The sequence below is a fragment of the Botrimarina colliarenosi genome (assembly GCF_007859955.1).
Taxonomy (GTDB): domain Bacteria; phylum Planctomycetota; class Planctomycetia; order Pirellulales; family Lacipirellulaceae; genus Botrimarina; species Botrimarina colliarenosi.
In genome coordinates this window covers 1-57671 of record NZ_SJPR01000004.1, presented here as the reverse complement: position 1 = coordinate 57671, position 57671 = coordinate 1, and the positions used below count along the sequence as shown (strand labels likewise).

Sequence of the window (57671 nt, the reverse complement as noted above, 5' to 3'; positions counted from 1 at the left end):
ATTACGCTGAGCGGCGTAGCCCGTTGCTCGACCTGGTGCTCGTCGCCAAGACAGGGCCGTCGGTGCTGATGCAAAAGGGACGATAGGGCGGGCCGCCCGCCTTGGTCCAAAGACACTCGCGTCGGTGGGAATCGCCAGCCCGCCGACGCCCGCTTCCCGCCGGCGCCTCCTCCCTTTCCATCGACGACGCCTCTCCCGCAATGCCTGGGACGAAGCCAATTCCGTTGGCGCCGAACGACATGAGTGATCGTGCCGTTGTTCCGGCGACCGCTGCCCCGTCGGGCGCTGACCCGATCGAAGGCCGGCGGCTGCGCGTCTTGCAGGTCGCCCACGCCTGCCACCCCCACCAGTCGATGGAGTCGCGGATCGGCTGGTACCGGGCCGTTCATGCCGCTCAGCAACACGACGTGACCGTGCTGCACGGCGAAGCGACCAACGATGGTCTGCTCCGCGACGAAGCCCAGCGGCTTGGCATTGGCGATCGGCTCCACTTTATCGGCATCGACCGCTGCTGGTGGGGCGACCTCTACAACCGATCGGCGACGACTTACTACATGGGCTACCGACTCTGGCATCGGTGCGCCCTCCGCGAAGCGCAAAAACTGCACGCCGAGCGTCCCTTCGACCTCGCCCATCAGACGACGTTCTGTGGCTTCCGCGAGCCGGGCGAGGCGTGGCGCCTCGGCGTTCCGTTCGTGTGGGGCCCGGTCGGCGGGACCCAGGCCTTCCCGGCAAGGTACCTGAGCGAACTGGGTCTCCGTGGCGCGTGGATTGAGGTCTGTCGCAACGCGATCAACGCCTGGCAATTGCGGTTCAGCCGGCGCGTCCGCTTGGCGACGCGACGGGCGGCGGTCTTGATAGCGGCGACCCACCAGGCGTCCCAAGACATCCAGCGTGCGACGGGCCGCAAGGCGCCGGTGCAGCTCGAGACAGCGCTCGACATCCCGATCAGCCCGGCACGCGAACCACGTCGGGCGGGCGAGCCGCTGAGGATTCTCTGGTCGGGACGTTTGCGGGCTTGGAAGACCCTGCCGTTGCTGCTGAAGGCCTTGCCGTTACTGCCACCCGACGTCGATTGGCGTCTGCGGGTGTTGGGCGTCGGGCCGAGCGAAGCGGCCTGGCGACGCCTAGCGAACCGTTTGGGTATCGCCGACCGGATCGAGTGGCTCGGCTGGCCCGACTACCGCGCGACGCTCCCCCACTACCAGTGGGCCGACTGCTTCGCCTTCACCAGCATGCGAGACACGTCGGGCACCGGCCTGCTCGAAGCCCTCGCGGCGGGGTCGCCAATCGTCGGCGTCGATCACCAAGGCGCGGCCGACATCATGACGTCCAGCTGTGCGATGCCGGTCCCCGTCGGGTCTCCCAACGAGACGGTCACGGGCATGGCGGTCGCAATGACTCGGCTGGCCCGTGAGCCCGTACTCTGGCGGCAACTGAGCGAGGGCGCCCGCGCCGAAGCCCAGCAACACATGTGGTCTCGCCAGGCGGAAACCCTCCTTCGCTGGTACGCCGACGCGTACGCCGTCGAGTCGTCGACGGCCCGCGAACGGCGCGCCGCTAGAACCGATCGCGTCTCGTCCAACTTGCCCGCCAATCAACCTTCCGTCGGCCCCTCTGTCGGCTAACACAGCCACCTCGCGTGAGCATTCCGATGTCCAATCAATCGTCTCGTTCGTCCGCCGTCCATCTATTGGAGATGTTGTTCCGCCACCGGTTCAAGGCGGTGCTGATCCCGGCGTTGGTGATCGCAACCGGCTTAGGGATCGCGCTGTTCGCCCCGCGTGAGTACCGCTCCGAGGCGAAGCTCGCCCTCCAGATGGGGCGCCAGAGCGTGAGCCTCGACCCAACCGCCCAGACCGGGCAACAGATCATGGGGATCCAGCAGCTGGGACGCGACGCCGAAGTCGTTACCGCTCTCGATCTGATCCAGAGCCGCGGCGTCATTCTGAAAGTGGTCGAACGGCTTGGCTCCGACTACATCCTCCGCGGCGGCCCCGAGGGGGGGGAGGGCGAGGCCGCGCCAAACGCTTTAGCGCAAACTCTCGATGCGACCGTCGGCGCGACGCTTCGCAACGCGATGTCCGCATTGAAGAGCATCGACCCGATCAGCGACACCGAAGAGGCCGCGATCGAGATCGAGAAAAACCTTGTCGCCGACTCGGAGCGGGATTCGACCATGCTCTTGGTGACCTACAGCACCACCTCGGCGGTCGGCGCCAAGACGATCCTCGAGACCCTGATCGACGTCTACCGTGAAGAGCACTTGCGGATCAATCGCAACGAAGGTTCGCGGGCGTTCTTCCAAGAGCAAGAAAAACTACTCCGTGGCCAACTCGACGCAGCCATGGACGGGGTCCGCAAGGCGAAGAACGAGATCGGGGTCGCCTCGATCGAGTCCCGGCGCCAGAACCTGGAGAACCAGCTCCAGTCGATCACGATGTCGGCCTTCGAGGCCGAGAGCCAGCGCAACGCCCTGGTGGCGGAACTCCAAGACCTCCGCCGCCAGCTGGGCGGTATGCCCGAACGCCTGATCGCTTCGAAGAAGTCGATCCCTAACGGCGGCGCCGATTTGCTCAGGGAGCAGCTCTACACGCTTCAGGTGCGGCAGGCCGATCTCAAGGCGCGCTACAGCAACTCGCACCCGCTGGTGATCGCGATCTCACAGCAGATCGAGGAGGCGGAGAAGGTCGTCGATGGGCAAGACAACGTCCGCGAAGAGACGACCGACGACGTCAACCCGATCCACCGCGAGCTGTCGCTGGCCGCCAAACAAAAGCAGGGCCAGGTCGCCAGCCTTGAGGCGAAGCTCGGCGCGCTGCGTGACCAGGACGAAACCGTCCGTCGCGACCTCGAAAAGATCAACGCCGATGCGATGCGGCTGGCCATGCTCGAACGCGAGGAGCAAATTCTCAGCCGCAAGTACATCCGCTACTCGGACAATCTTGAGCAGACCCGGATCGATGAAGAGCTCGAGCTGCAAGAGGTCTCAAGCGTGAGCGTCGCCCAGACGCCGACGTTCTCCGAAAAGCCGGTGAGCCCGTCGAAGCTGTTGGTGGGGCTCGGGTCGTTGGTCCTGGCGTTCGCCGGCACAGCGGCTTCGATCCTGGCGCTCGAACAGCTCAACGATAAGGTCCGCGACGACCGTTCGATCGAGTTGGCGACGGGCGCCCCGGTGTTGGCGTCGATCCCCGATTCCTCCGTCCACGGCCGCGTGCTTGCCCCGTAGCAGTCTGCTGTCGTGCGATTTGCTTTCGGCGCGCGCCCCCCCTTCCTGTCTCCTTCGTCCCAATCAACCGAGAATTCGCGATGGATTCCACCAAAGCGATCGACAAGCCCGCCGCGGCTCGCGACGCCGTCATCCGTACGGCGCCCCGGCGCCGCGGCGCCGACGCCTACGACACGCTCCTCTGGCGGCTTCAACCGCGATTGGAAGAGGTCCGTGAGCAGAACGACGGCGCCGGCTTCCTCGTTGGGATCACTTCTTGCGACCGCAAGGCGGGCGTCAGCACCGTGGCGGCGAACCTCGCGATCCGGGCCGCCGACCACCAGATGCGTCCGGTCTTGCTGATCGACGCCTCGGCCGAGCATCCCACGGTAGCCCGCCAGTTCCGGCTCCGTGGCGTGCAGGGGCTTGCCGACGTGATGGCCGGCCATTGCAGCGTTTCCGACGCGGTCCACGAGACGACGGTCGATGGCCTCGAGGTCATGCCGGTGGGCACGACCGGCCTGATGGATCGCGTCGGTCTCGACTGCCAGCACGTCGAAGCCTTGCTCAGCGGGTTGCGGGAGTCGCATCAGATGGTCGTGTTCGACCTCCCGCTGACGAGCGAGCTGCGTCACATGCTCCTGATCGCTCGTCGGCTTGACGCCGCGATCCTGGCGGTCAGCCACGAGCAGACTTCCGCGACGCTGCTGGAACGCGCGGCCGAGCAGCTCCGCAGCGACGGCGTCCCCCTCGCGGGTACGGTGGTCTGTCGGCACAAGCAGCGGGTCCCTAGCTGGATCCGCAACCGGTTCTAAGGCGACCCCGCGTCGCGTTTGCCGCACGATTCTATTTCCTTCTTACGAACACCACGCCCCGAGTCCTTGTGCCGTTGCCCGCCCAGCCCACCGCCGCAGCCCGACCGGATTCGGCGACAGGTTGGCGTCGCGCGATTGGCTCGCTGCCGCGCGGCCTGTGGGTCTTTGCCGACCAAGGCGTGGTGAGCCTGTCGAACTTTGTTGCGCCGATCGCGGTGGGACGCTCGGCGGGGCAGGTTGAGCTCGGCTATTTCGTCCTCGGCTTCTCGGTCTATCTGTTTGCGTTGGGCTTGGCGCGGGCGCTGGTTTGGACCGCCTACACAAGGCGTAGCCCCCACCTGCCACTCGAAGAGCGACCCGCCTACGCCGGCAGCGCAACGATCCACCTGCTTGGGTTCGCGGCTGCTGTCTGCGTGCTCACGCTCCTGATCGCCACGGCGGCCTGGGCGATGGGCTTCACCGTCATGTCATGGTTGCTAACGGTTGTCGGACCTTGTTCGGCGGCGATGCTCCTCCGTGAACACGTCCGTCGGCTTGGATTGACCCGGTTCGATTTCTTCGACGTGTTCGCTTTCGATGTGGTCGTTTCGATCGCTCAAGTGCTGCTGCTAGTCTGGTTGGCGAAGCGCGGCGAGCTGTGCGCCAACGAGGCGTTCCTCGCCCTGGCGACGACGTCGATGCTGGCGGTCCCTTGGATGCTCTTACGGAGCAATGCTTGGACGGTCCAGTGGCGCCGGGTGCTTCCCGACTGGCGAGACAACTGGTCGATTAGCAAGTGGCTCGCCGGCGGCGCGTCGGCCGTGCTGCTGGGCAAGGAGGGCTACAACTGGCTGCTGTCGGCCATCGCGTCGATCGCCGAACTGGGCCGCCTCGGCGCCGCTCGGGTTGTGGTGCAAATGACCAACCCGCTGGTGATTGGCGTCTCGAATTATCTCGGCCCGATGAGCGCCAAAGTCCTCGCCGACGAGGGCAAGGCGGGCCTGTGGCGTTACACGGTGCGGACCACGCTGATCATGGCCAGTACGATTGGCGTGTTCCTCTTGGGAGTCGCCTTCGTCGGGCTTCCGGTCGTCGAGTTCGTCTTCCAAAAGGCGTCGGCCGGCGTCTCGACACTGCTGCTGCTCACCCTGACCGCGGGCGTTCTCTCCGAGGCGCTGCTCATCCCGATCGAGTACGCGTCGGTGAATCTGGGCCACGCGCGGATGATGTTCAACACGGCCATCACGCGGCTGGCGGTGAACGGGTCGCTTGGTTTCGGGCTCGTGGGCGTGTTTGGCGCCGAGGCAATCGGCGTCGGGATGCTGCTGGGCAGCTTGGTCGCCCTCGTGTGGCAATGGACCGTCTTTGCGAAGGAGGTCCGCCGTGCGTGACGCCCTCGCCTTGAGCAGCTTCGGGTCGATGAGCAGGGCCGCCGCCGGTGACGTGACGCCAACGGCGGACGGAATCCGTTGGGGGCGGGTGCTCGCCGTAGCCATCGGCTTTTGGCTCGTCTTCTATACGATCGATCACGACGCGGCTGCTTTTGCCGGGATGCAAGTCACGGACGAGACCGAGGGCGACATCGCCGACGAGTACATCGATGAGATCGAGGGCGGTAGCGCTCTCCGGAAGTTCGTCGTGATCGGCTACGGATTCTGTGGACTGCTGGGCTTGGCGTATTGCGACAACCGGCCCTGGAATCTCCAGTCTACGGCGGCCGCCTGCTTCTGCCTGCTGTTGGCGTGGACCCTCTCCAGCGTGCTTTGGTCGGCAGAGCCGGCGCTGACGTTCAAGCGGCTGGTCGCCGCGGGGATGATCGTCGTCGGGTCGCTAGGGTTCGCCCGGATGCTGAACCCGAACGAACTGCTCGCCGTCGCGCTGCTGACGTTCAGCGCCTTCGTCAGCTATAGCCTGATGCTGGACGTCGGTCACGGCGGAAAGCCCTGGGACCCGGACTACCGTTTCGGTGGAACGCTGCATCCGAACATCCAAGCCGCCTACTGCGGGATGCTCTGCCTCGCGGCGTTCTGCCTGCCGACGCGCTGGGGCGGCGCCTGGGTGATGCGTTGCTTGATGGTGTTTGGATTTGTGTTGTTGCTGCAGACCCAGTCACGCACCAGCGCGTTGGCGGTCATAGTCGGGGTCTTGATCACGTTGCTTGTTCGGCTCGCCCCGCGGGCGAGGTGGGGAGCCGCCTGGGGTCTGATTGCGATGGCGTCCCTCGCGACGATCGTCCTGGCCACCCTTGGCAATGGCGACCGTCGGGCCCTCACCGAGGCCGCCCTGCTGGGACGGACCGATCAGGCCGGCTCGCTCACCGGGCGGGTCCCCTTGTGGCAAGAACTGGTCGGGTTCGCCGCAAAGCGTCCCCTTCACGGCTACGGCTACGAATCGTTTTGGACGGCCGACAACATTGACGCGGTGATGAAGTCACAAAAATGGGCGTTGCAGTCGGCGCACAACGCTTACTTCGAAGTCGTCTTGCAGCTGGGCCTGGTCGGGTTGGCGCTCGCCATGGCGACCCTTCTGCTCAGTTTCAACCTGATGCAGGCAGCTTATGAACGGACCCACATCGCAGGGTACGCTTTCGCGTATGGGGTGCTTGGGTTCGCGATCGCCAATAGCTTGCTCGAGTCCCACTTCGCCAAACTCAAGTACCCCACCGTCATTGCATTGATCGCCGTGCTGGGGGTGATTGCGTTCCACCCAACGGAAGCCGAGACGCTCGACGACGAGTCTCTCGGCGGCGGCCAAGCTGCTACGGATCGACGGCGGGTCGCCGCGCCGCATCGGGCCAAGGGGGGACGTCGTGTCGCCTGAGGCTTCTCTCCACCCACCGATCGAACTCTCCACGACCCCGACCCCTCCGAGCGGATGGTTGCGTTTCGTCCGCAATCTCGGGGTCGTCTTTTTTCTCCTGTTTGTCTTTGGGGTCGTCGAGCACGAACTGATCTACGCCAACGCTTACATCACCGAGATCGACGAGAAGGACATCCGCGACAAGTTCATCGAGCAGATGGAGAGCGGCAACGCGCTTCGTCAGGTCGCTTTGGTGGCGTTCGGTGCGTTCGGCATCGTGGCTCTCGGGTTCTGTCGCGATAAGCCATGGAATCTGCGGTGGAGCGTGTTGACGCCGCTTCTGATCCTCGCCGGGCTCTGCCTTGTCAGCGTGGCGTGGTCGGCACAGCCCCTGTTGACGGCGAAGCGGTTGGTGGTGCTGGCGTGCATGGTCCTCGGGTCGGCGGGCCTCGCGCGGATGCTGACGCCACGGGATTTCCTATCGATCGTTCTCGTTAGCCTGACGCTCTTCATAGCCGGCAGCCTCGCCTTCGAGTTGGCGGCGGGAGGGCGCCCTTGGTCGGGCGGCGACTACCGATTTGGTGGGACCCTGCACCCCAACGCGCAAGCCAACTACTGCGGCATCCTGTGCCTCGCCGCGGTTTGTCATCCGTTCGGCTTCGGACGCCGCTGGATACGCTACACGTTGGTCGCCGTCGGGCTGGGGTTGATTGTCCTCACACAGTCACGCACCGGACTGATGTCGGTCGCCGTGGCGCTGGTGTCGACGTGGATGATGCGCCTGCCTCCGGGCCTGAAATGGGCGGGTTTCTCGCTTTTCATGGTGGCCGTCGCCGGGCTTTTCATCTCCTACAACAGCGTTGGGACCGGCGCCCGCCACACCGTGCTCGACACGGCGTTATTGGGGCGGACCCAGCAAGCCGGTTCGCTAACTGGCCGGGTCCCGCTGTGGGAAGAACTGCTGGAGTACTCCCGCAAGAAGCCGTTACTAGGCTACGGCTACGAAGGATTCTGGACGCAGGACCGCATCGCCGCGATCATGAAGAGTCAGAAGTGGAGCCTCCAGAACGCGCATAACTCGTACTTCGAAATCGTGCTTCAGCTCGGCTTTGTTGGGCTGTTCTTCGCCGTCTGGTTCTTGCTAGCCAGCGCCGCCGCGCTGTCGGCCGCGAATCGGCTGACGCGTGACCCGGGATACGCCTTCGCATTCGGCGTGCTAACGCTTGGCGTCTTTAATAGCTTGCTTGAATCGCTGTTCATCAAACTGCGCTTCTGCCCAACGGTTGCGCTGATCGGCGTGCTGATGGTTGCCTTGTTTTTCCCCTCCGAGCCGGGCGACGAGACCGATGCGTCGCCCACACCGCAACCTCTGGCCGGCTGACGCGTCCGTGTCCGCTGACACCGCAATCCCCGTATGTCGAATCCAACCACCACCGGCCCCTTGAGCCCCGTCGACGTGACGGTTGTTGTCGGAAGCTACAATCGCGCGGCGATGCTCGCCGAGACGATCGAGAGTCTTACTGCGCTCGACACGTCACTGCCGGGTGGCGGAGAATTCACCTACGAGATCGTGGCGATCGACAACGCCTCGACCGACGAGACGCAGGAAGTGATTCGTCGCTTCGCCGCGTCGGAACGGATCGGAAGCGCCGAGCGCGTCCGCGGCTTTTACGAGGCGGAGCCGGGCGTCACCCACGCCCGCAACCGTGGCTTGGCCGAATCCGTGGGCGAATGGATCGCGTTTCACGACGACGATCAGCGCGCCCATCCGCTCTGGCTCGCGAAGCTTCAGGAACTCGCTCGGCGGCGAAATGTCAAAGTCGTCGGGGGCGCCGTCCACCTGTCGCTTCCCGTGACGAATACGCGGAAGCTCGCCCCTGCTTGTCGGGTTTTGCTCGGCGAGAAAGTCGGTTGGACCGAGGAGCAGCCGTACACACGTAAGCGGATTCCCGGCACGAACAACCTCATGCTGCACCGGTCGGTCTTGCAGGACGTTGGGGTCTTCGATGTCCGGATCAAGGATGGTGGAGAGGACGCCGACCTCTACCGACGCATCCGGACCGCCGGGTACGAGGCGTGGTACACACCCGAGGCGATCGTCTACCACCTGATTCCTGAGCAGCGGTTAGCCGCCGAATACATGAAATGGACGGCGACGCGGCACGGCCAGCACCTGGCCCTTCGTGAGTACAAGGAGTGGGGTCGCGCAAAACTCGCAGGGATGATCGCGCTTCGCGCAGTTCAGGCCGGCGGAAGTTACCTGCCACGCTATTTTGTAGCTATCATGTCGGGACAGCGGGAGAAGGCCCTTGGCAAGAGGGCCCTCCTATGGCGATCGCAGGCCTATCTCGCTCGTGCTTGGTCGTTGGTCCGCAAGGGGGACGCGGATACCGGCGCCCAGGATGCGTCTCTCAACCTGCGTGAGGGACGCGAAAAACTTATCCACGGCGCCGCCAACGCCAATTAGCTTCCCACCACGCAAGGCGCCTGGCGCCATCCCACCATTTGCCCCCCCTCCTTTGATGCACAACTTTGAAAGCGGCGACACGGCGACCCTGACACGACCGGCCGTGAATGCAGCCGACGCCGGCGTCGCCGACGGCTCGGTCCGAAAGTCAACCGCCACGCCGTCGACGGCGACCATCCGCGTCGCTTTGCCGGCCTACAACGAGGCCGAGGCGCTCGAGCCGTTGCTCATTTCGCTGCACGCCACGCTCCGGGCGGCGGGGTTACCCCATGAGATTGTCGTCGTCGATGACGGCAGCAGCGACGACACCGCGGCCATCGCCAGCCGGGCGTCGTTCTCAATGCCGGTGCGGCTCGTCCAACACGAACAGAACCAGGGCCTCGCCGCCGCCTTGCGGACCGGCCTCGTCGACGCGGTCGATCACGCGGCGCCGGGCGACATCGTCATCACGATGGACTCGGACAACACGCACCCCGCCGGTTTGATCCCCCGCTTGTTGCAGATGATTGCCGAAGGGCACGACGTCGTGATCGCGTCACGGTTTCAGCCCGGGGCTCGGGTGATCGGCGTGCCTTTTGATCGCGTTCTGCTGAGCGTCGCGGCGCGATGGGTCTTTAAGATCATGCAACCGATCCCCGGCGTGAGGGATTACACGTGCGGCTTCCGCGCTTATCGCGTCGAGCCCCTCGCCGCGGCGATTGACTACTACGGCGACCGTTTTGTCAGTGAGCAAGGTTTCTCTTGCATGGTGGACGTGCTCTTGAAGCTACGTCGGTTGCGAGTGAACGGCGGTCCGGTCGTGATGGGCGAAGCCCCGATGGTGCTCCGCTACGACCAGAAGGGGGGCGTCAGCAAGATGCGGGTCTGGCGCACGGTTCGGCAGACGTTGTCGCTCGTCGCCCGGCGCCGGCTGCGGGGCGCGTAGTCCCTTCGGTTCGGAGGACGCCTCACCGTCGCGTGAGCGGGAGCACTCCGCGCGCGCGACGTCTCGGCGTCCCCCTTGCTCACTAGCGAACCCGTCTCTCCTTCTGCCATCCCTGCCGTGAAAACGATCGAAGCCCATCCCGCCCCCCCCGTTGCTTCACCGCGGGTCGCCGCCGAAAACCGCCAGCACTGGGCTGTCGTCGGCGGCGGCATGCTCGGCCTCGCGCTCGCCCACGAGTTGACCAAGCGTGGCAAGCGGGTCACCGTGCTCGAAGCGAGCCCCGAACTTGGCGGCCTCGCGAGCCCGTGGGAACTGCACGACGAAGAGACCGGCCGCGATGTCACCTGGGACCGGCACTACCATGTGACGCTCCTCTCCGACACGCGGCTCCGTCAGTTGCTGGCGGAGATTGGCCTCGCCGAGGACCTCCAGTGGGTCGAGACCAAGACCGGTTTCTATAGCGGCGGCAAGATGCACTCCATGTCATCGACGTTAGAGTTCCTCACGTTCCCACCGCTGCGGCTCTTTGAGAAGTTCCGCCTCGGCATGACGATCTTCGGCGCGTCGAAGATCCGCAATTGGCGCCGGCTCGAGCAGATCCCCGTCACCGACTGGCTCCGCAAATGGTCGGGCCGAGGAGCGTTCGAGAAGGTCTGGCTGCCACTGCTCAAAGCGAAGCTCGGCGACGCCCACACGCGGGTGTCGGCCGCGTTCATCTGGGCCCACATCAGCCGCATGTACGCCGCCCGGCGGACCGGCCATAAGAAAGAGATGTTCGGCTACGTCCGCGGCGGCTACCCCCGCATCCTGCAGACCCTCGCCGAGACGCTCGAGGAGAACGGTGTCGATATCTTGACCGACGCCGCGGTCGCCGAGGCGAGCGCCAAGCCCGCCGGGGGCGTCGCCGTTCGGTTGGCCGACGGATCGAGCCTCGACTTTGACCAGGTCGCGTTCACAACGCCTTCGCCGGTGATCGCCCGTGCCGTGCCGGGTATGAGCGAGGAAGAACGGACGCGACACTTCGGCGTGGAGTATCTAGGGATCGTCTGCGCGTCGCTGCTTCTCCGCAAGCCGATCACCGACTACTACGTCACCAACATCACCGATGGCTGGGTGCCGCTCACCGCCGTCATCGAGATGACCACGATCGTCGACCCCGACGAGTTGGGGGGCCGCTACCTCGTCTACCTGCCCAAGTACTGCCCGGCCGACGACCGCCTCTTCGACCGCACCGACGACGAGTTGCGTGAAGAGTGGCTCGCGGCTTTGGAGAAGATGCACCCGCACTTCTCGCGCGATGATGTCGTGGCGATGCGCTTCAGCCGCGTCCGCAGCGTGATGGCGTTGCCGACGATCCGCTACAGCGAGCGGCTGCCGTCGGTGGCGACCGGCGTTCCCGGCGTCTGGGCGGTGAACTCGGCCCAGATCCTCAAGGGGAACCTGAACGTCAACGAGACGATCCAGGTGGCGGACGAAGCGCTTGCCGGCCCGCTTGCCGCGGCGCTCGTTTGACCGATGCCGCTACCAATCGCCAGCCTTTCGCTCGACCTTGACGACAAGTGGGCCTACCTGCGCTCGCGTGGCGACGCGGCTTGGGAAGCGCGGCCGAGTTACCTGCCGGCAGTGGTGCCACGGATCGCCGACTTCCTTGGCGAACGGGGGCTCGCTTGCACGTTCTTCGTCGTCGGTGAGGACGCCGACCGCGACGACGGCGCCCGGGAGGTCGAGCGAATCGCCGCTGCGGGATTCGAGGTCGCCAACCACGGCGAGCAACACCTCCCCTGGCTCGACAAACTGACCGGCGACGCCCTCGAGGCGGAAGTCGCCGAAGCCGAGATCGCGATCACGCGCGTCACCGGCAAGCGGCCGATAGGCTTTCGGGCGCCGGGGTTCTCGTGGTCGCCAGAGCTGCTGGCCCTCCTGGTCCGCCGCGGTTATCAGTACGACGCGAGCGTCTTCCCCACGTTCGTCGGGCCGCTGGCCCGGGCCTACGTCAAGCTGTCGGGCTTCCGCGCCGCCAAGCCGCAGCCGGAGAGTGAAACGCCCGAGCAACGATTCAGTTCGCTCAGCGACGCCCTGCGGACCTTACGGCCCCACCGGATCGAGACCGCCGCGGGGCCCATCATGGAACTCCCGGTCACAACGATGCCGATCAGCCGGGCGCCGATCCACTTCACGTACGTCTCGTTCCTCGCCCAAAAGTCACCCGCCGCGGCGCGGGCCTACTGGCGAACGGCGCTGCGGCTCTGCCGACTGCGGGGCGTGGGCCCTTCGCTGCTGCTGCACCCGCTCGATTTCCTCGGCGAAGAAGACGAGCCGCAGCTGGCCTACTTCCCCGGCATGAGGCTGCCGCGTGCGGTAAAGCTCGAACTGCTCAGCGACGTGCTCGCCGCCCTCGCCCACAACCGCCAAGTGGTGACCGTCGGGCAGCACGCGTTGGGAAGGCTCGAAAAATGAGCCGTCGGCGCTAGCCGCGGGTAGCGTCTGATTGGGGCTCACCCGCGGCTAGCGCCGACGGCTCACCTCTATCTATCCAATCAGCGGCCGCAGGACGTTTCGGCTAATGCGGAGCGATCGCTGCCGCGCTTCGAGCGACTCGGTGTACGCTTCGTCCTCGACCTCAATGCAGACCGGCCCGTCGTAGCCGGCGTCGCCCAGCGCGCCGATCCAGGCGCCCCAGTCGATGTCCCCCAGGCCGGGCAGCTTGGCCGTCGCCCGGTCCATCGGCGGGGCGAACGACCCCACATCATTAAGCCGATGCGGGTCGACCCGCATGTCCTTGGCGTGCGTGTGGAAGATCCTCGACCCAAACTCGCGGATCGGCGCCACGGGATCCATCAATTGCATCCGCAGGTGCGACGGGTCGTAATTGAGCCCGAAGTTTGGCGACGGAATGATCTCGAACATCCGCCGCCAAATGGCCGGCGAGTGGGCCAGGTTTAGCCCGAACGGCCACGTTTTAGCGTACAGCATCGGGCAGTTCTCGATGCCGACCCGCACGCCGCGCTCCTCGGCGTGCCGCACGATCGGCGGCCACACCTCGGCGAACTTGGCGAGGTTCTCCTCCATCGACTTGAACTGATTGGCGCCGAGGAAGGAGTTGATCCCCTTCAGGCCTAGCATCGCCGCTGCGTCGATCACTTTGTAGAGATGTTCGATCGCCGCGGTCGCTTGGTCTTCCTCTGCCGATAGGGGAATCGAGTAATACCCTAGCGCCGAGAACGCGACGCCGTGCTTGTCGATCAGCGCCCGAGTGTCGTCAGCTTTCGCCGGCGTGAAGTCAGTTACGTCGAGGTGCGTGACGCCGCCGTACTTGCGATCAGGCCCGCCGGGGGGCCAGCAGAGTACTTCAACACAGTCGAACCCCTCGCCCGCCGCAAACCGCAGCACTTCTTCCAGGGACTGATCAGCCAGAATGGCGGAGACGAAACCGAGTTGCATGGGTGCTTCCTTAAAGTGAAACCATTGAGGCACGGAGGACGCACAGAGAAGAACTAGACAGGAATTACAGGATCAACAGGATTTCTCTTTAACCTCTCATCCTGTCGATTCTGTTAATCCCGTCGAAAAAAGCTACGCGCCCTCAGTGCCTCTGTGGTTATCCAATTGCGGCCACAAGAGCCTGTTCCAGATCGGCGATCAGGTCCTCTACTGCCTCCAGGCCGATCGACAGCCGGATCAGCCCGTCGGTGATGCCGTACTTCGCGCGGTCTTCGGCCGAGAAGCTGGCGTGCGACATCGTGGCGGGCTGCGAGATCAGCGACTCGACCGCGCCGAAGCTGACCGCCAAGCCAAAGAGCTTCGAGTCGTTCACAAATCGCTTCGCCGCCGCGTCGCCGCCGGTGAGTTCGAACGACAGCACGCCGCCGTACGCGCCGTCCATCTGCCGCTTGGCGATCGCGTGCCCCGGATGGCTCGGCAGGCCGGGGTAGAGGACCCGTGACACCTCGGGCCGGCTCAGCAGCCACTCGGCGACGTGTTGCGCCGAGCGGGACTGCTCGCGCACCCGCAGCTCGAGGGTCTTTGTGCCGCGTGAGCAGAGGAACGATTCGAGCGGGCCCATGATGGCGCCGGTCGCGTTCTGGATGAACTTGAGGTCGTCGTACACGGCCTTCTCACGCATCGCGAGCAGGCCCCCCATCAGGTCGCTGTGGCCGCCGTAGTACTTGGTGGCCGCGTGCATGACGATGTCCATGCCGATCTCGAGCGGCCGCGACAGCACGGGGGTGGCGATCGTGTTGTCGCACGCCGCCAGGGCGCCGTGCCGGTGGGCCAACTCGGCGACCGCGGCGAGGTCGACGACCGTCATCAGTGGGTTGCCGGGCGACTCGACCCAGACGAGCCGCGTGTTGGGGCGGATCGCTTTCTCGAACGCGTCGAGGTCGGTGGCGTCGGCGAGCGTCACCTCAACGCCGGCCCGGTTCGCCACTTTGTGGAGCAGCCGATAGGTGCCGCCGTAGAGGTCGCTGCCGGCAAGCAGATGGTCGCCCGACCGCAGCGAAGCGACGACACACGCCGTGGCGGCCATGCCGGTCGAGAAGGCGATCGCCCCGCCGTCCGGCCCACAGCCTTCGAGCGACGCAACGGTCGTCTCCAGGGCGGTCCGCGTCGGGTTGCCGCTGCGCGAGTAGTCGTACTCCCCCCACTCCCCGGCGCCGGGCTGAACGAAGGTGCTGGCGAGGTGCAGCGGCGGAACCACCGCCCCGGTGGCGGGGTCGGGTTCTTGGCCGATGTGGATGGAGCGGGTTCGGAATTGCATGCGGATAATTTTCTAGTCTTGCGACGCTTCAAAACGCGAAACCGGCTCGCGATTCCATCCCAGTGCGTCGCACTCGAAGGTCTCGTCTTTGAAGTAAAAAAGGAAATGCCTCGAGTCCTTCGCGGGCCCGTCTGCAACGGCAGTCCAACTTAACACCGGGCAATCGAGCCGTAAGTCACCTTTTACCTCATAGAATTCGCCCCACTGCGGAGCGACCCCCGAAAAGCGACATTGACCGTCGTACCAGCCTTCGTCGTTCGTGCCGCTAAGTCGGTAGCGCCAGCAGCTAGGAAAGGAGATCGCGAAGCGCTGTGTACCTCGATCCAGGTTTTGGTCGTCGAAGACGCAGTCGATTTCGAGCCTAAGTAAGTTGTGCTCGATTGCTATTGTCGCGTTCGGATCAACGGGATGAGCATTCCAACCGCTGTTGAGCTGTACAAACGATGTCTGCAGTCTCGACCATTTGCGTTGGTCGATCTTAGCTGCGTTGATGTGCCCCTGTTTGATGGCTTCGCTCCTATTGCCGAAACGGCCCGCAAGCCAGGCTCGAAATGACCTAAATTCCGTCATCGAACTCGTCCCAGACACGATGCAGTTGCTTGTTGGCCATGATCTTACCGAGAGCCAATCGTCAGCAGGTTAGGGTCGCGGTTCTAAGAGCTTATTCACAACCAACGACCAGCGTCAGCGAGGTCGCTTTATCCCCCTCCCTTTCAGGGAGGGGCTAGGGGAGGGTGAACCGTCTCCCGCACCAAGCGACTTAGCAATCACCTCAACCACCCCCTCCAAGTTGTCCAGCACATCGTCGTTCGCAATCCGCAACACTCGGAAACCGAGCGTCTCGATCATCGACTGCCGCGCCGCGTCTTCTTCCTCCCGCCCTTCGTGGCTGCGCCCGTCGAGCTCAATGACGAGGTTCGCTTCCAAACAGCAGAAGTCGATGACGTAGCTGCCGATGGGGTGCTGGCGGCGGAACTTGTAGCCGGCGACTTGGCGGTTGCGGAGGGCGTACCAGAGGACTTGTTCGGGGTGGGTGGCGTTGCGGCGGAGGTTGCGTGCGTTGGTAGTTGTTTTTGGTGGGAGGCGGTGGTGGTGCGGCATGCGTGTTACCCTCCCCTAGCCCCTCCCTGAAAGGGAGGGGGATAAAGCGGGATGCTCGGTCTTACGGGGGGCCAATGGTGGCCGATCGCCCGCATTATCAGCTACCCTGCATCATGCCGACAGGGCCGCCTGCGACTCCTCCGCGAAACTTCTCGACATGATCCGATCCTGCTTCCCCGCTCTTGTCCTATTGATCGTAGCTGGCGCAATAGCCCAGGCCGACGAGCCCGCCTGGAATCGCTTCCGTGGCCCCGAGGGGACCGGCGTCAACCAGACCGCTAATCCGCCTGTGGAGTTCGGGCCCGACCAAAACGTTCTCTGGCGGACGGCGGTGCACGGCCGCGGATGGTCCTCGCCGGTGGTGCTCGGCGAGCGGGTCTGGCTCACCACGGCGACCGACGACGGGAGGCGACTTTCGGCGCTCTGCCTCGAACTGGCAACGGGCGACGTGCTTTGGGATCGCGTCGTTTTTGAGGTCGCCGAGCCGCGGTTCCGCCACCCAACCAACAGCTACGCGTCGTGTACGTCGTTCGTCGAGCCGGGGCGGCTCTACGTCCACTTCGGCAGCTACGGCACGGCCTGTCTCGACGCGGCGACCGGCGCCACACTCTGGGAGCGGCGCGACTTTGTAAGCGACGATTTTCGCGGGCCCGCTTCGTCGCCGATCGTCCATGGCGAGTGGCTGATCGTCCACTTCGACGGCGTCGATCACCAGTTCCTAGTTGGCCTCGACAAGCAGACGGGCGCGACCGCTTGGCGACGCGAACGCGACATCGACTACGGCGTCGACAACGGCGACCTCAAGAAGGCGTACGCCACGCCGCGCGTGATCGAGGTCGATGGCGTCGCGCAACTGATCAGCCCCGCGGCAGTCGAGACGATCGCCTACAAACTGCCCGAGGTCGAACCGCTCTGGCGGATCCGGCACGGCGGAATGAACGCGGCCGCGCCGCCGCTCTTCGACGGCGAACGGGTCTATGTGACGGGGGGCGTCGGTCCGATGTCGCTCGTGGCGGTGCGTCCCAACGGCCACGGCGACGTCACCGACACACAGGTCGCGTGGAACGAAGGCCGCAACGTCCCGCAGCGCTCGGGGCCGCTGCTACTGGAGGGGCGCCTCTACACGACCGATGACCGCGGCATCGCCGCCTGCCGCGACGCAGCCACCGGCGAGGCGCTATGGACGAAGCGGCTCGGCGGGACGTTCTGGGCGTCGCCGGTCACCGCCGCGGGCCGCATCTACGCGTTCAACCAAGCGGGGGAGGGCTTTGTCTTCGCCGCCGAGGACGCGTACCGCGAGCTGGCCCGGATCGAACTCGACGAAGAAGTCAACGCGACGCCGGCGATCGTCGGCGACACGCTGCTCGTCCGGACAATCGACGCGCTGTACCGCTTCGGTGTCGAGAAGGAGTGAGCTACCAGCTCTTGAGCCCGCAGGCGTCTTGCGCCCGGCGGAGCGTCGCGGCGGCGCGTTCGCGCGGCGAGGATTGCGCGCACTTCGTCCGGCTTGGCGGTCCGTTCGGCGTGGAGTTCGTGTCCATCGTGGCTCCTCAGTTGTTGGTGGCGCTCGACGGCGTTACGGGGGCGGGCAACATCTCGATCGTGCTGATGTTCATCAGCGTAAAGATATGCATATGCTCCTTGCCGTCTTGGACCACAATGACCGAGCCGTGGTAATCAGAAACCGAGATAGAGTCCTGATGGCGAACGTCAAAGGTTTCGCCCCCCGTCATCCGAATGCGGAACGGCTGGCGGGAGGCGTTGCGGGCAAGTTCGCGGAGGTCTTCTTTTTCCATGGCGGGTTCCTGGAGGGTTGGGCTGGGGTCCCTTTACTCTAGTACCCCTTCACCCCACACGCCTCGTGCGCCCGCTTCAGCGTCGCGGCGGCGCGCTCGCGGGCCTTGGCGGCGCCGGCGGCGAGGATCTCGCGGACTTCGTCCGGTTTGGCGGCCCACTCGGCGCGGCGTTCGCGGGCCGGGCCCCAGTAGCGTTCCGACGCGTCGGCCAAGGCCTTCTTGACGTCGCCGTACCCAAAACCGCCGCGGGCGTAGGTGGCGGACCACTCGGCGAGCTCTTCGTCGTTCGCCACGAGCTTCAGCAGGTCGAACAGCACGTCGCCCGCGGGGTCCTTGGGGTCCTCCATCGGCCGGCTATCGGTCTGGATCCGCATGATCTGCTTGCGCTGCGGCTTCACGTCGTCGAACACGGCGAGCGTGTTGTTGTAGCTCTTTGACATCTTCTCGCCGTCGGTCCCCGGGACGCGGGCCGACTGGTCGAGCACTTTGCCTTTTGGCAGCACGAACGTCTCGCCGAAGTGGTGATTAAAGCTCTGGGCCAGGTCGCGGCAGACCTCGATGTGCTGCAGCTGGTCCTCGCCGACGGGGACCACCGTCGCGTCGTAGGCGAGGATGTCGGCCGCTTGGAGCACGGGGTAAGTGAAGAGGCCGGCGTCGGCCTTGATCCCCTTGGCGAGCTTGTCCTTGTAGCTGACGCAGCGCTCGAGCAGCCCCATCGGCGTGCCGGTGAGCAGCAGCCAGCAGAGCTCACTCACTTCGGGCACGTCCGATTGGACGAACAGCACCGCCTTGTTGGGATCGAGCCCCAAGGCGAGCAAGTCGATCGCGCCGTTGAGCGTGAACTCTAGTAGCCGCTCTTTCTCACGCACCGTCGTCAGCGCGTGGAGGTTGGCGATGAAGTAAAACGAGCCGTCGTCGCACTCATCCTGCAGCTGGATGTACTGCTGGATGGCGCCGAAGTAGTTGCCCCAGTGGAAGGGGCCGGTGGGCTGGATGCCGGAGAGAGCTCTCATCTTGCCGCTGTCTTTAGGAGTGTGGTTTTAAGAAGAAGGAGATAGGGGGATGGACTATCGGTGAAGTGAGGACGTAGGCGCTGCGGGCTGGCGATGGGTGGTGAGCGATTGCTAAGGAGATAATGGTGATGGAGCCTTTGAGGGGCGATGCGGGACCGCTAAGAGGCGTGAAGCTGTAAATCAATTCATTTCGAAACAGTTTACTTGATCGTTGTCATACGCCCCACCAATCGACCATTCCCTTATCTCCTCAGGGGCAGGTCAGCCAGCATTCGGCGACGCGAAGCAACTCCTCTTGTTCGTCACCAAGCCGCCATCCCCGTATCTACTTTAATGATTTAACGAGCCCACAATTGCGCTGACGCTCGTTGCGCCGATCTCGGCCAGCGCCGCCGGCAGGGCGTCGAGCACTTCCATCGACGCGGTGGGGTGGTAGAAGTTCACCGTGCCGAGCTGCACCGCACTCGCGCCAGCGACGAGGAACTCCATTGCGTCGTTGATGTTGGCGATGCCGCCGACGCCGATGATTGGCGCGCGGACCGCTTGGCTCGCCTGCCAGACGCAGCGGAGGGCGATCGGCTTGATGGCGGGGCCGCTGAGGCCGCCGACGACGTTCGCCAGCAGCGGGCGCCGCTTACGCCAGTCGATCGCCATGCCGAGGACCGTGTTGATCAGGCTCAGGGCGTCGGCGCCACCCGCCTCGGCCGCTTTCGCCATGGTGGCGATGCTCGTGACGTTCGGTGTCAACTTGGCGATGATAGGCAGGTCACTCGCCGCAACACAGTCACGGACCACGGCTTCGCAAAGGGCCGGGTCGCTGCCGAAGTCGACGCCGCCCGACACGTTGGGGCAGGAGACGTTCAGCTCGATCGCCGCGGGGCGGTGGGCCGCATCGACGGCGTCGAAACGGCGGACCAGCTCAACGAACTCTTCGCGCGTCTTGCCGGCGACGCTGGCGATGATCGGGCAGCCGACCGACGCGAGATACGGGACGTGGCACTCGATGAAGGCGTCGACGCCGTCGTTGTCGAGTCCGATGGCGTTGAGCATGCCGCCGGTCGTCTCAACCGTCCGCCACGGGGCGTTCCCTTGCCGCGGCGTGGCGGTAACGGTCTTGGGCAGGATTCCGCCCAGGCGCGACAGGTCGACCAGCGACGCTAGCTCGCGGGCGTACCCAAACGTCCCCGAGGCGACCAGCACGGGGTTGGGCAACTGCAAGCGGCCGAGCGTGACCGACAGATCGACGTCTGTCGGAGCGGTGGGCGACGGGGCTTCGGGGCCGTGAGGCATGCAACAGCAGGAGGACAGCGCGGCGAGCGGGGTAGGCGAGAGCCCAAGAGCCTACCCGGCCCGCGCGACGCGTCCTAGCGGCAGCACCGGCGCCTGCCGGTAGCGTGCCGCCTGTGAATGCCTTCTGACGCCTTACAGAACCAGACCGCTGGTGCGGTACGGCTTCATGTGGCTCGGCGAGTCGAGGAACCAGACGCGTTCCCATTCGTCGAGGAATGTCCGGAGGTCTTCCGACGTGTAAAGCAGCTGTTGGGCCCGGCGGGCCGGGTCAGCCGAATACATCGGGATGAGACAGCCGGTGCTCGATGAGAGCGTGAGGGCAGCCAGCAAACCCAGTAGCCAGGCTTGGGGACGCAGGAGCCGTAGACGAGGTCGCGAGACGGGTCGCATGGGGGACACTCCTCCTTGAGTGCGGCGCCAGGAGGGCGCCGTTAGCTTCCGGGCTGGTTGGGCTTAGCGAGTGAGACGTTGGCGAGGTCGGTCGGGCGTCCGTGCTCGGTTCGAGATCGCGTGCTTGGGCTCGTAAGTCGTTGTCGAAAAAGCAGTTAGCAGCAGTTTGTCACGGACCAGCCGCGTCATGGGACGGGCGATCGTAGTTTCCGTAGTTGGTCGTAGCGGGTGAGCCGAGGTTCGCCGCGCCGTTGCTACTAGCAGGACCATGGCTCGTTGGTGGCGCGCCGTAAGTCGTTTGCTGAGCCGCGGCTTCGGCCTCGGCACGCTCGCGCTCAGCGGCCTCTTCGGCTGCGCGGCGTTCGAGCTCCCGGACCCGCTCTTCCATCTCTTTGCCGGGCTTGAACGTGACGACGAACTTCTCGGGGACCGAGACCTTCTCGCCGGTGCGGGGGTTCCGCGCCTTGCGAGCGGCCCGCTGCTTCACTTCGAAGACGCCGAAGTTCCGCAGCTCGATACGACGGTCCTCGACCAGCGTCTCGACAATGGCGTCGAACGTCTTCTGGACGATCTCTTTCGTCTTGAGTTGGGTCAGTCCGATCTCGTCGGCGATCGTCCTGACAATCTCTTTTTTGGTCACGACCGACTCCCCGGCTGGAAAGGCGCTGTCCGTCGCTCGCCACCCGCTCGTCAATCGACGGCTGAGGGGGGCGATTTGGAGGCTCGACGGACCCTTTCTTGGGTTGGCTCTGTCGTCCCAAGTGTAAGTCTGGCAACGATTAGTGTCAACATTCGTCACCGCAGACCGGCCTGCTGACGCCCTCACAGACCGCTCAAAAGCGGCTTGTCGGGATCGCGGCGGTAGCGACGCAAGTGACACGTGATTAACGATTTACGACGATTTGGTTGGGTTACTGGGGCGGGAGTCCCTCGCTGAACGACGTAAAGCCTTTCAGCATAAGCACTTCGCACCGAGTGACGGCAAACAGACCTTCCTCTCCCACCGGGCAAGTCGGCGCCGTCACGATCGTTATCGACGGCATAACCGGCACGCTTTAACTAACCCGCCAAGGTTTCTGCGAAGAACGGAAATGGCGCCAAATCGGCTCCCCTGAGCCGGGGGCGCGAGCCCTCGGAGTGATAGCGGGGACCCGGGTGCCTCCGAGGGCTTGCGCCCCCGGCTCAGGGGCCCTTCGCTCAGGGGACTGATGGGACCGCTCTCCCTTTCAGATACGGATGACCTTCCGTCGCTCCTCAATCTCCTCGATCGAGTACAGCTTCCCCTTGCCGCTTCCGGGGCAGACAGCGCAGGTCTCGGCCCAGGCTTTCGGGCTCTTCAGGTTCGAGTCCCAGAAGGGCCAGGTGCGGCACTGGCGGGGGCGGGCTGTGTAGACCGTGCACTTGCGGCTCTCCGCGTCGAGCATTACGCAGTCGCCGTTGCCGCGCTCGCGGAGGCTTTTGCGGACCCCTATCGTGACGACGTACTCGGCCTCGAACTCATCGACCGGTAGCTCGCACCGCTCGGCCATCTCGGCGATTTCGGCCTTGTTGAGCCAGATGTACCCCGGTTCGCCCGTGCAGCAGTCGCCGCATTCGGTGCAAGTAAAGCGGAGCCCGTCATGGTGCCAAGGCTGCTTGGACGCGTCGTCTTTCGCCATCGTTCGTCTCGGTTCGGGCTACGTGAGGGGCGACGCGATGAGGCGTCCGACCGCTGTCACGGCGGCGTCGATTTCGGAATCGGTCGTACCGGGGCCGGGGCTAAAGCGGACCAGTCCGCCTTGGCGGGCCGTCCCGAGCGCCGCGTGCATTCGCGGCGCGCAGTGCAGGCCGGCACGGCATTCGATCCCCCCGACGCTTGCCAGCAGCATCGCTAGCTCGTGAGGATCGTATCCCTCGGTGGAAAAGCTCACAACGCCCGCTTGGCGGAGGGGCTCGCTCGGGCCATAGACCCGCACGCCATCCATCGCGGCGAGTCCAGAGGCGAGACGCCCGCGGGCGTCCGTCATTCGCTGCCGGATCGCCTCCACGCCTGTCGCGAGGACGTGCTCAACGCCCGCGGCGAGTCCGGCGAGGCCCGGCGCGTTGAGACTGCCGGCCTCGAACTTGTCGGGCAGCGTCTCGGGCATCTCGAGGCGATCGCCTCCGCTGGCGGCGCCGCCGAGTCGCAGCGGCCGGAGGTCCTCCTCAATACCGGGCGCCAGCCAGAGCACGCCCGTTCCGAGCGGTCCGTAGAGTCCCTTATGGCCCGGGGCGGCGATCAGATCGGCGCCGAGCGAACGCACATCAAGTGGCAGCCGACCGAGCGTTTGCGCCGCATCCACGAGCAAACGCACCCCTTGCGACTTCGCGAAGCTCGCCACCTCTTCCACGGGTTGGATCGCTCCTGTGACGTTCGAGGCGTGGACGATCGCTATCAACTTGGTTTCGGGCCGCAGGGCGGCGGCGACTTCGTCAACCGAGACGACGCCCTCGCTGTCGCACCCGACCCAGGTCGTCTCGACCCCTTCGGTGCAGAGGAACTCCAGCGGCCGCAGCACGGCGTTGTGCTCGCAGACGGTCGAGACAACGTGATCTCCCGCCCGGAGCAGTCCCCGCAGAGCCAAGTTGAGCGAATCAGTGCCGCTGTTGGTGAACACAACGCGGCGCGGATCGCTCTCGCCAAGGAGTTGGGCGACGGACCGCCGGGCGCGGTCGACGATCGCTCGCGTCTCGTCCGCCGCGGCGGAGGCGCCGCGGGCGTAGGACGCGCCGACGCGACGCTGCCAATCGTCGACCGCGTCGTAGACGGCGTCGGGCTTGGGCCAACTCGTGGCGGCGTTGTCGAGGTACAGGCGGCGCATCACGCGTTTATCTTACCGCCGCGGGGAGCTGGGCGAGTTGCTTCTTGATCTCGGGCATCAAGCCGTAGCTTGCGGCGAGTAGCTTGATCGGATGGATGGTTGGCATGGGAGCGCTCTGCTCCATCTGGGTCCGACAGGCGCCGCACTCGGTCGAGCCGACTTGATGGCGGCCGCTCCGCAGTTCCGACAGCAACGGTAGCCCAGCGCGGAGACTGCTGCGGTAGTGGCGGCGCGACAGGCCGTAGGTCCCCGCCATGCCGCTGCAGCCTTTCTCAAGCCGGGTGAGCCGCAGTTCTGGGATTAGCCGCAACAAGTTTTCCGCCGGGGAGCCGACGCCCAACGCGCGGGAGTGACACGGCGTGTGGTGGGCCACCTGGTAGGGCAGGGGGGAGAGGTCGAGCTGGAGCCGCGCCTCGACGTGTCGTCGCCACAGGTAGTGGCACGCCTCGAAGGTGTTGGCGGCGACGAGCTGCGCGTCCTCTTCGTCGGGCAGGAGATTGAGGTACTCGTGCGTGATCGCCAGCACGGCGGTTGGCTCGGTGGCGACGATGGCGTAGCCGTCGCGGACCGCCTCGGCGAGTCGGGTGACGTTCCGCGCAGCGGTGCGGCGGGCCAGGTCGAGCGCCCCTTGGCTGACCATCGCCATGCCGCTCGGGAGCTGGTCGGCGGGGGCGTAGAAGCCGACGTTGTGCCGCCGCACAATCTTCTCGAACGCCGTCGCTAGTTGGGTGTCGAACCGGTTGGCGTAGGTGTCGACGAAGTAGTAGATCTTCTCGTCCTCCAGCGGCGGGCGATGGAGCTTGCGCGTGGCCGCCTGCTGGAGGTACGTCCGGTTGGCGAAGTCGGGCAGGCGGCGTCCGGACGCCAAGCCGATCGTCCGCTCCAGCGCCCAGCGGGCGACGCGGTTGTGCAGGGTCGCGTTGGCCAGTCGCGGCCAACCCGACGCCAACCGGGCGAGCGAGTCGATATGGGCCGACCACCAGGCGTCACGTCGCAGGCCGTTGGTGGCGACATAGCTCGCCTTGGCCTCGAGCATAAGCTTGGGGATATCGACCTCGGCGGGGCACTCGAGCCGGCATTGGTGGCAGTTGACGCAGAGGTCGGCGACTTGCTTCGCGTCCTCAAGCAACAGTTCCGACGCGGCGAGTTCCCCCGAAAGAACCCCGCGCATGAGGTTCGCCTTCGCGCGTGGCGACGCTTCTTCGCGCGGCGTGTAGCGGAAGATGGGGCACATCCGCACCTCGTCGCCCGTCGCTCGGCAGGCGCCACAGCCGTTGCATGCCCGGGCCGCGTCGGCGGCTTCATCGGTTGACCAGGTGAGTTGGAGCTCGACGACTTCGGCCGGCTTGGCTTGCGGCGTCGCTGGGGGCGGTGTCTGGGCCCGTTCGCGGCCGGTGGTCCGCATCGCGTGGGTCATCCGTGCGCCAGGCGACGGGACGATCTTTCCCGGGTTCAGAACACTCTCGGGGTCGAACAGCGTCTTCACGCCCCGGAAGACGTTCATCAGCGGCCCGTGCTGCCGCGAGGAGAAGGGCGTGCGGCTGAGGCCGTCGCCGTGCTCGCCGCTAATGGTGCCCCCGAGCAGCCAGACCGTGTCGTAAAGGTCGCTGGCGAGGGTCTCCAGACGACGCACGTCGGCCCGCGTCGTCAGGTCGAGCAAGGGCCGCAGGTGGAGTTGGCCGTGCCCGACGTGGCCGTAAACCGAGGCGGTCACCTCGCGTCGTTTGAGGATCTCTTGCAGTCGCAGGAAGAACTGCGGCAACGCCGCTGGCGGGAGGGCGATGTCCTCGACCCCCGGCACGGCGCGGCGAGCCCCCTTGAGCCCGTGCAACGCCGACACCAGCTGCCGAGACGCGTCCGCGAAGAGCCGGCGGTCGTCGGCTGTTTCAGCGATCAAGGCCTCGGCGGCCAACGAGTCCTCGCCCCGCATGGCGTCGACGACGCGTCCGAGCCGCTCGCTGAGCGACGCCTCGTCGTCGGCAAAGACCTCGACGTACAGCAGAGCCTCCGCCGCCCCGGGGAGAAGCATCTCGAAGCGCAGGTCCTTTTGTCGCGCCAGGCTGAGCCGCCGCCGATCGATCAGGTCGCAGGCCGCAAGCCCCATCGGCAACAGCACCTGCACCGCTTCGGCGGCCAACTCGAGGCTCGGGAATGTCAGCAACGCCGACCCGACCCGGGCCGGGAGGGGCGACGTGCGGAGCGTCAACTCGGTGATGAGGCCGAGCGTCCCCTCCGACCCAACCATCAGCTGGGTTAAATCGGCGTGATCCTCGCGCAGAGACTGGTCGAGGGCGTAGCCACTTGTGTTCACACAACGGCGCGGGATGTGTTCGCGGATCACGCCGCGGACGCCATTGAGCAGGCCAAACAACTTGCCGCTCAGCTCGGCCGCAAGGCGATTCTCTCCTGGCGCTGCGGAGGTGGTCAGCCAACGGCCATCGCCCAGCACGGCGTCGAGGCCGACAATGTGCTGGCGGGCCGATCCATACGCGAGCCGTCGGCTGCCGCTGGAGTCAACCGCCGCGACGCCGCCGAGTGTCGTGACCTCGGTCATCGCCGGATCGGGGCCGAAGACGCGTCCTGAGGCCGCGAGTCGACGATTGAGGTCGGCGTGGACGACGCCCGGCTGGACGCGGACGGTGTCGCCCTCGTCGGCGAGCACTCGGCGCATGTAGCGAGAGAAGTCGACGACGATCCCCGGCCCGAGGCAGCCGCCGGCGAGACCCGACCCGGCGCCACGGGCGTGCACCGCGATCCCCTCGGCGGCGGCGTAGCGGACGGTCGCCTCGACGTCCGCCGTCACGCGGGGACGGACGACCACCGCCGGCGTGATCTCGTAGAGGCTCGCATCCGTGGCGTAGAGCCGCCGCGTGACCTCGTCGCACAGCACATCACCCGCCACCTGACCGCGGAGGTCTTCTGCGATGCGGTTGGGGGCGAGGGCCATGCGGCGCTGCGGCGGTGAGGGGCGGGGGAGCGCTACCGGGCCGCGGCGGCCGTCCCGGAGCCTCCATTCTATCGACCCAGGGCGGAGAGCGACGACCCGGCCCTGGGGTGATCATCGGCGTCGAGTCAATTGACGCTGAACGGTGGGGGGAATCCGGTCGGGTCATTCTTGGCGTCCGAGGCCGGTTGACCGAACGATCCGGCGTCGATGGCGCCGATTAGAAGGGCTGCCCGCTTGGCAGCGTCTGGTTCGGCAAGGGCGGCTTGCTTAACGTCGCGTGGCAAGGGCAGGGTCGAGGCCGCCAGGTCGGCGAGCAGACCCAGCGGGGTGTCGCCTTCAAAGAGGCGTTGCAGCGGCTCGGGCGGCTCGCCGTGTGGCAACGCAGAGCGGAACGCTTCCGCCAATCGCCGGTGCAGGGCGGCGGCGCGCGCGTCGGACACGGCGGGCTCGCTCTCGTTGAGAATCTCGACCCGGGCCCGGCGGAACGCCTCGGGGGGACTCAGTTCATTGAGGATCCGCACCCTTGCGACCCCCGCCAACAGCAGGTTGTACCGGCCGTTGTCGAGGCAATGATGCGTGACGATCTTGCCGAGGCAGGCGAACGGCTCCAGCGGCGGCCGGCTGGCGTAGTCGATCTCCCAACCCGGCTTGAGGACCGCCATCGCGATCAGGCCGTCGCCGTCCAAGGCGTCACGCATCATCTCAAGGTACCGCTCTTCGAACAGATGAAGCGGCTGCACGACGCGCGGGAAGAGGATCGGGGTTGGCAGCGGAAACAGACGGGCGACCCCCGAAAACGCGCTGGGGTCGAACTCGATGTCGGAGGACGGCGGCATATCACATCACGGAGAGAGTTACCTGGACTTCACTTAACGATAGACACCCGCCGTCCCTCCGACAGGGAGCGGCCCGGAGTGACATGCTCTTGTCATCCGCTCGGACGGCGATTTGCTTGCGTCACGACGGCATTTGGATATAGTGATCGGGCGTTCACTTAATGGATCCTCTGACGCCTCATTGACCCCGCCGACGCCATGCTCACCGAGATCCCGTCAGAAGAGTACCACGCCGTATTGGATCGCTGCGTCGAGGATGTTTTGTGGGAGGCGAATCTCGACCGGCCGCCGGTCGATGCGTTTGTGTTGGCGGCGAGGCTCGGCGTGGTTGTCGCTACCGATGCCGTCTTGCCGGGACGGGCCCGGTTCGCCCGGCTCGCGGCCGGGGCGGAGCGATTGAGCCTCGACACGATTGTTATTGCGGCAGAAGAGCGTCCCGAACGGCGACACTTCGCGGTCGCGCACGAGGTGGGCGAGGCGCACGCCTACCGGGTCTACGAGTCGCTCGGCGTCGATCCCTGCGAGACGGCGGGCGCCGTGCGTGAAGGGGTTGCGAACGCCCTGGCGGGCCGGCTGCTCGCGCCGCGGCGCTGGCTCACGGGCCTGTGGCGCGATTTGGAGGGGGACTTATTCGAGCTTAAGACCCACTTTGCCACCGCCAGCCACGAGCTGATCGCCCGGCGAGTCTTGGAGTGCGTCCGGACGCCGCTCGTGATCACCGTGACCGACAATGGCCGACCCCTTTGGCGGCGTTGGAACCGGTCGGGCCCGGCGCCGCCGCGGTTGCGTCTCGAACTCGACTGCCAGCGCGACGCCCATGCCTCGGGTCGAGTCGTCGGGGGGCTCGGCTGTGACGAGCCGCAGAGCGCCGCAGGGACGCCGATCGACCGGGTCCGCTGCTGGCCCGTCCACGAGCCGGGTTGGCGGCGCGAGATCACCGTTACGGAACTGGTTGACAGCGACTCGGAGTGGCTCTGATGGAGCCAATCCCACATCAATCAAAGGGATCGATGTTTTCGCCGTTGGCTTCCTAAGCCGCCAAGTTCTCGAGGACCGGCGTCGGAACCCGTGGCGAGGGCGCCAATGACTCGCCCCGAACCGCGTGGCGAGGCGATACGAACTGCAACAGTTCGACCAACTGGGCGATGTCGAAGGGCTTGCCAAGCACGGCGTCGGCGCCGATCGCACGCACCGCAGCGACAGTCTCGGGACGCGGAAAGTCTAACAAGACGACAACGGGGACGCGTTCCAAGCGGGCCGCGCCGCAGACAGCCGCGAGGCGGACCGCCTCGCGACCACCGAATTGCATTCCATCCCAAACAATGGCGTCGGCGCCGACCGCCAGCGAACGGCGTGACCAAGTGGCGGGGATGCCTTGGGCGTCGAGCGCCGCCTGCAGCCCGCCTGCCAAGGCTCCGTCGGGGGTGTCGATGCGGACGAGCCGCTGCGGGGTGGTTCTTTGGAAGGCGGCACTTTGCGAGACTGCGTGCGAATCGGGCGGCGACGTGTGGGCCGCGGTCCACTGGCGCCACCAACTCGGCCAGGCGTGCCAGAAGACACGCTGGACGCCCTCCACGACCCGGCCGGTGCGACCTTCCCCCTCGCACCAGACGCCGAGGAGTTGAACCAACCTTGCCGCACCGACTTCCGCCAACAGAGCTTGGGTGGCGGCGGTCTCGACCAAAGGTCGCGGGCAGGCGAGCACCGTCAGGTCGGGCTTTCCATAGGGGTCGAAGTCGAACAACCGGGCGTCGCGTCGCACCAGGGTGCGGCAAGGCCCGAATTCGGGTCCCGTTGCGGGGCCGATCCAGCGGACTTTCGGCAACGTCTGTCGAGGCACGGGGGGCGGCGCCATTCGATCCGCGGCTTCTGAAGGACGAGGAAAACGCCGAGGCTACGGGCTCTGCCCGCCGAACGCCACGCCGATCGCGCGGTGGACGCCAGCAACGCATCGCGGGAACGTCGCCGACTTGCCTTGACGCCCGGTCCCAATTCTTGAACGATCCGCCCGCTCGATCGGAAGGAACCGACCGGCATTTCGGCACGACGACTGGCAAGGAGGCCAGGCGATGGCCCCCGAAAACAACGCCCCCCTGACACGGCTCCGCGACCTGCTCCCCGGCGCCACGTATGTGCCGGCGGACAGCGATCCGGCGTTTTCCGCGGTCCGGACCGACGCCTCGACGGTGCGGCCCGGCGACCTCTACGTCCACCTCGACGAATTCGACTCGACCGGCGCCGAAATCGCGGCGGCCCGAGGCGCCGAGGCGGTGATCGCCGACCGGCTGCTCCCCGACGTGCTTGGCCTGCAGGTGATCGTCAAGGATTGCCAATGGGTCTGCGAGACCTTGGCCGCTGCTAGCGTGCCGGTGCGGTCGCCGATCCCCACCTTCATCACCGTTGGCGGCGTTTCCGGCGCGTCACGCGTCGCGACGATGCTCGCCGCCGTTCACGCCCATGCGGGCGAACGCGTCGGTCTTTGGACCGATTTCTGTGACGACGACGGCGAGCACTGCTTGCCACGCCGCAAGAATGCTAAAGGAGCGGCCGCCGCGTGGCTGCGACGCTGCGAATTGGGCGAAGTGACCGCCGCGATCGCCCAAGCGAACGCCGGCGAGCGGCCTGTCGCCGCCCCCTTGGTGGCGTGCCTGACCTCGCTGCGATGCGACGGACTCGATGAGTCGGGCGCCGCGCGGTGGGAATCGGCCGCAGCACACCGCGACGCCGTTACCGACGCCTTCGGACGGCTCGATGGCGGGGTGACGTTGGTCGTCAACGCCGACGATCCCGATTGTGTCGCCTTCGCCAGTCAGCACACGGGCCGCGTCATCACCTATGGCGACTCGGGCGGCGCCGACATCCGAGTCGTCCCTGTGGAAACGTATCCGGGCGGGCAGACGTTCATCGTCGCTTCCGGGGCCGATTCGGCTTGCGTCGCGATCCAAAGCCCCGGACGTGTCGCCCGCCGCGAAGCGGTGGCGGCAATCGCGACCGCCTTAGCGGTCGGGTTCAATTTGCGGGCCGCCGTGCGGGGCATTGATCTGGCGCCGAACTTGGCCGGCGCGTTACAGCCGGTGGTGTGCGGGCAATCGTTCTCGGTCTACCTCGACGCCGCGGCGCGGCCCCTCGATCTGGCCGACGCGCTCGAAGGGGCGCGGCCGGCGAAAGGTCGCCTGCTGGCGGTGGTTCGGCTGGCCGATTCGACACGGATCGCTCTGCGTCAACTCGCGACCGCCGCCCGGCTCGCCGACCGTGTGTTTGCCTACGGCGCTATCAAACTCGAAGACGACACCCCCGCGGGCGTCACCGTGGTCGAAGACCGCCTTGCCGCGGTGGCGGTGGCGATCGGCTTGGCCGACGCCGGCGACTCGGTGCTCGCGGCGGGATGCCAAGACGAAACGGCCGACCGCGACTGGGCCGGCAAACTGCTACGCCGCCGGCGAGAGTGCGAAGACCGCCGCGCTGCGGCTTAGTCCCAACAACTCAACGGAGAACAACCAAGTTTCATCGTCAGTCGCCAAAGATTGCGGGGTCCGCGGCGACTACCCCCCCCCGGGGTGAAACAACATCCGAGCAGCGCCGGTGGATACTGGGTCATCCGCCTGCTGCGAGGGTTTCACGATGAAGCTTACGTCTGGACGTCGGGGCGACCATGCGTCGCCCCGGCGTTCAGCGGATCCACGTGACTGTCATTTCCTTCGCGCCCCCTTCCCGCCATGGCCAAAGCGCCGCACATCTTGATTGCTGGGGGTGGGTCGCTTGAGAGCATCTACCCCGGCCTTTCGGTCGCCCGGCAGTTGCTGTGGCGGATGCCTCGGGCGCGGGTGACGATCGCCGGCGATGGCCGCGCCATCGAACGCCACACGGTCCGCGGTGTCGGTCTCCGCTACGCGACGGTTCCGCGGAGCCGCTTCCCAGTCAGTGTTCTTGACGCCCCCGGCTATGTCGCCCGCAACGCCGCGGGTTGGTGCGTCGCCCATTGGTTGTTGCGTGAGCAAGAAATCGACCTGGTGATCTCGGTCGGCGGCCACGCCGCCGGGCCCACGGTGCGGGCCGCCCGCACCAGCGGCATCCCCTACATTCTGCTCGAGCAAAATAGCCTCCCCTACCCGCCGACGCGCGACGCCGCTTCGGCGGCGGCTGCCGTCTGCCTCGCCCACGAAGAGACCGCCGCCCGCCTGCCGATTGATTCGCCGGTCCGGTTGACCGGTCCCGTCGGAAGGCCGGGCTTCGAGGACGACTTTGGTGTCGACCCAGGACTCCGCCAGCCCCCGATTTACGACTCGGGCCGACCGCGGCTGTTGGTCCTCGGCGGGGTCGGCGGCGCCACGTCGCTCAACCTCTCGATGCCCGCCGCGATGAAACGGCTCGGCGATGCTGCCGCGGGCTGGCAAGTCGTCCACCAAGCGGGCGACGGCTGGCTTACCGCCACCGAAAAACTCTACAGCGAGGCGGGCGTCGACGCGCTTGTGGTGTCCCACATCGACGAACTGGCCCATCTGGCCCGGGCCACCGACCTGGTGGTCTGCCGACCCGGCGGATCGACGCTGGCGGAGCTCTCGCTGGCCGGTCTACCGGCGGTGTTGGTGCCCGACTCGCGGCGCCGCGACGGCCTGCACGAGGCCAATGCCCGGCTGGCGTCGATGCGGACCGGCTGCCCGATCGTCAGCGAACCGGACGGCGACCTGGCGGTTTCGCTCGCCGCGGGGCTCTGCCCGCTGCTCAGCGAGCCGGCGCTCCGCGAAGGGATCGCCCAGCGGATGCGGCAAGCCGCCCGGCCCGAAGCGTCGGCCCTCGTGGCGGACGCCGTGGCCGAATCGCTCGCCTTCGAGACGGCGCCGCTCGTCCGCCGAGCGGCCTGACCCGGCGCGGGGTCGCCTTGCATTTGGCGGCAGGCCGGCTATACCCAAGGGTTTGGCCTGCCCCCAACCGACCCGCCTCGCCCATCTGCTGGGCTCCCCCACGTCATGAAGACTGCTGCGACCGACGCCAAGCGTGTGCTGCTGGTGGACGACGACGCCGAGATCATCGAATCGCTCCGCCTTGCGCTGGAGGCCAACGGCTACGAGGTGCTGGTCGCCCGCGACGGCAACCAGGGGCTCGCCCTTACCGAGCGCGAGAACCCCGATCTGGTGATTCTCGACATGATGATGCCCAAGCGGTCGGGCTTCCTGGTGCTCGAGCGGCTCCGCCGCACCCGCGACGACTCGCCCCCGGTGATCATGATCACCGCCAACGAGGGGAACCGTCACAAGGCCTACGCCGAGATGCTGGGGGTCGATGAGTACCTCCGCAAGCCGTTCCCGATGGACAAGCTGCTGGAGAGCGTCAAGCGACTGACAAGCAAGTGAGCCGTGGGCCAGCAAGTGAGCCGCGGGCCGCGGTGAACCGAGGGATTTTTCCGTCGCCGACATTCACCTGGTGAGTTTCGACATGCTCCAGTCTCTGCTCGTTCTATGCCTCGTGATGCCGGTCGCCGCCCCGCGGATCCGCGTCGAGCACACGACCGATTCGCTGGCCAAGATCCTCGAGTTGGTCACCGACGAGAAAGCGATCTTGGTCGATGTCCGCACCACCGAAGAGTGGGTCCAGGGCCACGCGGCGGCCGCGCTCCACGTGCCGAGCGACTCGCTGCGCAAGCACAGCCTTGACCGCGAGCGTCTGGCGAAGACGCTGCCGAAGGACAAGCCAGTCTATACGTACTGCCAAGTCGGCATGCGGTCAAAGCAAGCGGCCGCGATCTTGATCCGCGAAGGTTACGACGCCCGGGCGATGAAGCCGGGGTACGAAGAGCTGCTTGCCGCGGGCTTTGAGAACGAGGTGGGGCCGAGAGAACCGGCGCCGGATGCGGAGTGAGAAGTCTCGCGCAGAGTCGCAAAGACGCAGAGGGACGTTGACTCAAATCTTGTCGGATTTGGTGAGATTGCACTTCCGGCAGAGGAGCTGCACGTTTTGCTCTGAGTTGCTCCCGCCCCGTGCAACCGGCACGATGTGGTCGAATTCGAGGTACTCCGTGTCGCCGCATTCCACACACATGCCGCCATAGGTTTGCCAGACTCTTTGGCGAATGTCTCTGGGAATGTGCCGATCAATAGTTCCTTCGACTTTTCGAGTGACCTGTTGGCTGTACAGCCGAATGACAGTCGATAGTTTCTCGGATAGTAGCGAGTTCGGGTTTCTCGCAAAGTAGAAACGAAACTCAGGCTTATTTGTCGCCGAAATCCAGATGGCGTCGCTAGAGGCCCGCCACGATAAAATACTCGGGTAGGTGATCTGGATCGACTTGCTTGCGGATTCAAACATAAGGCGGCTGTCAGTAAGCAGCATCCTGCCTTTGTGCTCATCAATCCGGGCGCCGGTTTTGAGATTCTTGGTTATCTGCAACCGACACGGCTGGCAGAAGTAGAGCAACTCGCCCGCCTTGATGTTGACTCCCGTCGGCAAAGGAATGGTGTCAATATTGCCGGTTATCAGTCGCGATCGCTCCTTCAGCAATCGCACTTCTTCATTGAGATAGGCGACGAAAGAGGGCTCAAAATCCAGCGTCTCGGCGAGCCAATTGAGATAATTTTCCTCCTGGGGTGTTAGCACCCCATCCGACTTTGTGTCCGCAAGAACATGTTCGGCAAATGTTTTGGCAATCTTTCGAGAGGCGGCCTTGAGCTTGTCTTCGGGAATACCTAGATTTCGCGCTGATTCTTGCAGGTTATTCCACGTCTGCTCTTTCAGGCGTCCGGTCGAGACAGCCTCCGCGAAAAGCCCACGAAGTAGTCCAAGCCCTTCGCTCAGCAGGTACTGCTTTACGAATTGAGGCGCCGAAAGGTGGAGGAACGAGGAGATTTCTGAGAGCGAGTGGAGTTCGTCTGAAGACAGGACTCCGTCCTCGAGGTACTGACCAATTTTCGACCCGAAAGCTGGGACGGCGACAGCTTCTCGCAACTGCCTAACGTCGCGAGCTTCTAGTCGCAGACGTTCTTCGACGAATGCCAGTGTCTTTTGCTTACCCTCGTCGGGAACGCCTTCAATCCAAAATCGATGAAGCAGGCCTTCGTAGTACTTCTTTGAGGCGACACGTACGTCGGTCACCGTGCAATCAATCGGCTCGATAACCTGATCAAGATCAAATGCCCTACGCTGCGTGGTGAACGCTTGGCCGATAGCCGCGACGATAACAGCCACCCGTTCGTCCTGCCCCGGGTTGGCGACAGCGGCCCACGCCTTTTGGAACAGGCCTTTGATCTTGGACATAGTGGAAAAGCCTCAATATGCTGCATCAGGACGCGATAAGAGTTGGCAGCATAGTCATCTAGTGGCTTCGGTCAAACAGGTAGACTCCCGACTCAATGCCAGGAGTCTAGCTGTTCATTTGCTTCTGCGGTTCCTTCCCGCAGGTCTCTACGCGTCGGCATAGCGCTATGACTATTTTCCTTCGCGTCGGGAAGCGGCTTGTCGCTCGGCGCCGAGAGTGAACGACCGCACTATTACTCTGCGTCTCCGCGTCTCTGCGCGAGACCTTAAAGCAACTCGCGACTCAATCCATCGCGATCGTCCGCGCCAGCGGCTCGAGCACCGACTCGATCACGTAGTTATCGAGCAACTCGTAGGCGACCTTGGTCAGGCCGCTGAGCGCGTCGATCAATGATTGGCCCGGGTCGAGGCTGCCGTAGCGGCGGGCCGTGACGTAGACGCTCAGCTGTTCCTCTTGGAACTCGCCGGTGCGGATCTGGTACGGCGTGGTGCGTGTCTCGACGCCGACGCGGCACTGCGTGCGGCATTCGTCGTCGAGGGCGAGCGTGATCGTCGGCTCGTTCTGGACGAACGAGACACCCGGGATCGTGGTGAGTCGATCCAGGGCGGGGCAGACTCCGAGGGCCTCGGCCACCAGCTGGTTGTGGTTGCCACGGTAGTTGAAGTCGAATCCCCACAGCAGGTCGAGCGCCTCGCAGTCGAGGGGGCTGACCGATAGCTCGTAAGGGGCCAATTCGAGCGCCTGGCGGTGCTGCTCCATGGCGTCCTCGATGCTCTCCGGATTGACGTGTCCCGAAGAGAGCCGACGCGGTTCGATCGAGCACCAGCGGTAGGAGCCCTTGTCTTTGTCTTCCTCGAGGACGAAGTCGTTGCGGTCCCGGGCGTAGAAATTGCGCATCTCCGGGTAGCGCTTCTGCATTTGCTCGGCAAAGTGCAGCACGACATCGCGGCTGCTGGGGAGCTCCATCTCGGTGCTGAGATTGACGTTGACGTAGAAGTCGTCGGAAAGCGACGCGTAGCGATTCATCCGTGGGCGTCCGGGGGGACCCTGAGAGTCAATTCCGGAGTATACGGAGGGCCCCGGGGGGGCGTCAAAAGCCGGGGAATCGCCGGAAAGCCAAAAGATGGCCCCCCTCGCCCCTTTCGACCGGCGAAGAAGTGGGCGCCAGAGCTTGCCCGCCGCGACCCCTGGCTGCCACAATGCTGGGCTGTCCCTTGCGATCGGGCCGCCCCCGATACGGGCCGGCCCGGAGACGGGGCCGCCTCCCGCCCCTCAGCCCCCCGGCGCTCGACTTGCCCAGTCAATTCACCACCGATCTTCGCCAAGCCGAACAGGCCAAGGGGCGCTACGCCTTCATTAGCCTGGGCTGCCCCAAGAACACCGTCGATAGCGAGCGGATGCTCGGCCTGCTGAAGCTCGACGGGTACGACCTGGTCGCCGACCCCGACGGCGCCGACTTCGCGATCGTCAACACCTGCGGCTTTATCGAGGCGGCCCGCAACGAGTCGTTCGCCGCCATCGACGAGATGCTCGATCTCAAGCGCGCCGGCAAGCTGCGCGGCGTCATCGTCAGCGGCTGCCTCGCCGAACGCCAGAAAGAGCAGCTGCTGGAGCACCGGCCCGACATCGACCACTTGGTTGGCGTCTTCGGCCGCGACGAGGTGACGAAGGTCGCCGACCGATTGCTCGGCGGACTGGAAGAGCAACGCCTCGTCTTCCGCCCCGCGCCGGCCAAGCCGCTGGACGACACCAGCCGCCTGCGGATCACGCCGGGCCACTTCGCCTATCTCAAGATCAGCGAAGGGTGCGACCGGCTCTGCACGTTCTGTGCGATCCCCAAGATGCGCGGCAAGCACGCCACCAAGCCGATCGAAGAGGTGATCGCCGAGGCGAAGGGCCTCGCCGCCGACGGCGTCCGCGAACTGGTCGTCGTCGCCCAGGACACGACCTACTACGGCATGGACCTCTACGGCGAGCCGCGCCTGGCGCAGCTGATCGCCGAGCTCGAGCAGGTCGAGGGGCTGGAGTGGATCCGGCTGATGTACCTCTACCCGATGTACTTCAACGACGACGTGATCGACGCGATTGCGCAGAGCAAGAAGATCGTCCCCTACATCGACATGCCGCTACAGCACGCCAGCGACCGGATGCTCAAACGCATGCAGCGCCGCGTCGCCAGCGGGCCGACACGCGAGCTGGTGCAGAAACTGCGAGACCGCATCCCGGGCCTTGTGCTGCGGACGACGTTCATCACCGGCTTCCCCGGCGAGACCGACGAAGATTTCGCCGAGCTGTGTGACTTTGTCGAAGAGTTCAAATTCGAGCGTCTCGGCGTCTTCACCTACTCGTTGGAACCCGACACGCCCGCCGCGCGGCTGCCGGAACATCTGCCCGAAGAGCTGAAGGCCGAGCGCCGTGACCAGCTGATGGTGATCCAGCAGCGGTTGGCGTTCGAGTGGGCCGACTTCCAGGTCGGCAAGACGATGGACGTGCTGATCGACGGCCCCGTCCCGGGAGAGGAAGCGGCCTGGATTGGCCGGACCGCCGCCGACGCCCCCGACGTCGACTGCGTCGCCTACGTGACCGGCGAGGGTCTGCACCCGGGCGACTTGGTCCCCTGCGAAATCGTGGCCCGCACGGACTACGACCTGGTGGCCGTCGCCGTGGGCGAACCGAAGTAAGAGTTAGCCGCGGATGGACGCGGATGTCGAATGACCGATCAGGCCGACATCGACCAAGCCACCCTTCTTTTCAAATTAAGAAGACAAGCTCAAAAAGCTAAACTCGATCGAATTGCCTGATCGATCGGTCATCAGTAACAAATCGCATCAGCGTCCAGCGGCGTCCCTCTGCGGCAAAGAAAAAAAGAAGTGCCGAGAAACTCTGAAGTCCCGCTGGGGAAACTTAGCGACCCGCCCAACGCGATTACAGCGTCGCGTCTCGCGGTGACGGTGGCGTGCTTCGTGTTTCTGTCGCTCGGCTGGTACCGGGTGGGGTTGATCGCCTTTGTGCTCGCCGCGGCGACCGATTGGGCCGACGGCTACTGGGCGCGGCGTTGGGGGCCGATCACGCGGCTTGGCCGGGTTCTCGATCCGCTGGCCGACAAGCTGCTGATCTGCGGCACGTTCACCTACCTGGCGGCGATCCCCGACTCGCGCATTGTCCCGTGGATGGCGGTGGTCGTGCTGGGACGCGAGTTCTTGGTGACGACGCTCCGCGCGTTTGTCGAATCGAGCGGCGGCGACTTCTCGGCCGTCTGGATTGGCAAGTGGAAGTTCGTCCTCCAGGTGATCGCCGCGGCGTTGAGTTTGCTCTACATCTCGCCTTGGCGGACAGTGAACTGGTTCACGTCGCTAACTTTGTCACCGCAGTGGAGCGACTTACAACTAACCGTGACGTTGCAGCCTGGTTTGGTGGACGCGGCGGTTTGGGCGATGGTCGCGCTAACGGTGCTGTCGGGAATTACGTACACTCGCTCGGCGATCGCGGCGATGCGGTCGGACCCGCCCCACCAGGACTGATACCGATGCCTCCCGGCACACCGCCGCCCTGGCTTAGCACGTTGGCCTTCGCGGTCCTGGGGCTGATGGTCGTGGCGTTGTGGACGTTTGGCGGACGATTATTGCACGGCCTGCCGGCGGTCGAACCGCGCCGCCGCCGACCGGTCCCGTGGGGGGGTGAGGGGGCGTTGCTCGCCGGTTTCTACCTCGTCTGCGCCGCGCTCTCGCTGGCCGCCAGTGTGAACGACGAGGCGGCGCCGACCGGCGACCTGCGACTCAGCGGCGCGGTGCTGCAGTTGCTTTCGCAGTTGGCCTTCGCCGCCATCGCCGTCGCCGTCTTGATCGCTCGCTATCCGACGCGGGGGCTGACTTGGGGCGATCTAGGCCTCGGTGACCTACCCAGGAAGCTGGCGGGAGATGTCGGCCTCGGGGTGCTCGCTTGCATGGCGATGCTCCCGTTCGTCTACGGCGCGAACTACGTCCTCGTGCTGTTGTTTGGCAATCCAACCTTGCATCCGGCGATCGAAAGCTTACTGCACGATTCCGATTGGGAGAGCCTGCTCTCGATCGGACTCGTCGCGTCGGTCGGCGCTCCGCTTTTTGAGGAGCTGGCGTTCCGTGTCTTGCTGCAGGGCGGGCTCGAACGGATCGGCGGCCGCCGAGCGACTTGGCCGATCGTGGCGAGCTCGCTCGCCTTCGCCCTCGCCCACACGAACCAAGGTTACGCCCCCGTGCCGATTGCGGTGCTCGCCCTCGGGCTGGGTTACGTCTACCGCCAGACGCACAGCTACCCGGCGGTGGTGGCGATGCACGTGACTTTCAATTCCTTGTCGCTGGCGGTGGTGGTGGGACAGGGTCAGCTCGTGCCGGCGCCATGAGTGACGACCGGCTCCGTAGCGTCCTCGAGCCGTCCGCCTCGGGAGTGGTCGTCCGTGTAAGGGCACAGCCGGGCGCCCGTCGCAATGGCGTGACCGGCCTGCGCGAGAACGAGCTGTGTGTTGCTGTCACGGCGCCCCCCGACCGGGGCCGCGCTAACGACGCGGTCGTCTGCGTCCTCGCGGCGGCGCTGGGGATCGCTAAAGGACGCGTGGAGCTCGTCTCAGGGCCCACCAATCGCCACAAGCGGTTTGCCGCCTCGGGAGTGTCGCTCGACGAGGCGACGCTCGCGCTGCGGGCCGCCCTGCCTTGAGAACGCGCATGCCCTGAGACGAGGCCGCGTTGCTGGGCTTCGCCTGGCCGCCTACCATTTCCCAGACAGTGGCGCCTCTGGCACCGAGCCGGCGGCGAACTGACGGTTAGCAAATCGACCACGGCGACACGACGCAATGACCCAGCGACTGGCCCGACTAGGCCGCTTCACGTTTCTTGTCCTGCTCACTATCGGAGCCGCGTGCGCGATGTGGTACGTGAGTCAGAAGTCGAACGAGTCGGATGTCATCGCCGCCGCCGCTGACATCGAGCCGCCGCGGCTCGCGGCTCAGCCCCGGACGCTCGTCAAAGCCGTCGCGGTCGAGCCGGCGCTCCGGGACGTGGTGGTCCGCTACAGCGGAAAGATCCAGGCCTGGGAGACTTACTCCCTCGGCTTCGAGATCGGCGGCCGGGTTGCGACGCTCGGCGTCAACGCCCGAGGAGAGCCGCTCGACGACGGCGACCGTGTCGAGGCGGGCCAGGTGCTGGCGCGGCTCGACGACCGCGTGCTCCGCGCCCGGGTCGCCGAGGCGATCGCCAACTTTGAGATGGCCGCCTCCGACGTCGAACGGAACCGCCGCGCCCGCGCAGCGATCACCGATTCGGAGTTTCAAAACGCAATAACGCTCCGCGCCCAAGCGCAGGCCGCGCAAGAGGTGACGCAGAAGAACTTGGAAGACTCCGTGCTGCTGTCGCCGGTGAGCGGTGTGATCGCCCGGCGACTGGTCGAGGCGGGCGAGTCGGTCAACCCGAACGAGACGATCTACGAAGTGGTCGAGAACGATCGCCTCCGGCTTGTCGTGAACGTCCCCGAGGCGCGCGTCCGCGAGTTGGAGCTACGCCGCCGACAAGTGACCGAGGCCCGCCGCAAGGGACTGGACGCGGCCGACCCTGAGAGCGGCGTGTTTCGCGCCCATGTCCGGCTGGAGGGCGCCGACCTGTATGGCGCCGACTGGCCCGCCATCGAAGCGCAGGTGTACCGCGTCGCCCAACGGGCCGATACGGTGACGGGGCTCTTCGAAGTCGAAGTCGTCGTTGACAACGACTCCGGCCTGCTGCGTCCCGGGATGGTTGCGACCGCCGAGATCGTCACCGACCGGGTGCTCGCCTACTCGGCGCCCGAATCGGCGGTGTTGTTCCGATCGGGGCAGACGTATCTGTTCACCGTCGAGGACGACCCGGTCACGATGCCGGTCATGTTCTGGGACGTCGGCGAGTCGCAGGTTCAGCGCGCCCGCCGCGTGAACCTCGACCGCTGGATCGACCAGGGGGAGAGCATCCTCATCCCGGCCGACGCGACGTCGCTCGGCCCCGTTGTGACCCGGGGGCAAGAACGGCTCCGCGACGGCCAGCTTGTCCGCGTCACGGCGGACGACACCGAACCGGCCGTCTTAAGCCGGGCAAGCGTGACCCAGCAGAAATAGCGCGACGGCTCCTCCCGCGAAGGCCCCTCCCAAGACGGGCGAGGGGCGAACGACAGGGCCCAGCCCTCCAGCCAACCTCGACCGCATGAAGATCAGCGACGCCGCCATCGAACGGCCCCGGATGGTCCTGGTGGGAACGATCATCGTTCTGCTGCTGGCCGTCTACGCGGCGATGTTTACGCCCGTCCAGCTCGGCCCGGCGATCACCAAGGCGGTCGTCCTCGTGGCGATCCCGTACCCCGACGCCAAGCCGACGGAGACCGAAAACGAGATCGTCCGCAAGGTCGAAGACGCGCTCACCGAGCTGCAGAGCGTCGACTTCATCGCCTCGACCAGCATGCGGGGCTCGGCGGTGACGCAGGTCGTGTTCCTCGACGGCGTCACCCCCGACGAAGGGCGCCGTGAGGTCAAGGACCTCATCGACCGGGTGCGGAACGAGCTGCCCGCCGGCCGCGAGGTGCAGCCGTTCGTCACGGATATCGACTTCGAGAACATGCCGCTGATGTTGCTCAACATCCGCGCGCCGGCCGGCTTTGACGAGCGCTCACTGAAGACCATCGCCGAGGACGTGCAGGAGCAGATCGAGACGGTCGATGGGGTCGCCAATACGCAGCTGTTTGGCGGCAAGGAGCGGGAGGTTCAGGTCAATGTCGACCCCGATCTGTCCCACGAGTACGGCGTCACGCTGAGCCAATTGCGGCAGGCGCTGGCGGCGTTCCACGCCGAGGTGCCGGCCGGCTCGTTCGAGACCGCCGACTTCAATCGCAGCGTCCGCAACGAGACCAAACTCCGCGGCGTCGACGACATCGCCGAGGCGGTGATCCGCAACCAAGAAGGCCGGGTGATCCGCGTCAAGGACGTGGCCGAGGTCGTGGATGGCTACCGGCGCGTGCTCAACGGCGCCGAGTTCGATGGCGAGCCGGGCGCGGTGATCATCGTCAACAAGGAGGCAGGCATCAACACGCTCGGCGCGGCCCGCGCCGTCAAGGCGATGGTCGAGAACCTCCGCGAGCAGTACCCCGACCTGCGATTCGACACGACGCGCGACGCCTCGGGCGAGATCTGGGTCATGTTCCGTGTCTTGGGGAGCAGCGCCATCTTCGGGGCGATGCTGGTGCTGATCATCCTCGCCTGGACGATGGGCTTACGGATCTCGGTGCTGGTGCTGACGGCGATCCCGTTCAGCATGGCGGTGGCGTTGGTGTTCCTCTACGCCGCCGGGATCCCCGTGTCGAACATGGTGGTCTTCAGCTTCATCCTTGTGCTCGGCATGGTCGTCGACGGCGCCATCATCGTCGCCGAGAACATCCACCGGCACATCGAACGCGGCGAGGACCCGGTCGAAGCCGCCAAGACCGGCATCGCCGAAGTCGGCATCCCCGTCATCGCCGCCGACCTCACGACGATCGCCGCGTTCCTGCCGATGCTGTTGGTGCCCGGCATCATGGGCGACTTCATGAGCGTCATGCCGAAGGTGGTGAGCGTTGCGCTGGCGGGCTCGATCCTGGTCGACCATTTCATCATCCCAACGCTCGCCGCCCGCTGGTACCGCAAGCGAGAGGTCGAGCACGTTCCCACGGTCGACGCCAACGGCGTCGCGATGCGGGTGCGTCCGAAACTCGATCCGTTCACCAAGGCGTACGCGGGCGTCCTCAAGTTCAGCCTCGAGAACCGCGTCTTCGTGTTGGTTTGGATGCTGATTGCCTGCTGGGGCGCCAAACTGCTCATCGGCGAGCTTGGTTTCAAGTTCTTCCCTTCGAGCGACCGGGGGCAGTTCATCGTCAAGTACGAGCTGCCGCTGGGCTATAGCGTTGACCAGACACTGGCCGCCTCGCGCGTGATCACCGAACCGCTCCGACGCTGGGAGGCGACCGGCGCCTTGCAGCATTACGTGACGTCGGTTGGTTCGTCGGGCGCGTTGGCGATGCGCGTCGACGAAGACGCCGCCGCCGGGCCCGAGTTCGGCCAGGTGCAGGTGCAGATGCTGCCGCCCATGGACCGCAACGTCACCCAGGGGGAAGTGATCCACTACCTGCGCGAGAACATCCAGCCGCTGCCGGGCATGATCTTCAGCGTCGAGGAGGTCGAAGACGGCCCGCCCGGCGGCGCCGAGGTGTCGGTGCGGCTCACCGGCAAGGACCTCGACCAACTCGGCGCTATCGTCGAGCGGATCACCGCCCGCATCGCCGAGATCGACGGCACGGTCGATGTCTCCACCGACTACCGGCCGGACGCCCCCGAGCTCGTCGTTGAGCCGAAGTCGGACATCATCGGCCTGTTCGGCATGACCGACGCGATGGTCGCCGAGGCGGTGCAGATCGCGATCGCCGGCGACAACCGGATCCAGATCACGCTCGACGACGAAGACGTCGACCTGCGGATTCAACTCGCCCCCGAGCACCAACGGAGCCCGAAAGAACTGGGCCGCGTGATGCTCACCGGCGCCGGTGGCCAGATGACGACGATCGGCTCGGTCGCCGACCTGAGCCGCGGTTCGGGGCTCTTCAGTATTAACCGTTACGACCGCAATCGGGCGGTCGTCGCCAAGTGCAACGTCGATGATCCGCGGACGCCGGCTGAGGTGTTTGCTTTGCTCGCGAAAGACATCCTCCCCGACCTGGGGTTCCGCCCGGTCGAGGGGGGCGCGAAGACGATCGAGGGCTTCAGCAAGGCGTACTTCGGCGGCTCCGCGACGCCGGCCGAGGGGCTGCAAGCGGAGTTCACCGGCGAGAACGACGAGCGCGACAAGAACTTCGGCTACCTGCTCTGGAGCATGCTCCTCGCCGTGGTGCTGATCACCGCGATCCTCGCCATCCAGTTCAACAGCTTCCGCCAGAGCGCCATCGTGATGACGGCGGTGCCGTTGTCGTTCATCGGCGTCGTGCTCGGCATGTGGGCGTGTGGGTTCCCGTTCAGCCTGGCGACGTTTATCGGCTTGGTGGCGTTGACGGGCATTGTCGTCAACGACGCGATCGTGCTGGTTGACTTCACCAACCAGGCCCGCGCGCGCGGCATGGGGGTCAACCACGCCCTGATGGAGGCGGGCATCAACCGCCTGCGGCCGGTGTTGCTGACAACCGTCACAACGATCGGCGGCTTATTGCCCCTGCTCCTGAACATTTCCGGCGGCGCCGAGTTCTGGCAGCCTCTCACCGGGGCGGTGATCTTCGGCTTGGGATTCGCCACGATCCTGACGCTCGTTGTGATCCCTTGCTGCTACTTGCTTGCTTACAATATTCCAGTATGGATTTGGACGGCATTTGCGACGCTCTTTCTGGCGGCAATTTGCTTTAGTGTTGGCTCTGCATCGTCATCTTCCGAAGTAATCGGATCTCTGGCATCAGCTGTGATTCTTGTCGGTGGCGGCGCGATCGTCACAGGGATGCTGATACGCACTTTGAGAAACGGGGAGCCTGCTATTTGGGTGTCTAACCCAGCATAAGAATCGAACGGCAGACCAGTTCCCGGGGCAGTGTTATTTAGTTTTGACTACCGCTGGGTTGATGAACGCGTACAGGGACGCTTGCAGGTTTGGCTAACCTGGCGTTGAATCAGAGCGTTGTACCTCACGCCCACCGTCGGAATCTCTCCCATGCCGATCCATGCCTACGCCGCCTCGGGCCCCGACGCCCCGTTCGAGCCGTTTGAGTACGAGCCCGGTCCCCTCGGGTATGGCGAGGTCGAGGTCGCTGTCGAGTACTGCGGCATCTGCCACAGCGACCTGAGCATGAAGAAGAACGACTGGGGGATGACCCAGTACCCGTTCGTCGGCGGGCACGAGGTGGCTGGCCGCGTCGCCGAGTTGGGAGAAGGGGTCGAGGGACTCGAGGTTGGCCAGCGCGTCGGCGTCGGCTGGAACTCCGCGTCGTGCTTGCGGTGCGATCAATGCCTGTCGGGTTATCAGAACCGTTGCCCCGACGCCGAGGCGACCATCGTCGGTCGGCACGGCGGTTTCGCCGATCGCGTGCGCGCCCAGGCGGCCTGGGTCATCGCCATTCCCGACGAGGTCGAACTCGTTGACTGCGGCCCCCTCTTCTGCGGCGGGCTGACGGTCTTCAACCCGTTTGTCGAGAACGACATCCGCCCGACCGACCGCGTGGCGGTGGTCGGCATCGGCGGCCTGGGGCACATGGCGATCGGCTTCGCGAAGGCCTGGGGGTGCGAAGTGACCGCCTTCAGCACGTCGCCCGACAAAGAAGCGGAAGCCCGCGAAATGGGCGCCCATCACTTCCGCAATTCTCGGGACGCGTCGCAGTTGGCGGCCGCCGCGGGAAGCTTCGACATGATCTTGGTGGCGGTGAACGTGGCCCTCGATTGGGACGCCTACATCGCCGCGCTGCGGCCCGGCGGAAAGCTCCATCTGGTCGGCGCGGCCGAGAAGGTTTCCGCGACGGTCTTCCCGCTCATCATGAGGCAAAAATCGATTGGCGCCTCGCCGACCGGGGGCATTGTCACCGCCCGAAAGATGGTGGAGTTCTGCGCCCGCCACGCGATCAAGCCGACCATCGAAGAGTTCCCGATGAGCGAGATCAACGCCGCCTTCGAGCACCTCGAATCGGGCAAGGCGCGGTACCGGATCGTCCTCGCGGCGGGGTAGGCGTATACTTGGGGCCCCGCCCCCACCGTCCCACCGCAACGGGCCGCTCCGCGACCCTCTCTCGCAAGAAATGATCGCCAAGATTCTCAACGGCTGGCCCGCCGATACGGCCGGCCTGGTGTTTGACTGCGACGGCACGCTCGTCGACAGCATGCCGCTGCACATCACCCTGTGGGACGAGTGCCTCGTCCCGTTCGGCGTCTGTCTGCCGAAGGGATTTATCGACACCCACGCCGGCAAGCCGACCGACATCATCGTCGAGATCATCAACGCCGAGCATGGCGTCACGATCGACGCGCTCGAGTTCCTCGACGTGAAAGAGGGCCGCTTCCGTGCGCGACTCAGTGAAGTGGGCGCGATCGAGCCGGTGGTCGAGGTGGCGCGGCGATACCGCGGCGTGCTGCCGATGGCCGTGGTCTCGGGCGGCTGCCGTGAGAACGTGGTCGAGTCGCTCAAGGCGATCGGGGCGCTCGACTGGTTCGACGTGATCTTAACGGCCGACGACCCGATCGCGCCAAAGCCGGCGCCCGACCTGTTCTTGGCGGCGGCCGAGCAGCTCGGCGTCCCCGCCGCAAAGTGCCACGCCTTCGAAGACGCCGACGCCGGCATCGCAGCCGCCGTCGCCGCGGGGATGACCGTCACCGACGTGCGAGACGTGCTCGCGGTTTAGTGACGCCCGCCGTCGTTGTGGAGCGGCTGAAATTGACCGAGGGTGAGCTGCGCCGACGCGAGTTTGGCGGATCGCGAAAGTGCGGAGAAGTTTCACTTCTCCGCGGATTTTGCCGTGAAGGAATCAGCCCTCGAAGTGCCGGTCCTCAGTAGGTTCGGCGCCGAAATGAGCCGTTCTATCCGACGGGTCTCTAGCCGGTCCACGGGCACGCGCCATCGGATCGACTTCTGTCGGCCTCGACCGAACTGTGGTCGGTGAAGACGACCTCAGCAGATTGGGCCTTGCCCTTCGGCGCTGAGGTTGAGGCACCCTCAGCGAGTTTGGCCCCTTGCGGTAGTTGCCGCTAACGAGACTGCCGATTCCGAAATGTGGCGGCGACGTGCACGGCAGGCTCAAGGCAATCTGTATCACTCGGCGCGGTACCGGCGTAACGCCTCTTTTGGCGTCGATTCAGCTGGGCGTGGGCGAGCGTGATGCCGAGTCCGATTAGGACGAGCGTGCCCGGCTCGGGGACGCCGACGGGTCCAACCCCCGGGCCTGTTCCCACGATGCCCGAGCCGCCGTAGGCGCCGGACCAGGTCTCGTAGTCGTCCAGGTCGAACCCGGCCCCCAGCCCGTCACGCCAGACCGTGTAGTCGGCCGCGTTAACCAGGCCGTCGCGGTTGAAGTCGCCGGGCAGCGGGATCGTTTCGACGAGGTCGCCGATAGCCTCCAGGGCGTCGATGTCGGGAACCGTGTACTCGATGCCCTGCACCGGGTCGCCAATGTTGACTCCAACAAGGGCCAGGTTGTTTAGCGCGAATGCGGGGTCCCAGAGGTGGCCCCCCTGGTTGAGGAAGCTCACACCGCCGTACTGGTTGAGCACGAACAGCTCGCTGCCGGTGGCGTAGTAACCCGTTCCGTCGGCGATCTGGCGGATGCTGAAAATCACCATGTCGGGAATGGTCGGGCCCAGCAGGCCATCGACGAGTGGAATGCCCTCCTGGTCAACGCCGCGTGTCGGGGCGAAGGTGCAGTTCATCGGGTCTGTGCAGAGGTCGAATCGATTCGGGTTGCCCGTGCCGTCACGCACCATCAGGGCGTCAACATCGATCAGACTCTCCCGAGAAGCGTTCGGGTCGCCTGCCGTGCTCGGGACGGCGCCAAGCAGTGACGTAACCGCATCGACGACCGTCGTGTGGCTGAGGTAGCCCGTGCCGTCGGCGTTGAACACCGACCAAGTCCCGTCGGCGTCAGTCTGCCAGTGGTCGTTGCGGAGCGAGTACTTGTCGGCGTCGCCGAGTGCTTGGGGGTCTTGGTCGATCCCTTTCCCCCACAGCTCAAGACCGGCGAGGTCGCGGCTTGTCGGCGCCGTCGCGTAGTTGCGTCCATCGACGCCGGCCTGGATCGACCACCGATTCAGCCCCAACGAGCCAGGAATCGACCGGGTGATTTCGCCGGCGCCGGCGAGGGTTAGGCCGCTGGCCGTTGAGAGGGGGCCGGCGCTCGGCACCGAGCGCATCTTCCCCCAGGCGCCCGCGGCGTTCCACCCGTAAGACTCGTCGTCGATCGAGAAAACGAGCGACGTTCGGTCCTGCAGGAGGTTAGCGAACAAGGCGTCGCGTGAGTTGGCGAGGGCGTCGGTCTCATCTTCCAGTTGATTGGGGGTCTGTCGCGTGCCGTTGTAGTTGTGCCCGTCGGCGACCCCGCCCCACCCGTCCCACTGCTGAAGCTGCTCGTGCCGCGTCCCGATGGTCGGTGTGCTGTCGACGTTTAAGTCGTTGACGGACTCCTTGCCCCAGACGCGGATGGCCGTATAGGGCGAGGCGGGCCCGCTCGGGTACAAGCGAGAGACGCCGCTGCCAGGGACGACGGCCCCGACGCCGACCGGCCTGTAACCGGACGCGGTCGCGAAGGTCGATAGGACGCAGGGCAGCGCGACCGATAGAATCGCGACCGAGCTCCAACGGCGTGACGAGGTGGAGTTGGAGTGAGTGAACATGGCGGTTCTCCGAGACTGCGAGGGAAGTGGGGAAAGGCTCTTACCCTCCTCATCGCGGTGGCCGCTCGGCCCCAGACACGCCGCTGAGAAAAAGATTTCGTCTCCCGTCGCCCGCCGGCCCGAAGGCGAAGGATCCTCACCCTGAATGCCACCCCAGGCGATATACTCATCGGCGACTTCGGCGGTCGCGCCGCCGAGTGGTTGCCCCCCTCTTCCGCAGGTCGCCATGGCGCCGGGAAAGACTTGCTCGTCTGACGACCCCGTCGGTGGCGGCTCCGCCCCCGGTGGCAGCGTAGCGCACTGGATCGAGGGCCTGCGGGCCGGCGACAGCCTAGCGGCCCAGAACTTATGGAGCCGCTACTTTGCTCGCCTTGCCCCGCTGGCCCAGGCCCGGCTGGCCAGGCTAGCGCGCGACCGGACCGGCGAGGACATCGCACTGAGCGCGCTCAAGAGCGTCATGATCGGCATCCGCGAGAACCGGTTCCCCGACCTCGCCGATGGCGAGGGGCTTTGGCCTCTGTTGGTGACGATCACCGCCCGTAAGGCGATCTCCGAACAACGCCGTCAACTCGCCGAGCGCCGCCGGCCCGACCGCGAGTGCCGCTTCGACGATGTGCAGGAGTACCTCGGCACGGAGCCGACGCCCGAGTTCGCCGTCGAAGTGGCTGACGAGTTGGAGCGGCTCGCCAAGGGCCTCGGCGACAGCGATCTCAAACGCATCGTCGAGTTTAAACTCGGCGGCAACACCAACGATGAGATCGCCGCCGAGCTCGGCTGCACCAGCCGGACAATAACGCGCAAGCTCAGCCGCATCCGCGAGGAGTGGGCGCACCACGCCGGCTTCCCGCTGGCGGAATTCGACAAGCAGGGCGACGGTGTCTGACCTGCACGGCAGCCACGATCAGCCGCCGGGCGCCAACGAGCGTCTCGAAGCGACGCGGCTGATCGACTCGATCTGCGACGAGTACGACCGGCAGACACGCGACGGCGCGCTGCCGCCCTTCGGGCCGTTTCTCGGTCGGGTTCCGGAGAAACTCCGCCAACGTTTGTTCAACGAGCTGCTGGGCGTAGCGCTCGAGCGGCTCGAGTCGCATGGGATCTCCGACGCCACGGGCCGTCTCCGCGATCTCAACGCCGACCTGCCGCCCCCCTACGCCGGTGCGCTCGACGAGGCACTTCAACAGCGAGCGACGGTGCTTTTCAAGTCGTCGTCGCAACGGGCGGCGAATGCTCGCTCTCGGAGCCGATCGCGTGGCCTGCGACTCCGCTGCCCGCACTGCAGCAACCACGTCGAACTGGTGGGCGACACGCCACTCGACGCTATCGACTGCACCGTCTGCGGCAGCCGTTTCAGCCTCGTCGACCAAACGCAAGAGACGCGGGCGGCGCACAAGCTGCAGAAGGTCGACCGCTTCGAGCTGGTGTCGCGGCTCGGCGTGGGGGCGTTCGGCACGGTCTGGAAGGCGCGTGATACCGAGCTGGACCGCACGGTCGCGATCAAGATCCCCCGCCGCGGACAGCTCTCGGACGATGAGGTCGAGCAGTTCCTCCGCGAGGCCCGCTCGGCGGCCCAACTCAGCCACCCGAACATCGTGCCGGTGCACGAGGTGGGTCGCGATGGCGACGTGGTCTTCATCGTCAGCGACCTCGTGCGCGGCGTCTCGGTACGCGACTACCTGACGACCGGCCGTCCCTCGTTCCGCGAGGCAGCGGAGATCGGCGCCGCGATCGCCGACGGACTTGAACACGCTCACCGGCGAGGCGTCGTGCATCGCGACCTGAAGCCGTCGAACGTGATGCTCGACGCTCAGGTGACGCCGCGGCTGATGGACTTCGGCCTCGCGAAGCGCGAGGTAGAAGAGGTCACGATGACGGTCGACGGACAGGTGCTCGGGACGCCTGCTTACATGTCGCCCGAGCAGGCAGGCGGCCGCGCCGCGTGGGCCGACCGACGGACCGATGTCTATTCGCTCGGCGTCATGCTCTTCGAGATGCTGACCGGCGAGCTGCCGTTTCGCGGCAACGCCCAGATGCAGGTGCAGCAGCGCCTGACCGAGGACGCCCCAACGGCGCGTAAGCTGAACTGGCAGACGCCGCTCGACCTGGCGACGATCGCCGCAAAGTGCCTGGAGCGCGAGCCGGGGCGCCGTTACCAGACCGCCCAAGAGGTCGCCGAGGACCTGCGGCGTTGGCTCGGCAACGTGCCGATCCGCGCCCGGCCGCTGCCGCCGACAGAGCGGCTGATTCGCTGGTGTGCGCGCAACCCGTATCGCGCGGCGGCGCTCGGGCTGTTGCTCTTCTTGGCCGTGACGGGCCCGGCGGCGGCCATGCTGATCGAGAGGCAGCGCACCCGGCTTGCGGAATTGGTTACCGAGAAGGACGGGTTGATCCAGCAGATCGGCGACGAGGCGCGCGATTACCGAGCCGCCAACGCACAGCTTCAAAGACAACTCGACGCCTGGGAAGGTCGCGTCGAGCCCAGCGATCTGTGGCCGCCGGAAGCGAATCGCCCGCCGATGAAGCGACTCCAACAGGCTTTACTGCAGCAGCGTGAGGACGCGCTCAGAACGCCCGCCGAAGTCGAGGAATCGGATCTCCGCGTGGCCCAGCGTTACCTGACGCTCGGGATCCTTTGCGAAGCGGCAGGGCGCCTCAACGATGCGGTCGCCAACATCAAGGCGGCGATTAGCCCACTGGAGCGTATGCGCGTCGCCCGGCCGCGCTCGCTGCCCCTCGCGGAGGCGTTGCGGTCGGCTTACGAGCGGCTCGCTCGTCTGACAGCTTCGTCCGATAGCAAGGACTCGCGCCAGTGGGCAGCGAAGTCTTACCGGACTGCACAAGAGATTGCCCAAGAGTTTCCCGATGACGCCTTCCTGCAGGCAGCGAAACTCAACGCCGATCTACGGTCGGCGACAGCGGCGGGTTTTCCCACCGCGAGGGACGACCTGCTTGCCGCCCGCGACGCAGAGCGTCGGCTCGCTGAGCTGTGGCCTCGCTCGGTCGAAGAACTTTACGAGTTGGCTTCACAACTTGCCGGCGACGAGGCGCCGCTGCTCGAAGTCGATCAGGCCTCCCCAGCTTCTAAGGCAGCTGACTGACTTCGCCTCCTGCGATTGTCGCGAGGTCGCCCAGCAAGGTGAAATCGATCGAGTCGGTCACGAAGTGTACGCTGCCGTCCGCCAATGCGAAGTTGGCGCCGCCCGAGTGGTTACTGCCGAACGGCAGATTGTTGAGCAACATCGACCGCACGCCGCCGGCCGGGAGCGGGTTGTGCCCGATATAGAAGCCGAATTGCAGGTGGTCGGCGTTTATTGGGTAACGGATCTGGTTCGCGGACTCCGAGCAGATCTTGTAGGTCGGGTTACCTGCTGCGGTGGCGCCGGTCATCCAGGGGCGGAAAGCATAGATGCGTTCGCCGAGCGCCAGGGAGTGCGACGTGCCATCCTCGATCATACCGATGCGCGTTTTGCTGCCCGGGTAGAGGACGCCGTTCGCGTCGAGGTCGCCACAAACGGTTTGCTCCAAGGCGAGGCCTTCACCGGGCCGGGCGGCGCCGCCGACGCCCCAGTAGTCCGCCAATTGCAGCGTTGAAATCCCCATCACCGCCGGCTCTGCCGAGGGGCAGCGGAAGAGCGCGGGCATTTCCGACTGCGGCGACCACGTCGTGGCGCCGCCGTTGGGCGTGGGGCCGATCCGGTTGTAGAGCGACGGCTCCTCCAGGTGCGGGAGCACCAGCACGCGCCAACTGACGCCGCTCTGGGCCGACACATCGTGGATCCGTCCGCCGGGAGGGAAGACTTGGTGCTGGGCGTGGTAGCTCTGCAGCGCGACCGCTTGTTGCCGCAGTAGGTTCGTACACTCGGCCCGCCGCGCCGCCTCGCGGGCGGCTTGCACCGCCGGCAACAGCAGGGCGACCAGCACGCCGATAATGGCCACCACGACGAGCAGCTCGATGAGCGTAAACGCCTCCGTCGCAACCCGGCCGCTGTGGCGCCGTCGGCTCATCGTGATCTCCCGAACGGAAGGCCAAGCAGGCAGGTCGCGGCCAACAGCCAGGCGGCGCCAGGTTCGGGGACGGAGGCACGCAGCTGGGCCTCGACAATCGCCGCGTCGATCGTTGCGTAGGCGGTAGCCAGCGACTGTCCCTGGAAGTCGGCGAGCGCTTGAGCAAAGCGGGGGATGTCGTAGAAGTCGACCACGCGCAAGCCCGTCGTCAACTCGACAAAGTCGAAAGCGTCGATGAAGCTGGCGGCTGCGACTTTCGACTGCGAGTTCTCAATGTAGGTAAACGTGTCCAACTCGTTGTCGAGCAGCATCGCGGCGAAGACCTGAGCGTCGTACTGGTCGATGTCGCCGTCGTTGTCGCCGTCACCGCGATAGTACCCGGTCGCCGATGCGACTTCCAAGCTCGAAAGCTCGGCAGACAACGACCGGGCAAAAGCCTCCGAATTGCTGGTCCCGGAGCCGTAGTCGATCTCGAAGTAGATGTCGTCCCGCCCGACGACATTGACCCGGTCGAATTCGCCCGAAAGGGAGCCCTCGTAGTACACCAGATCGTAGGCAGCGCCGGGCGTGAACTCCGGGTTGGTCAGATCCGTGGCGTCGATCTCCAAAATGCCGCCGAGCGCGACATTGCCCGTGACCGTCAAGTTGTCGTTGCCGCTGAGCGGGTCGCCGGGAATCTCGATCGCGAGGCGGCCTGTGGCTGCCTGTGCGTAATCACCGGTGACTTGCAGCGAATTGACCGGGTCGAACGACGCCACGCCGGCGCCGGTGAAACCGACGGCGACATCGCCGACGACATCCCCACCGCCGGCGAAGCGACCGCCCCCTTGGACCGCGAGCGACTCGGTCGCCAGCAGGCTTGTTCCAACCAGTTCCAAGGCGCCGTTCAGACCGATGGTCGTCGTCGTAGAAACCGACAGGTAGGTGTTGCTGATCGCGAGCGTGATGTTGTCCGTCGTGTCGCTTAGTAGCAGAGAGTGCGCCGCGTTTGGGACCGTCCCGACAGTCGGCGCCGACACGGTAACCGTCTGATCCGCCCCGCCCGGGACGTTGGTGAAGAGGGTGACGATGCTCGTGCTGTCGGGGGCCGAACCGCCGAACGCTGTGGACCAGCTCGCGCCGGTACCTGTCGCGGTAAAGGTCGGCGTCGATGTCGCAACGAACTGCACACGCACGTCGCTAGCGTTGTAGACCACTCGCTGCGCGACGGTCGAAGGGAGCCCCGTGACATGGACGTAGTCGAAGCCGCCTGAGACGGTCGCGCCGGCGGTCAGGATCGTAATCTCCGTGCTCGCCGACGGCGTGAATGAACTGATCGCCAGATCGAGCTGCCCCGCCAGCGTGGCGCCGCTTCCCACATCTAGGCGGTCGTGCTTCGAGCCGGCAGTGAGGCCCGTAATCTCGATCTCGAGCGTCCCTGACGTAGTCTGCGTATAGTTGCCGGCGATCGTCAGGATGCCGGGCGAGTTTCCCGGGCTGACGAGGGCGCCATTGGTGAAGGTGTCGAACAGGTCGATGCTGCCGCTTGCATCGCTATCGACCGCGAAAGTTCCCGATCCTCGCAGCACCGCCGGACCGGTGTGTGCGTAGGCCACGCCTGGGAGCAGGTTCAGCTCTGCCCCGGCGTCTACCTGGAATTCGTTGTTGTTTTGGATCGAGCCGCCAGTGAAGACTGACAGCGCCCCGCTAGTGACATGGATGAGACTGTTATTGGTCAACGAAGCCGCATTCAACAATCCCGAGCCTGCCTCCGACAAGAGCGACTGCTCGATGACGACCGGATCTCCGGAGACCGACTCGAGGCTCGCCATTGCGCCACTCAGCTTCAGCACGCCGATGAACGGGTCGAGCGTGCTGTTAACAACGAAAGAGCTGTTCTGAATGTCGAGCGTCGCGTCGGGGTCGGCGACGGAAAGGCCATCGATCGTCACAGGCACGTCGACCGTCACGGCATAGGGAAAAGCGAAGAGTGGCCCGATCATCACGTCGTAGGTGTCGGCGCCGTTGTTGGGGGCAGTCGGCGTATCCCAATTGAAAGAGTTCGACCAGTTGCCGTCGCCGACGAAATTCCAATTCGCGTCGAGCAAAACGGCACGCGCTTCGGTCGCATGTCCCATGGCGACGGCTGCCGCTAACAGCGCCGTGCGAGGAACACGCCGTAGCCCAACCGCGGTGGCCACGGCGATCAGCGCTGCCAGGACCAGCGGCGTTGGTTCGGGCACCGCGTTGGCGCAGCCACTGACGGAGCCATAAGTGGCACGCCACACGCCGTAGTCACCCGGCCCAATTTGCAGGTCGCCGTCGCTGTCGGCGGGGAGATTGGCGCCAGTGGCGCCATAGGTGTCGCGCCACGCGGTATAGTCGGCCGCGTCGACTCGGTTGTCGTGGTTGTAGTCGCCGGCGAGCGAATCGACGACGAGCAGCTCGACCTCCGGCGTAACGTCGAGTGTCATCTCGCGCTGTGTAGCGGCTTCGTAGAGTTTAGGATCAGCGCCGAACCGCACCTTAGTAAACGGCGTTGTCTCACCCTCGTGGGTGATCGCCATGCTGCCGACTTGCAGCGACCCCTGCACCATGCCGGCCGCTTGACCCGTGAGATCGATCCGCGCCAACAGCCACGCCGGCTCTGTCGGCCCGCCCAGGCAGTCGCCCGTGCAAACAGGACCGATTCCCGTTGTCGCCGTGGGGGACGTCACGGTAAACCCGCCGAACCGGGTAACGCCACTCGACGAGACAACGGGATAGACCTTGGTCTCGCCGCCCGCATCGACCATTTGTTGGTGTGCGGAGTCGACGACGACGGCGAAGCGGTTGTTCGTGGCGACGCTGTCGCTCGGCGGATTGTTGATTAGCACATCGTCGATTTCAATCGCCGGCGATGTATTGCCGTCGAGGACCAAGTTCAACGAGATGTTCTGCAGCCGAAGCAATTGATTGCTGAGGTCGGTTTGTGGACGCGCCCAAAGGTAGATCGACCCGCTCGTGTTCTCGATCAGCTCCATCCGAGGCGCCCCCGGCTGGGCGCCGAGCGGGCCGTACGACGTGAACTCGTAAGGCTGCGTCGGAGAGAGTGAAAACCAGAACCGAGCCGACGGCGAGTTGGCGCCCGCCGGGGCCGTCGCCAAGAGCGCCGCCGTGACGACGGCAACGCCGGCAAGTATCGAGCGACGCATGGATCGCGGGGTCATGGTGACCGTCTCACGAAAGGGAACCTCCGGGGGCCAGTCCCCCGTCGTCGTAAGAATCGCCGCAAGGCCGCTGAGAAGGGACACTCCTGCGGCCACAGTCTAGAGACTTGCTCAGACGGACTCAACGAAACCGTCTCCCGAAGGCCGGAAATCCGCGCTGGTAGGGCTTTTGGAGCCAAAGCGACTTTTTTCTGCCGGCCGTGTCTACCCGGTCGCCGTCGTCGCGATGTGGTGGGTGGGAGCAACGACACACCCCCATCCCTTCCACCTTAAGGAGTCTCCGATGAAACCGCTCGTACAACGCTGCTTCGCTGCTTCGCTCGCCCTGGGCTTGGTGCTCGCTGCTGCTGGCGCCCAGGCTCAGATCGGGCCGATCACCTCCGGGCCGGGCGGCTCGCCGGTCCCGCCGATCGTCGTCCCGGTCCCCCAGGACCCGTTGACCTACGAATTCGACTTTGGCTCGCCGCTCAACCGGGTCCAGGTGGACTACGCGACTGGCGCCGGCGCCTTCGAGAAATGGCTCCGGCCCGACCCTGACCAGAACGCCGACGGCACGGTCGACATGTGGGACCTGAACCAGTTCCTCGCCCAGCCGATTCTGACGCTCAACGAGTACCTGACGGTCGGCGCCGGCGGCCCGGCGTGGACCGACTGGCATGAAGAGATCCTTACGCCCGACTGGCAGTGGGGAGTCGTTTCGATCTCGACGCCCGGCGTCGTCGGCCCGACGAATCTGACCATCAGCCAGTCTGGGCCGAAGGTCGACTTTTTCTTCGACCCGCTCGTGCCCGGCACGGACGTCGATATCCGCAAAGAGCTGTTCTTCACCGGCACGATGACGTCACAGATGGCCAGTGATTTTCTTTCGGGCCAGTTCGCGATCCGCGTCGCGGAGTATCCGACTAGCGTCCCCGAGCCGGTCGCGTTGCCGCTGGTCGGCCTCGCTCTTTGCGGCGCGGCGATCTGTCAACTCCGCCGCCGCTGGGACGACGAGGCATCTCGCGGAGCCGAAGCTCAAGCTCGCGTTTGACTGAGTCCGTTAGCCCAACGCTCACGCTGCCAACACTTCCGCTCACCGGTCTCGAACCCAAGGAACCAATCATGAACATTCGCAAGCTGATTGCCGCCAAGTTGCTCACCACCCTGACTGCCGTCTTGGCAACGACTTCCGCGGACGCCGCGACGATCACCGACCTCTACAACACGGGCGTCGACAACTCGCACGTCACCCTGGGGAACGGGGCGACCGACTCTCACTACTACGTCGTCTCTGACTCGCAACCCGGCGTGGTCGTCAACAGTCCCGGCTACCCGTTCCCTGCATGGGTCGCCAACGTCAACGGGCCCGGCGGTTCGAGATGGGTCAGCACCCAACGTGACGCCTACGGCCGGCTCGGCAGCTTCAAGTACCAGACCACGTTTACGATCCCGTCGTACGCCGACTTGAACAGCGTCGTCATAAATGGCCTCTGGGCGACCGACGACGGCAACAGCAACATCTTGATCAACGGCAATCCGACGAATCAGTCGACCCTTGGCCACTCGTCGCTGACGCCGTTCACCATCACCGGCGCATCGAATTTCTTCCATGGGTCGGGCAACACAATCGAGTTCGTCTTCGACAACGTCACCGGTCCAACCGGCCTGCGGGTCGACGGGATCAGCGGTACGTTTGTCCCCGAACCAACGGGCTTCGCAGCGGGCCTTGCAGGCCTGGCCGGGATCGGAGCGGTGCGTCGCCGTGGCAGATAGCCGTGCTACGAAGGCCCAGGGCCAGCGCTAACTTTGGATATGACTGCGTAAGCTGCGTCACAAGGAATCCTTCGCAGCTTGTCTTGCATCCGGCTCGACGGATCTCTATGCAAACGTCAACCGGAGCGAATTGCGTACAGCAGTGACTCTCTGCCGACAAGACAGACGAGGAAAACTGGGCGGCTACCTATCTTGCCCTGAATTCGCGCTGGCCCTGTACGAAGGCCTCGTAAGATTTCGACAGGCGGCGGGCCGGCAACGGCCCGCCGCTTTCTCCGCATGCCTTCCGATCGTGACTCGTCCGTGAACATGGCTGTCGAAACGAGCATCGTCGCCGGTTAGACGAGTGAGAATCGGAAATGACGATCCGTGATCCAATAGGGCGACTCGTAACGGAATTCGGTCGGATCGACCGATGAGGCTAAAGGCCGAATCCAAACGCGGTCGGCTGGACCAGTTTCGGCAAGTTCCGCCTGACGCCAACTCGCCGAGGTCCTGCCCGCGAATCGACACCTCGGCGCCTTGGCCAGATCGCTTCCTGCGAGCGGATGAGGCAACTTCGGCAACGAAGCAATCTGCAGAACTTGCTGAGGTCGTGTTCGCGGAGGGCGATTTTGGTCTTACCCAAACCGTCTCTCAAGAACGGTTTGACAATCGTGCCTAAGCCGTCACGCTCGCAGGCCTTCAGGCACGTCAGCTAGCGCAGCGTCGCCCAGGACGTAGCTTCTGCCGACCAGTTCGGCATCGTGGTTCACGAGGTCGGGGAACCGCACGCCCGGCAAGACTTCGACGGCGAAGATCTCTTGCACCCCTTCCTCGAACTTGCAGAAGCCGAGCGTCTCGCCGGTTTCGATGTTGAGGACCCAGACGCCGCAGGCGCGTTCTTCGGCTTCTTTTAATCGCTCGACCAAGGGAATGCCGCTGAAGATGGCCGACTCGCGGACTTGCGAGA

Annotated in this window: 50 protein-coding genes (1 of these 50 running past the window's edge); 29 read left to right on the top strand and 21 right to left on the bottom strand. The window is 65.5% G+C overall.

Annotated features, from left to right (window positions below):
• From Pla108_RS14315 to Pla108_RS14265, 11 genes are all read left to right on the top strand, one after another.
• Window positions 1-86 carry the end of a sugar transferase gene (locus tag Pla108_RS14315; protein ID WP_197526565.1) on the top strand. It extends 955 nt beyond the left edge of the window, so 86 of the gene's 1041 nt are visible here — the last part of the coding sequence; its start codon lies off the left edge, out of view; it ends in the stop codon at window positions 84-86.
• Window positions 87-239: 153 nt separating this feature from the next.
• Entirely contained in the window at window positions 240-1628 is a 1389-nt protein-coding gene (locus tag Pla108_RS14310) for a glycosyltransferase family 4 protein (RefSeq protein WP_197526564.1), read from the top strand.
• Between the two features lie 26 nt (window positions 1629-1654).
• Entirely contained in the window at window positions 1655-3229 is a 1575-nt protein-coding gene (locus Pla108_RS14305) for a GumC family protein (RefSeq protein WP_146445656.1), read from the top strand.
• An 80-nt stretch (window positions 3230-3309) separates the two neighbouring features.
• A complete protein-coding gene (locus tag Pla108_RS14300; RefSeq protein WP_146445655.1) occupies window positions 3310-4023 on the top strand; it encodes a CpsD/CapB family tyrosine-protein kinase in 714 nt (237 codons plus the stop codon).
• A 68-nt stretch (window positions 4024-4091) separates the two neighbouring features.
• A complete protein-coding gene (locus Pla108_RS14295) occupies window positions 4092-5393 on the top strand; it encodes a lipopolysaccharide biosynthesis protein (protein WP_146445654.1) in 1302 nt (433 codons plus the stop codon).
• Window positions 5386-6822, top strand: coding sequence for an O-antigen ligase family protein (locus tag Pla108_RS14290; protein ID WP_146445653.1), 1437 nt, complete (start codon window positions 5386-5388; stop codon window positions 6820-6822). Before Pla108_RS14295 ends, Pla108_RS14290 begins: the two co-directional genes overlap by 8 nt.
• Window positions 6823-6880: 58 nt before the next feature.
• Complete coding sequence (locus Pla108_RS14285) at window positions 6881-8182, top strand: O-antigen ligase family protein (RefSeq protein WP_146445652.1); 1302 nt, start codon at window positions 6881-6883, stop codon at window positions 8180-8182.
• Window positions 8183-8215: 33 nt separating this feature from the next.
• Complete coding sequence (locus Pla108_RS14280) at window positions 8216-9268, top strand: glycosyltransferase family 2 protein (protein ID WP_146445651.1); 1053 nt, start codon at window positions 8216-8218, stop codon at window positions 9266-9268.
• 55 nt (window positions 9269-9323) lie between these two features.
• Window positions 9324-10193 carry a glycosyltransferase family 2 protein gene (locus Pla108_RS14275; protein ID WP_197526563.1) on the top strand — a complete coding sequence of 290 codons (870 nt, stop codon included), beginning with the start codon at window positions 9324-9326 and terminating at the stop codon, window positions 10191-10193.
• A 117-nt stretch (window positions 10194-10310) separates the two neighbouring features.
• Window positions 10311-11705, top strand: a complete 1395-nt coding sequence (locus Pla108_RS14270) for an NAD(P)/FAD-dependent oxidoreductase (RefSeq protein WP_197526562.1) — start codon at window positions 10311-10313, stop codon at window positions 11703-11705.
• Window positions 11706-11708: 3 nt separating this feature from the next.
• Entirely contained in the window at window positions 11709-12650 is a 942-nt protein-coding gene (locus tag Pla108_RS14265; RefSeq protein WP_146445649.1) for a polysaccharide deacetylase family protein, read from the top strand.
• A gap of 72 nt (window positions 12651-12722) precedes the next feature.
• Here the strand turns inward: Pla108_RS14265 and Pla108_RS14260 are convergent, their stop codons facing one another.
• From Pla108_RS14260 to Pla108_RS14245, 4 genes are all read right to left on the bottom strand, one after another.
• Window positions 12723-13634 (bottom strand): sugar phosphate isomerase/epimerase family protein, encoded by a 912-nt coding sequence (locus Pla108_RS14260; protein ID WP_146445648.1) that lies wholly within the window; start codon window positions 13632-13634, stop codon window positions 12723-12725.
• Window positions 13635-13791: 157 nt separating this feature from the next.
• Complete coding sequence (locus Pla108_RS14255; RefSeq protein ID WP_146445647.1) at window positions 13792-14952, bottom strand: trans-sulfuration enzyme family protein; 1161 nt, start codon at window positions 14950-14952, stop codon at window positions 13792-13794.
• 12 nt (window positions 14953-14964) lie between these two features.
• Complete coding sequence (locus tag Pla108_RS14250) at window positions 14965-15522, bottom strand: hypothetical protein (RefSeq protein ID WP_146445646.1); 558 nt, start codon at window positions 15520-15522, stop codon at window positions 14965-14967.
• A 114-nt stretch (window positions 15523-15636) separates the two neighbouring features.
• Window positions 15637-16053, bottom strand: a complete 417-nt coding sequence (locus tag Pla108_RS14245) for an endonuclease domain-containing protein (protein WP_146445645.1) — start codon at window positions 16051-16053, stop codon at window positions 15637-15639.
• 157 nt (window positions 16054-16210) lie between these two features.
• Between Pla108_RS14245 and Pla108_RS14240 the strand changes: the two genes are divergently transcribed.
• On the top strand, window positions 16211-17467 hold the full coding sequence (locus Pla108_RS14240) for an outer membrane protein assembly factor BamB family protein (RefSeq protein ID WP_146445644.1): 1257 nt from the start codon (window positions 16211-16213) through the stop codon (window positions 17465-17467).
• A gap of 1 nt (window position 17468) precedes the next feature.
• On the opposite strand, the gene Pla108_RS21480 is transcribed toward Pla108_RS14240, so the two are convergent.
• From Pla108_RS21480 to Pla108_RS14195, 10 genes are all read right to left on the bottom strand, one after another.
• Window positions 17469-17594, bottom strand: coding sequence for a hypothetical protein (locus tag Pla108_RS21480; RefSeq protein WP_261342526.1), 126 nt, complete (start codon window positions 17592-17594; stop codon window positions 17469-17471).
• A gap of 9 nt (window positions 17595-17603) precedes the next feature.
• A complete protein-coding gene (locus Pla108_RS14235) occupies window positions 17604-17849 on the bottom strand; it encodes a hypothetical protein (protein ID WP_146445643.1) in 246 nt (81 codons plus the stop codon).
• A gap of 38 nt (window positions 17850-17887) precedes the next feature.
• The gene (trpS, locus tag Pla108_RS14230; protein ID WP_146445642.1) at window positions 17888-18862 is read right to left on the bottom strand and encodes a tryptophan--tRNA ligase; all 975 of its coding nucleotides are present in this window, start codon (window positions 18860-18862) and stop codon (window positions 17888-17890) included.
• A 330-nt stretch (window positions 18863-19192) separates the two neighbouring features.
• Window positions 19193-20152: a dihydroorotate dehydrogenase gene (locus Pla108_RS14225; protein ID WP_146445641.1), complete on the bottom strand. Its 960-nt coding sequence runs from the start codon at window positions 20150-20152 to the stop codon at window positions 19193-19195.
• A gap of 132 nt (window positions 20153-20284) precedes the next feature.
• Window positions 20285-20542: a hypothetical protein gene (locus tag Pla108_RS14220; RefSeq protein WP_146445640.1), complete on the bottom strand. Its 258-nt coding sequence runs from the start codon at window positions 20540-20542 to the stop codon at window positions 20285-20287.
• 169 nt (window positions 20543-20711) lie between these two features.
• Complete coding sequence (locus Pla108_RS21350; protein WP_146445639.1) at window positions 20712-21182, bottom strand: HU family DNA-binding protein; 471 nt, start codon at window positions 21180-21182, stop codon at window positions 20712-20714.
• Window positions 21183-21768: 586 nt separating this feature from the next.
• Window positions 21769-22200, bottom strand: coding sequence for a YkgJ family cysteine cluster protein (locus Pla108_RS14210; protein ID WP_146445638.1), 432 nt, complete (start codon window positions 22198-22200; stop codon window positions 21769-21771).
• A gap of 18 nt (window positions 22201-22218) precedes the next feature.
• Window positions 22219-23382, bottom strand: a complete 1164-nt coding sequence (locus Pla108_RS14205; RefSeq protein WP_146445637.1) for an aminotransferase class V-fold PLP-dependent enzyme — start codon at window positions 23380-23382, stop codon at window positions 22219-22221.
• A gap of 7 nt (window positions 23383-23389) precedes the next feature.
• Window positions 23390-26329: an FAD-binding and (Fe-S)-binding domain-containing protein gene (locus Pla108_RS14200; RefSeq protein ID WP_146445636.1), complete on the bottom strand. Its 2940-nt coding sequence runs from the start codon at window positions 26327-26329 to the stop codon at window positions 23390-23392.
• A 125-nt stretch (window positions 26330-26454) separates the two neighbouring features.
• Entirely contained in the window at window positions 26455-27165 is a 711-nt protein-coding gene (locus Pla108_RS14195) for an LON peptidase substrate-binding domain-containing protein (RefSeq protein ID WP_146445635.1), read from the bottom strand.
• Window positions 27166-27363: 198 nt separating this feature from the next.
• On the opposite strand from Pla108_RS14195, the gene Pla108_RS14190 reads away from it, so the two are divergent.
• Complete coding sequence (locus tag Pla108_RS14190; protein WP_146445634.1) at window positions 27364-28143, top strand: ImmA/IrrE family metallo-endopeptidase; 780 nt, start codon at window positions 27364-27366, stop codon at window positions 28141-28143.
• Window positions 28144-28195: 52 nt separating this feature from the next.
• Here Pla108_RS14190 and Pla108_RS14185 read toward each other — a convergent pair whose 3' ends face one another.
• Window positions 28196-29020, bottom strand: coding sequence for a response regulator transcription factor (locus tag Pla108_RS14185; protein ID WP_146445633.1), 825 nt, complete (start codon window positions 29018-29020; stop codon window positions 28196-28198).
• 214 nt (window positions 29021-29234) lie between these two features.
• Between Pla108_RS14185 and Pla108_RS14180 the strand changes: the two genes are divergently transcribed.
• The 4 genes from Pla108_RS14180 to Pla108_RS14165 all read left to right on the top strand — a co-directional run bounded on the left by Pla108_RS14180 (window position 29235) and on the right by Pla108_RS14165 (window position 33021).
• Entirely contained in the window at window positions 29235-30638 is a 1404-nt protein-coding gene (locus Pla108_RS14180; protein ID WP_146445632.1) for a glutamate ligase domain-containing protein, read from the top strand.
• A 243-nt stretch (window positions 30639-30881) separates the two neighbouring features.
• Window positions 30882-32027 carry a UDP-N-acetylglucosamine--N-acetylmuramyl-(pentapeptide) pyrophosphoryl-undecaprenol N-acetylglucosamine transferase gene (locus tag Pla108_RS14175; protein ID WP_146445631.1) on the top strand — a complete coding sequence of 382 codons (1146 nt, stop codon included), beginning with the start codon at window positions 30882-30884 and terminating at the stop codon, window positions 32025-32027.
• A 105-nt stretch (window positions 32028-32132) separates the two neighbouring features.
• The gene (locus Pla108_RS14170; RefSeq protein WP_146445630.1) at window positions 32133-32516 is read left to right on the top strand and encodes a response regulator transcription factor; all 384 of its coding nucleotides are present in this window, start codon (window positions 32133-32135) and stop codon (window positions 32514-32516) included.
• Between the two features lie 82 nt (window positions 32517-32598).
• A complete protein-coding gene (locus Pla108_RS14165) occupies window positions 32599-33021 on the top strand; it encodes a rhodanese-like domain-containing protein (protein WP_146445629.1) in 423 nt (140 codons plus the stop codon).
• A gap of 42 nt (window positions 33022-33063) precedes the next feature.
• On the opposite strand, the gene Pla108_RS14160 is transcribed toward Pla108_RS14165, so the two are convergent.
• Both Pla108_RS14160 and Pla108_RS14155 read right to left on the bottom strand, forming a co-directional pair.
• A complete protein-coding gene (locus tag Pla108_RS14160) occupies window positions 33064-34413 on the bottom strand; it encodes an HNH endonuclease (RefSeq protein ID WP_146445628.1) in 1350 nt (449 codons plus the stop codon).
• Window positions 34414-34696: 283 nt separating this feature from the next.
• The gene (locus tag Pla108_RS14155; RefSeq protein ID WP_146445627.1) at window positions 34697-35440 is read right to left on the bottom strand and encodes a hypothetical protein; all 744 of its coding nucleotides are present in this window, start codon (window positions 35438-35440) and stop codon (window positions 34697-34699) included.
• 266 nt (window positions 35441-35706) lie between these two features.
• Here Pla108_RS14155 and rimO point away from each other — a divergent pair, with 266 nt between their 5' ends.
• From rimO to Pla108_RS14115, 8 genes are all read left to right on the top strand, one after another.
• Window positions 35707-37095 carry a 30S ribosomal protein S12 methylthiotransferase RimO gene (gene rimO, locus Pla108_RS14150; protein WP_231934516.1) on the top strand — a complete coding sequence of 463 codons (1389 nt, stop codon included), beginning with the start codon at window positions 35707-35709 and terminating at the stop codon, window positions 37093-37095.
• Window positions 37096-37284: 189 nt separating this feature from the next.
• Window positions 37285-37935 (top strand): CDP-diacylglycerol--glycerol-3-phosphate 3-phosphatidyltransferase, encoded by a 651-nt coding sequence (gene pgsA, locus Pla108_RS14145; RefSeq protein ID WP_197526561.1) that lies wholly within the window; start codon window positions 37285-37287, stop codon window positions 37933-37935.
• A 5-nt stretch (window positions 37936-37940) separates the two neighbouring features.
• On the top strand, window positions 37941-38792 hold the full coding sequence (locus tag Pla108_RS14140) for a CPBP family intramembrane glutamic endopeptidase (RefSeq protein ID WP_146445624.1): 852 nt from the start codon (window positions 37941-37943) through the stop codon (window positions 38790-38792).
• The gene (locus Pla108_RS14135; protein ID WP_146445623.1) at window positions 38789-39103 is read left to right on the top strand and encodes a DUF167 domain-containing protein; all 315 of its coding nucleotides are present in this window, start codon (window positions 38789-38791) and stop codon (window positions 39101-39103) included. The genes Pla108_RS14140 and Pla108_RS14135 overlap by 4 nt, the downstream gene beginning before the upstream one ends.
• 136 nt (window positions 39104-39239) lie before the next feature.
• Window positions 39240-40526, top strand: coding sequence for an efflux RND transporter periplasmic adaptor subunit (locus tag Pla108_RS14130; protein WP_146445622.1), 1287 nt, complete (start codon window positions 39240-39242; stop codon window positions 40524-40526).
• 85 nt (window positions 40527-40611) lie between these two features.
• Window positions 40612-43968, top strand: a complete 3357-nt coding sequence (locus tag Pla108_RS14125) for an efflux RND transporter permease subunit (protein ID WP_146445621.1) — start codon at window positions 40612-40614, stop codon at window positions 43966-43968.
• A gap of 150 nt (window positions 43969-44118) precedes the next feature.
• Window positions 44119-45123: an NADPH-dependent aldehyde reductase Ahr gene (gene ahr, locus Pla108_RS14120; RefSeq protein ID WP_146445620.1), complete on the top strand. Its 1005-nt coding sequence runs from the start codon at window positions 44119-44121 to the stop codon at window positions 45121-45123.
• A 70-nt stretch (window positions 45124-45193) separates the two neighbouring features.
• Window positions 45194-45793 (top strand): HAD family hydrolase, encoded by a 600-nt coding sequence (locus tag Pla108_RS14115; RefSeq protein ID WP_146445619.1) that lies wholly within the window; start codon window positions 45194-45196, stop codon window positions 45791-45793.
• A gap of 343 nt (window positions 45794-46136) precedes the next feature.
• On the opposite strand, the gene Pla108_RS14110 is transcribed toward Pla108_RS14115, so the two are convergent.
• On the bottom strand, window positions 46137-47774 hold the full coding sequence (locus Pla108_RS14110; RefSeq protein ID WP_197526560.1) for a PEP-CTERM sorting domain-containing protein: 1638 nt from the start codon (window positions 47772-47774) through the stop codon (window positions 46137-46139).
• A 226-nt stretch (window positions 47775-48000) separates the two neighbouring features.
• On the opposite strand from Pla108_RS14110, the gene Pla108_RS14105 reads away from it, so the two are divergent.
• Complete coding sequence (locus Pla108_RS14105) at window positions 48001-48657, top strand: ECF-type sigma factor (protein ID WP_197526559.1); 657 nt, start codon at window positions 48001-48003, stop codon at window positions 48655-48657.
• Complete coding sequence (locus Pla108_RS14100; protein WP_146445616.1) at window positions 48650-50872, top strand: serine/threonine-protein kinase; 2223 nt, start codon at window positions 48650-48652, stop codon at window positions 50870-50872. The genes Pla108_RS14105 and Pla108_RS14100 overlap by 8 nt, the downstream gene beginning before the upstream one ends.
• Here Pla108_RS14100 and Pla108_RS14095 read toward each other — a convergent pair.
• Both Pla108_RS14095 and Pla108_RS14090 read right to left on the bottom strand, forming a co-directional pair.
• The gene (locus tag Pla108_RS14095) at window positions 50856-51779 is read right to left on the bottom strand and encodes a DUF1559 family PulG-like putative transporter (RefSeq protein ID WP_146446000.1); all 924 of its coding nucleotides are present in this window, start codon (window positions 51777-51779) and stop codon (window positions 50856-50858) included. The two genes, Pla108_RS14100 and Pla108_RS14095, sit on opposite strands and share 17 nt — an antisense overlap.
• Complete coding sequence (locus Pla108_RS14090) at window positions 51776-54967, bottom strand: hypothetical protein (RefSeq protein WP_197526558.1); 3192 nt, start codon at window positions 54965-54967, stop codon at window positions 51776-51778. The genes Pla108_RS14095 and Pla108_RS14090 overlap by 4 nt, the downstream gene beginning before the upstream one ends.
• A gap of 283 nt (window positions 54968-55250) precedes the next feature.
• On the opposite strand from Pla108_RS14090, the gene Pla108_RS14085 reads away from it, so the two are divergent.
• Window positions 55251-55997, top strand: coding sequence for a hypothetical protein (locus tag Pla108_RS14085; protein ID WP_146445614.1), 747 nt, complete (start codon window positions 55251-55253; stop codon window positions 55995-55997).
• 71 nt (window positions 55998-56068) lie between these two features.
• Window positions 56069-56719 (top strand): hypothetical protein, encoded by a 651-nt coding sequence (locus tag Pla108_RS14080; RefSeq protein WP_146445613.1) that lies wholly within the window; start codon window positions 56069-56071, stop codon window positions 56717-56719.
• A 668-nt stretch (window positions 56720-57387) separates the two neighbouring features.
• Here Pla108_RS14080 and Pla108_RS14075 read toward each other — a convergent pair.
• The coding region (locus Pla108_RS14075) for a DUF4915 domain-containing protein (RefSeq protein WP_146445612.1) at window positions 57388-57671 on the bottom strand (284 nt) is incomplete at its 5' end.

Excerpts from the sequence above, each read along its gene's own strand:
- Pla108_RS14310 (WP_197526564.1), top strand. The coding sequence starts at position 240 with ATGAGTGATCGTGCCGTTGTTCCGGCGACCGCTGCCCCGTCGGGCGCT.
- Pla108_RS14305 (WP_146445656.1), top strand. The coding sequence starts at position 1,655 with ATGTCCAATCAATCGTCTCGTTCGTCCGCCGTCCATCTATTGGAGATG.
- Pla108_RS14300 (WP_146445655.1), top strand. The coding sequence starts at position 3,310 with ATGGATTCCACCAAAGCGATCGACAAGCCCGCCGCGGCTCGCGACGCC.
- Pla108_RS14280 (WP_146445651.1), top strand. The coding sequence starts at position 8,216 with ATGTCGAATCCAACCACCACCGGCCCCTTGAGCCCCGTCGACGTGACG.
- Pla108_RS14275 (WP_197526563.1), top strand. The coding sequence starts at position 9,324 with ATGCACAACTTTGAAAGCGGCGACACGGCGACCCTGACACGACCGGCC.
- Pla108_RS14265 (WP_146445649.1), top strand. The coding sequence starts at position 11,709 with ATGCCGCTACCAATCGCCAGCCTTTCGCTCGACCTTGACGACAAGTGG.
- Pla108_RS14260 (WP_146445648.1), bottom strand. The coding sequence starts at position 13,634 with ATGCAACTCGGTTTCGTCTCCGCCATTCTGGCTGATCAGTCCCTGGAA.
- Pla108_RS14255 (WP_146445647.1), bottom strand. The coding sequence starts at position 14,952 with ATGCAATTCCGAACCCGCTCCATCCACATCGGCCAAGAACCCGACCCC.
- Pla108_RS14250 (WP_146445646.1), bottom strand. The coding sequence starts at position 15,522 with ATGACGGAATTTAGGTCATTTCGAGCCTGGCTTGCGGGCCGTTTCGGC.
- Pla108_RS14245 (WP_146445645.1), bottom strand. The coding sequence starts at position 16,053 with ATGCCGCACCACCACCGCCTCCCACCAAAAACAACTACCAACGCACGC.
- Pla108_RS14240 (WP_146445644.1), top strand. The coding sequence starts at position 16,211 with ATGATCCGATCCTGCTTCCCCGCTCTTGTCCTATTGATCGTAGCTGGC.
- Pla108_RS21480 (WP_261342526.1), bottom strand. The coding sequence starts at position 17,594 with ATGGACACGAACTCCACGCCGAACGGACCGCCAAGCCGGACGAAGTGC.
- Pla108_RS14235 (WP_146445643.1), bottom strand. The coding sequence starts at position 17,849 with ATGGAAAAAGAAGACCTCCGCGAACTTGCCCGCAACGCCTCCCGCCAG.
- trpS (WP_146445642.1), bottom strand. The coding sequence starts at position 18,862 with ATGAGAGCTCTCTCCGGCATCCAGCCCACCGGCCCCTTCCACTGGGGC.
- Pla108_RS14225 (WP_146445641.1), bottom strand. The coding sequence starts at position 20,152 with ATGCCTCACGGCCCCGAAGCCCCGTCGCCCACCGCTCCGACAGACGTC.
- Pla108_RS14220 (WP_146445640.1), bottom strand. The coding sequence starts at position 20,542 with ATGCGACCCGTCTCGCGACCTCGTCTACGGCTCCTGCGTCCCCAAGCC.
- Pla108_RS14210 (WP_146445638.1), bottom strand. The coding sequence starts at position 22,200 with ATGGCGAAAGACGACGCGTCCAAGCAGCCTTGGCACCATGACGGGCTC.
- Pla108_RS14205 (WP_146445637.1), bottom strand. The coding sequence starts at position 23,382 with ATGCGCCGCCTGTACCTCGACAACGCCGCCACGAGTTGGCCCAAGCCC.
- Pla108_RS14200 (WP_146445636.1), bottom strand. The coding sequence starts at position 26,329 with ATGGCCCTCGCCCCCAACCGCATCGCAGAAGACCTCCGCGGTCAGGTG.
- Pla108_RS14195 (WP_146445635.1), bottom strand. The coding sequence starts at position 27,165 with ATGCCGCCGTCCTCCGACATCGAGTTCGACCCCAGCGCGTTTTCGGGG.
- Pla108_RS14190 (WP_146445634.1), top strand. The coding sequence starts at position 27,364 with ATGCTCACCGAGATCCCGTCAGAAGAGTACCACGCCGTATTGGATCGC.
- Pla108_RS14185 (WP_146445633.1), bottom strand. The coding sequence starts at position 29,020 with ATGGCGCCGCCCCCCGTGCCTCGACAGACGTTGCCGAAAGTCCGCTGG.
- Pla108_RS14180 (WP_146445632.1), top strand. The coding sequence starts at position 29,235 with ATGGCCCCCGAAAACAACGCCCCCCTGACACGGCTCCGCGACCTGCTC.
- Pla108_RS14175 (WP_146445631.1), top strand. The coding sequence starts at position 30,882 with ATGGCCAAAGCGCCGCACATCTTGATTGCTGGGGGTGGGTCGCTTGAG.
- Pla108_RS14170 (WP_146445630.1), top strand. The coding sequence starts at position 32,133 with ATGAAGACTGCTGCGACCGACGCCAAGCGTGTGCTGCTGGTGGACGAC.
- Pla108_RS14165 (WP_146445629.1), top strand. The coding sequence starts at position 32,599 with ATGCTCCAGTCTCTGCTCGTTCTATGCCTCGTGATGCCGGTCGCCGCC.
- Pla108_RS14160 (WP_146445628.1), bottom strand. The coding sequence starts at position 34,413 with ATGTCCAAGATCAAAGGCCTGTTCCAAAAGGCGTGGGCCGCTGTCGCC.
- Pla108_RS14155 (WP_146445627.1), bottom strand. The coding sequence starts at position 35,440 with ATGAATCGCTACGCGTCGCTTTCCGACGACTTCTACGTCAACGTCAAT.
- Pla108_RS14140 (WP_146445624.1), top strand. The coding sequence starts at position 37,941 with ATGCCTCCCGGCACACCGCCGCCCTGGCTTAGCACGTTGGCCTTCGCG.
- Pla108_RS14135 (WP_146445623.1), top strand. The coding sequence starts at position 38,789 with ATGAGTGACGACCGGCTCCGTAGCGTCCTCGAGCCGTCCGCCTCGGGA.
- Pla108_RS14130 (WP_146445622.1), top strand. The coding sequence starts at position 39,240 with ATGACCCAGCGACTGGCCCGACTAGGCCGCTTCACGTTTCTTGTCCTG.
- Pla108_RS14125 (WP_146445621.1), top strand. The coding sequence starts at position 40,612 with ATGAAGATCAGCGACGCCGCCATCGAACGGCCCCGGATGGTCCTGGTG.
- ahr (WP_146445620.1), top strand. The coding sequence starts at position 44,119 with ATGCCGATCCATGCCTACGCCGCCTCGGGCCCCGACGCCCCGTTCGAG.
- Pla108_RS14115 (WP_146445619.1), top strand. The coding sequence starts at position 45,194 with ATGATCGCCAAGATTCTCAACGGCTGGCCCGCCGATACGGCCGGCCTG.
- Pla108_RS14110 (WP_197526560.1), bottom strand. The coding sequence starts at position 47,774 with ATGTTCACTCACTCCAACTCCACCTCGTCACGCCGTTGGAGCTCGGTC.
- Pla108_RS14105 (WP_197526559.1), top strand. The coding sequence starts at position 48,001 with ATGGCGCCGGGAAAGACTTGCTCGTCTGACGACCCCGTCGGTGGCGGC.
- Pla108_RS14095 (WP_146446000.1), bottom strand. The coding sequence starts at position 51,779 with ATGAGCCGACGGCGCCACAGCGGCCGGGTTGCGACGGAGGCGTTTACG.
- Pla108_RS14090 (WP_197526558.1), bottom strand. The coding sequence starts at position 54,967 with ATGACCCCGCGATCCATGCGTCGCTCGATACTTGCCGGCGTTGCCGTC.
- Pla108_RS14085 (WP_146445614.1), top strand. The coding sequence starts at position 55,251 with ATGAAACCGCTCGTACAACGCTGCTTCGCTGCTTCGCTCGCCCTGGGC.
- Pla108_RS14080 (WP_146445613.1), top strand. The coding sequence starts at position 56,069 with ATGAACATTCGCAAGCTGATTGCCGCCAAGTTGCTCACCACCCTGACT.